52 protein-coding genes and 1 riboswitch (1 of these 53 running past the window's edge) are annotated in these 51,232 nt (G+C 39.9%); of the genes, 21 read left to right on the top strand and 31 right to left on the bottom strand.

Annotated elements, in window-relative coordinates:
• The 11 genes from A6M13_RS07925 to A6M13_RS07975 form a co-directional block, all read right to left on the bottom strand.
• Positions 1–696, bottom strand: partial view of a nucleobase:cation symporter-2 family protein gene (locus A6M13_RS07925; RefSeq protein ID WP_066544779.1) — the 5' portion only. Its footprint begins 642 nt before the window's first position; the window shows 696 of its 1,338 coding nt (coding positions 1–696); the start codon lies at positions 694–696; the stop codon falls past the left edge of the window.
• Between the two features lie 205 nt (positions 697–901).
• Complete coding sequence (locus A6M13_RS07930) at positions 902–1,765, bottom strand: MetQ/NlpA family ABC transporter substrate-binding protein (protein WP_066544780.1); 864 nt, start codon at positions 1,763–1,765, stop codon at positions 902–904.
• Positions 1,766–1,827: 62 nt separating this feature from the next.
• Positions 1,828–2,496 carry a methionine ABC transporter permease gene (locus A6M13_RS07935; RefSeq protein WP_066544782.1) on the bottom strand — a complete coding sequence of 223 codons (669 nt, stop codon included), beginning with the start codon at positions 2,494–2,496 and terminating at the stop codon, positions 1,828–1,830.
• Positions 2,489–3,514 carry a methionine ABC transporter ATP-binding protein gene (locus A6M13_RS07940; protein ID WP_066544784.1) on the bottom strand — a complete coding sequence of 342 codons (1,026 nt, stop codon included), beginning with the start codon at positions 3,512–3,514 and terminating at the stop codon, positions 2,489–2,491. Before A6M13_RS07940 ends, A6M13_RS07935 begins: the two co-directional genes overlap by 8 nt.
• A 92-nt stretch (positions 3,515–3,606) precedes the next feature.
• Positions 3,607–3,712, bottom strand: a riboswitch (SAM riboswitch).
• 69 nt (positions 3,713–3,781) lie between these two features.
• The gene (locus A6M13_RS07945) at positions 3,782–4,081 is read right to left on the bottom strand and encodes a thioredoxin family protein (protein WP_066544786.1); all 300 of its coding nucleotides are present in this window, start codon (positions 4,079–4,081) and stop codon (positions 3,782–3,784) included.
• Positions 4,082–4,086: 5 nt separating this feature from the next.
• Complete coding sequence (locus A6M13_RS07950; protein WP_066544787.1) at positions 4,087–4,410, bottom strand: hypothetical protein; 324 nt, start codon at positions 4,408–4,410, stop codon at positions 4,087–4,089.
• A gap of 83 nt (positions 4,411–4,493) precedes the next feature.
• A complete protein-coding gene (gcvH, locus tag A6M13_RS07955; protein WP_066544788.1) occupies positions 4,494–4,874 on the bottom strand; it encodes a glycine cleavage system protein GcvH in 381 nt (126 codons plus the stop codon).
• A gap of 98 nt (positions 4,875–4,972) precedes the next feature.
• Positions 4,973–5,329 (bottom strand): arsenate reductase family protein, encoded by a 357-nt coding sequence (locus A6M13_RS07960; RefSeq protein WP_066544791.1) that lies wholly within the window; start codon positions 5,327–5,329, stop codon positions 4,973–4,975.
• Positions 5,330–5,447: 118 nt separating this feature from the next.
• Entirely contained in the window at positions 5,448–7,232 is a 1,785-nt protein-coding gene (locus tag A6M13_RS07965; protein WP_066544794.1) for an acyl-CoA dehydrogenase family protein, read from the bottom strand.
• Positions 7,233–7,264: 32 nt separating this feature from the next.
• On the bottom strand, positions 7,265–8,437 hold the full coding sequence (locus tag A6M13_RS07970) for an acetyl-CoA C-acetyltransferase (protein ID WP_066544796.1): 1,173 nt from the start codon (positions 8,435–8,437) through the stop codon (positions 7,265–7,267).
• Between the two features lie 44 nt (positions 8,438–8,481).
• Entirely contained in the window at positions 8,482–10,866 is a 2,385-nt protein-coding gene (locus A6M13_RS07975) for a 3-hydroxyacyl-CoA dehydrogenase/enoyl-CoA hydratase family protein (protein ID WP_066544798.1), read from the bottom strand.
• A gap of 236 nt (positions 10,867–11,102) precedes the next feature.
• Here A6M13_RS07975 and A6M13_RS07980 point away from each other — a divergent pair, with 236 nt between their 5' ends.
• Positions 11,103–11,420, top strand: a complete 318-nt coding sequence (locus A6M13_RS07980) for a thioredoxin family protein (protein WP_066544800.1) — start codon at positions 11,103–11,105, stop codon at positions 11,418–11,420.
• Between the two features lie 79 nt (positions 11,421–11,499).
• Positions 11,500–12,045 carry a C39 family peptidase gene (locus A6M13_RS07985; RefSeq protein WP_066544802.1) on the top strand — a complete coding sequence of 182 codons (546 nt, stop codon included), beginning with the start codon at positions 11,500–11,502 and terminating at the stop codon, positions 12,043–12,045.
• Here the strand turns inward: A6M13_RS07985 and A6M13_RS07990 are convergent.
• Complete coding sequence (locus A6M13_RS07990) at positions 12,008–12,889, bottom strand: 5'-3' exonuclease (protein WP_066544804.1); 882 nt, start codon at positions 12,887–12,889, stop codon at positions 12,008–12,010. The two genes, A6M13_RS07985 and A6M13_RS07990, sit on opposite strands and share 38 nt — an antisense overlap.
• Before the next feature lie 16 nt (positions 12,890–12,905).
• Positions 12,906–13,355, bottom strand: coding sequence for an OsmC family protein (locus tag A6M13_RS07995; protein WP_066544806.1), 450 nt, complete (start codon positions 13,353–13,355; stop codon positions 12,906–12,908).
• Positions 13,356–13,411: 56 nt separating this feature from the next.
• Between A6M13_RS07995 and A6M13_RS08000 the strand changes: the two genes are divergently transcribed.
• Positions 13,412–14,395, top strand: coding sequence for an alpha/beta hydrolase (locus tag A6M13_RS08000; protein ID WP_066544808.1), 984 nt, complete (start codon positions 13,412–13,414; stop codon positions 14,393–14,395).
• A 34-nt stretch (positions 14,396–14,429) separates the two neighbouring features.
• The gene (locus tag A6M13_RS08005) at positions 14,430–14,687 is read left to right on the top strand and encodes a hypothetical protein (protein WP_066544810.1); all 258 of its coding nucleotides are present in this window, start codon (positions 14,430–14,432) and stop codon (positions 14,685–14,687) included.
• A gap of 49 nt (positions 14,688–14,736) precedes the next feature.
• Here the strand turns inward: A6M13_RS08005 and A6M13_RS08010 are convergent, their stop codons facing one another.
• The 7 genes from A6M13_RS08010 to A6M13_RS16255 form a co-directional block, all read right to left on the bottom strand.
• A complete protein-coding gene (locus A6M13_RS08010) occupies positions 14,737–15,678 on the bottom strand; it encodes a TRM11 family SAM-dependent methyltransferase (RefSeq protein WP_066544812.1) in 942 nt (313 codons plus the stop codon).
• Positions 15,675–16,115: a hypothetical protein gene (locus A6M13_RS08015; protein ID WP_083998275.1), complete on the bottom strand. Its 441-nt coding sequence runs from the start codon at positions 16,113–16,115 to the stop codon at positions 15,675–15,677. Before A6M13_RS08015 ends, A6M13_RS08010 begins: the two co-directional genes overlap by 4 nt.
• A gap of 76 nt (positions 16,116–16,191) precedes the next feature.
• Positions 16,192–16,773, bottom strand: coding sequence for a Fic/DOC family protein (locus A6M13_RS08020; RefSeq protein ID WP_066544814.1), 582 nt, complete (start codon positions 16,771–16,773; stop codon positions 16,192–16,194).
• A complete protein-coding gene (locus A6M13_RS16250) occupies positions 16,757–16,930 on the bottom strand; it encodes a hypothetical protein (RefSeq protein WP_169817423.1) in 174 nt (57 codons plus the stop codon). The genes A6M13_RS08020 and A6M13_RS16250 overlap by 17 nt, the downstream gene beginning before the upstream one ends.
• 126 nt (positions 16,931–17,056) lie before the next feature.
• The gene (locus A6M13_RS08025) at positions 17,057–17,446 is read right to left on the bottom strand and encodes an OsmC family protein (protein ID WP_066544816.1); all 390 of its coding nucleotides are present in this window, start codon (positions 17,444–17,446) and stop codon (positions 17,057–17,059) included.
• A 146-nt stretch (positions 17,447–17,592) separates the two neighbouring features.
• Positions 17,593–18,798, bottom strand: coding sequence for a serine/threonine transporter SstT (gene sstT / locus A6M13_RS08030; RefSeq protein ID WP_066544818.1), 1,206 nt, complete (start codon positions 18,796–18,798; stop codon positions 17,593–17,595).
• A 228-nt stretch (positions 18,799–19,026) separates the two neighbouring features.
• Positions 19,027–19,200, bottom strand: coding sequence for a hypothetical protein (locus A6M13_RS16255; protein WP_169817424.1), 174 nt, complete (start codon positions 19,198–19,200; stop codon positions 19,027–19,029).
• Positions 19,201–19,728: 528 nt separating this feature from the next.
• Between A6M13_RS16255 and A6M13_RS08035 the strand changes: the two genes are divergently transcribed.
• Positions 19,729–21,690, top strand: coding sequence for a methyl-accepting chemotaxis protein (locus tag A6M13_RS08035; RefSeq protein WP_066544820.1), 1,962 nt, complete (start codon positions 19,729–19,731; stop codon positions 21,688–21,690).
• 84 nt (positions 21,691–21,774) lie between these two features.
• Here A6M13_RS08035 and allB read toward each other — a convergent pair whose 3' ends face one another.
• The gene (gene allB / locus A6M13_RS08040) at positions 21,775–23,133 is read right to left on the bottom strand and encodes an allantoinase AllB (protein ID WP_083998276.1); all 1,359 of its coding nucleotides are present in this window, start codon (positions 23,131–23,133) and stop codon (positions 21,775–21,777) included.
• 190 nt (positions 23,134–23,323) lie between these two features.
• Between allB and A6M13_RS08045 the strand changes: the two genes are divergently transcribed.
• Entirely contained in the window at positions 23,324–23,632 is a 309-nt protein-coding gene (locus A6M13_RS08045; protein ID WP_066544824.1) for a DUF3243 domain-containing protein, read from the top strand.
• Between the two features lie 145 nt (positions 23,633–23,777).
• Positions 23,778–24,221 (top strand): HEAT repeat domain-containing protein, encoded by a 444-nt coding sequence (locus tag A6M13_RS08050; protein ID WP_066544826.1) that lies wholly within the window; start codon positions 23,778–23,780, stop codon positions 24,219–24,221.
• Between the two features lie 283 nt (positions 24,222–24,504).
• Here A6M13_RS08050 and A6M13_RS08055 read toward each other — a convergent pair whose 3' ends face one another.
• Positions 24,505–26,454: a helix-turn-helix domain-containing protein gene (locus A6M13_RS08055; protein ID WP_066544828.1), complete on the bottom strand. Its 1,950-nt coding sequence runs from the start codon at positions 26,452–26,454 to the stop codon at positions 24,505–24,507.
• Positions 26,455–26,864: 410 nt separating this feature from the next.
• Between A6M13_RS08055 and A6M13_RS08060 the strand changes: the two genes are divergently transcribed.
• The 8 genes from A6M13_RS08060 to A6M13_RS08095 all read left to right on the top strand — a co-directional run bounded on the left by A6M13_RS08060 (position 26,865) and on the right by A6M13_RS08095 (position 35,539).
• Positions 26,865–29,042 carry an acetate--CoA ligase family protein gene (locus tag A6M13_RS08060; protein WP_066544829.1) on the top strand — a complete coding sequence of 726 codons (2,178 nt, stop codon included), beginning with the start codon at positions 26,865–26,867 and terminating at the stop codon, positions 29,040–29,042.
• A gap of 5 nt (positions 29,043–29,047) precedes the next feature.
• Positions 29,048–29,494: a MaoC family dehydratase N-terminal domain-containing protein gene (locus A6M13_RS08065; protein ID WP_066544830.1), complete on the top strand. Its 447-nt coding sequence runs from the start codon at positions 29,048–29,050 to the stop codon at positions 29,492–29,494.
• A 22-nt stretch (positions 29,495–29,516) separates the two neighbouring features.
• Positions 29,517–29,933 (top strand): MaoC/PaaZ C-terminal domain-containing protein, encoded by a 417-nt coding sequence (locus A6M13_RS08070; protein ID WP_066544832.1) that lies wholly within the window; start codon positions 29,517–29,519, stop codon positions 29,931–29,933.
• A gap of 15 nt (positions 29,934–29,948) precedes the next feature.
• The gene (locus A6M13_RS08075) at positions 29,949–31,112 is read left to right on the top strand and encodes a thiolase C-terminal domain-containing protein (protein ID WP_066544834.1); all 1,164 of its coding nucleotides are present in this window, start codon (positions 29,949–29,951) and stop codon (positions 31,110–31,112) included.
• Positions 31,113–31,123: 11 nt separating this feature from the next.
• Positions 31,124–31,564, top strand: coding sequence for a Zn-ribbon domain-containing OB-fold protein (locus A6M13_RS08080; RefSeq protein WP_066544836.1), 441 nt, complete (start codon positions 31,124–31,126; stop codon positions 31,562–31,564).
• Between the two features lie 13 nt (positions 31,565–31,577).
• Positions 31,578–32,774: an acyl-CoA dehydrogenase family protein gene (locus tag A6M13_RS08085; RefSeq protein ID WP_066544837.1), complete on the top strand. Its 1,197-nt coding sequence runs from the start codon at positions 31,578–31,580 to the stop codon at positions 32,772–32,774.
• A gap of 21 nt (positions 32,775–32,795) precedes the next feature.
• Positions 32,796–33,956 carry an acyl-CoA dehydrogenase family protein gene (locus A6M13_RS08090; RefSeq protein ID WP_066544838.1) on the top strand — a complete coding sequence of 387 codons (1,161 nt, stop codon included), beginning with the start codon at positions 32,796–32,798 and terminating at the stop codon, positions 33,954–33,956.
• 134 nt (positions 33,957–34,090) lie between these two features.
• Positions 34,091–35,539 carry an MFS transporter gene (locus A6M13_RS08095; protein ID WP_066544842.1) on the top strand — a complete coding sequence of 483 codons (1,449 nt, stop codon included), beginning with the start codon at positions 34,091–34,093 and terminating at the stop codon, positions 35,537–35,539.
• A 21-nt stretch (positions 35,540–35,560) separates the two neighbouring features.
• Here the strand turns inward: A6M13_RS08095 and A6M13_RS08100 are convergent, their stop codons facing one another.
• The 4 genes from A6M13_RS08100 to A6M13_RS08115 all read right to left on the bottom strand — a co-directional run bounded on the left by A6M13_RS08100 (position 35,561) and on the right by A6M13_RS08115 (position 39,550).
• Positions 35,561–36,706, bottom strand: coding sequence for a hypothetical protein (locus A6M13_RS08100; RefSeq protein ID WP_066544844.1), 1,146 nt, complete (start codon positions 36,704–36,706; stop codon positions 35,561–35,563).
• Between the two features lie 25 nt (positions 36,707–36,731).
• Positions 36,732–37,448, bottom strand: a complete 717-nt coding sequence (locus A6M13_RS08105; protein ID WP_066544846.1) for an alpha/beta hydrolase — start codon at positions 37,446–37,448, stop codon at positions 36,732–36,734.
• 125 nt (positions 37,449–37,573) lie between these two features.
• The gene (locus tag A6M13_RS08110; protein WP_066544848.1) at positions 37,574–38,005 is read right to left on the bottom strand and encodes a hypothetical protein; all 432 of its coding nucleotides are present in this window, start codon (positions 38,003–38,005) and stop codon (positions 37,574–37,576) included.
• A gap of 414 nt (positions 38,006–38,419) precedes the next feature.
• The gene (locus A6M13_RS08115) at positions 38,420–39,550 is read right to left on the bottom strand and encodes an MFS transporter (protein WP_066544851.1); all 1,131 of its coding nucleotides are present in this window, start codon (positions 39,548–39,550) and stop codon (positions 38,420–38,422) included.
• Positions 39,551–39,605: 55 nt separating this feature from the next.
• Between A6M13_RS08115 and yyaC the strand changes: the two genes are divergently transcribed.
• Positions 39,606–40,187 (top strand): spore protease YyaC, encoded by a 582-nt coding sequence (gene yyaC / locus A6M13_RS08120; RefSeq protein ID WP_083998278.1) that lies wholly within the window; start codon positions 39,606–39,608, stop codon positions 40,185–40,187.
• Between the two features lie 17 nt (positions 40,188–40,204).
• Here yyaC and A6M13_RS08125 read toward each other — a convergent pair whose 3' ends face one another.
• On the bottom strand, positions 40,205–41,518 hold the full coding sequence (locus A6M13_RS08125) for a CitMHS family transporter (protein WP_066544853.1): 1,314 nt from the start codon (positions 41,516–41,518) through the stop codon (positions 40,205–40,207).
• 156 nt (positions 41,519–41,674) lie between these two features.
• The gene (locus A6M13_RS08130) at positions 41,675–42,544 is read right to left on the bottom strand and encodes a LysR family transcriptional regulator (protein ID WP_066544857.1); all 870 of its coding nucleotides are present in this window, start codon (positions 42,542–42,544) and stop codon (positions 41,675–41,677) included.
• Positions 42,545–42,655: 111 nt separating this feature from the next.
• Here A6M13_RS08130 and A6M13_RS08135 point away from each other — a divergent pair, with 111 nt between their 5' ends.
• Positions 42,656–43,789, top strand: a complete 1,134-nt coding sequence (locus A6M13_RS08135; protein WP_066544858.1) for a 2-methylaconitate cis-trans isomerase PrpF family protein — start codon at positions 42,656–42,658, stop codon at positions 43,787–43,789.
• Between the two features lie 141 nt (positions 43,790–43,930).
• Here the strand turns inward: A6M13_RS08135 and A6M13_RS08140 are convergent, their stop codons facing one another.
• Complete coding sequence (locus tag A6M13_RS08140; protein ID WP_066544859.1) at positions 43,931–44,770, bottom strand: methyl-accepting chemotaxis protein; 840 nt, start codon at positions 44,768–44,770, stop codon at positions 43,931–43,933.
• Between the two features lie 787 nt (positions 44,771–45,557).
• Here A6M13_RS08140 and A6M13_RS16110 point away from each other — a divergent pair.
• Together A6M13_RS16110 and A6M13_RS08150 are read left to right on the top strand one after the other, a co-directional pair.
• Positions 45,558–45,740: a hypothetical protein gene (locus A6M13_RS16110; RefSeq protein ID WP_066544860.1), complete on the top strand. Its 183-nt coding sequence runs from the start codon at positions 45,558–45,560 to the stop codon at positions 45,738–45,740.
• Positions 45,741–46,113: 373 nt separating this feature from the next.
• Positions 46,114–47,016 carry a LysR family transcriptional regulator gene (locus A6M13_RS08150; RefSeq protein ID WP_066544861.1) on the top strand — a complete coding sequence of 301 codons (903 nt, stop codon included), beginning with the start codon at positions 46,114–46,116 and terminating at the stop codon, positions 47,014–47,016.
• 37 nt (positions 47,017–47,053) lie between these two features.
• Here the strand turns inward: A6M13_RS08150 and scpC are convergent, their stop codons facing one another.
• Positions 47,054–48,544 (bottom strand): succinyl-CoA:acetate CoA-transferase ScpC, encoded by a 1,491-nt coding sequence (gene scpC, locus A6M13_RS08155; protein WP_425393915.1) that lies wholly within the window; start codon positions 48,542–48,544, stop codon positions 47,054–47,056.
• A gap of 5 nt (positions 48,545–48,549) precedes the next feature.
• Positions 48,550–49,185, bottom strand: a complete 636-nt coding sequence (locus A6M13_RS08160) for an HD domain-containing protein (RefSeq protein ID WP_141680921.1) — start codon at positions 49,183–49,185, stop codon at positions 48,550–48,552.
• Positions 49,186–49,591: 406 nt separating this feature from the next.
• On the opposite strand from A6M13_RS08160, the gene A6M13_RS08165 reads away from it, so the two are divergent.
• Positions 49,592–50,545: a zinc-binding dehydrogenase gene (locus tag A6M13_RS08165; RefSeq protein WP_066544864.1), complete on the top strand. Its 954-nt coding sequence runs from the start codon at positions 49,592–49,594 to the stop codon at positions 50,543–50,545.
• Between the two features lie 85 nt (positions 50,546–50,630).
• Complete coding sequence (locus A6M13_RS16515) at positions 50,631–51,065, top strand: site-specific integrase (RefSeq protein WP_066544865.1); 435 nt, start codon at positions 50,631–50,633, stop codon at positions 51,063–51,065.
• Positions 51,066–51,232: the final 167 nt, after the last annotated feature.

Genomic DNA, 51,232 nt, shown 5'->3' on the forward strand with positions numbered 1-51,232 from the left:
TTCAAATGTTGGTGTTCCGAAGAAGAAAGGTGCGGGCATATGAAACCAAGAAGCACTTGATACGGTTGCGAATGAAATTGGTTTGATGAAAACCGCATATAAAACTGTGCCGATAATGATACCAGCTAATACGGATACAGAGCGTAAAAACCCTGTGAAGAAGTTGTTAAGGAATAAAATAATCGCTAATACTGTAATCGAAATGAGGAGGTTTTCCAAAGCACCAAAGCTTTCACTATTTGCGCCGCCAGCCATGTTTTTCATGCCTGTTGGAATTAATGATAAACCGATAATTAATACGACTGTGCCCGTTACAACGGGTGGGAAGAAACGTAGAAGTTGACTAAAGAAACTTGCACCGATAAACATAACAATACCTGTTACAATAATGGCTCCATATATGGCCGTAATACCGTACGTATTACCAATCGCAATCATCGGTGTTACAGCAACGAATGATGTGCCGAGTACAACGGGTAAACCAATGCCGAAGTATTTATTTTTCCACATTTGAAGCAATGTGGCGATACCACATGTCACTAAGTCGATGGAAATTAAATAGGCAAGCTGTGTCGGTGTTAATCCGAGTGCGCCACCGACGATAATTGGTACGAGCATCGCTCCTGCATACATCGCTAAAACGTGCTGTAACCCTAATGAAAATGTTTTGCCTGGTGATAAAGCTGTATCTTTCATAAATGATTCCTCCGTTCCTGTCATTCAATTTGATAGCTTTATCATAAACACCACAACGCCCTACGTCATTGTGCATATTCACTAATCTACTTTATATATTTCGCACATTTTTCACAAAACACACATTTGAGATGTTATTTTTTCTAACATAAAAAAAATAAAAATGGATACGCGCACACAGGCACGTATCCATTTCGCTGATCATTTATTCCTTGCCAACCGGCACAACTGCGCCGTCCCACTCTTCTAAAATGAAGTCAGCAATTTCATCTGATTGTAACACTTCTACTAAACGTTTAAGTGCTTCATCGTTCTCTTTTTCTTTTGTCGTTGCAATCACGTTTACATATTCAGAAGCGCCGCCTTCAATTGCAATTGAATCGTTTACTGGGCTAATACCAGCGTCGATTGCGAAGTTTGAGTTAATCACAACTGCATCGCCTTCTTCATTGTTATAAAACGTTACAAGCATTTCTGGAGATGCTTCCGCTTCAATCACTAAATTTTTCGGATTTTCCACGATGTCATCTAATACCGCTTCTGATTTCGTTACAGCAGGGTCTAATGTGATTAAACCGCTTGCTTCAAGAAGTGATAACACACGTCCTTGCTCTGCAACAGAGTTCGACATAATAATTGTGCCGCCTTCTGGAATATCATCGATTGACTCGTATTTTTTCGAGTAAATCGCCATTGGTTCTACGTGTACACCACCGATGCTCACGAAGTCATAGCCGAACTCTTTAATTTGATTGTTTAAATACGGGATATGTTGGAAATAGTTCGCATCAAGATCACCATTTTCTAAATCTTGGTTCGGTAAAATATAATCTTGATATGGCTCCACTTCTAACGTAATGCCTTCTTCCGCTAAGATTGGTGCTGCTTCTTCTAAGATAATATCGTGTAAGCCGTATGAAGCACCAACAGTAATTGTCGTTTCTTCTACTTGCTCGTCGTCGCCATCATCTGTTGATGTTGTGTTGTCTTCTTCCTCTGCGCCACACGCTGCTAAACTCGTTGCTAATGCTGATACTGCTAAAAACGAATAAATCTTTTTCTTTTCCATGCTCAAAATCCCCTTTTCCATATCTAATTTCTATGTGTATGTTACGACTATGTCGCTATTACCTATCGTTTGTCGACGCGGTTCGTTAAGAAGTCGCCGATAAATTGAATAATAAATACAATGACTAAAATAATAATAGTTGCCATCAATGTTACATCCGGTCGGCTACGTTGGAAACCGTCAATAAATGCCGCATTTCCTAGGCCGCCCGCACCAATAATACCAGCCATTGCTGTGTATCCGACAAGCGCAATTGCCGTTACTGTAATCCCTGAAATAAGGGCTGGCATCGCTTCTGGAATTAACACTTTAAAAATAATTGTCGATGTTTTTGCACCCATTGAACGTGCTGCTTCAATAACACCTTTATCGACTTCGCGTAGCGCGATTAATACAAGTCGCGCATAGAACGGTGCTGCTCCGATAATAAGTGCAGGTAGTGCTGCGTTCACACCACGGATTGTACCAAGAATAAATGTTGTAAATGGAATTAATAAAATAATTAACACGATAAACGGAATCGAACGGAAAATGTTCACAAGTGACCCCGTTAAGAAATACACAATTTTATTTGCCCAAATTTGATGTGGGCTTGTTAAAAATAATAAAATACCGATGAATAAACCTAAAATAAATGTTGCAACCGTTGAAACAGCCGTCATATACAATGTTTCATAAGCGGCTTCCCACATTTTATCCCAATTTACATTCGGAAACAGTGACTCAATCATTACTTACGACCTCCGCTTGTAAATTACTATCTGCTAAAAACTGAATAGCTGCTTGTACATCATTCACATTACCTTCTAAATGCACAATTAATGTGCCGTATGGGCCGCTTTGTGTATGCTGAATCGAGCCATGTACAATATTCGCATCAATATGATGACGTTTAATCATTTGAGAAATAACGGGCTCACTCGTTTGTTCCCCAACAAATGTAATTTTAATAAGCTTTCCTGAGCGATAACTTTTATTCAGCTCACGAATGGCCTCTTTCGTTTGGTCCTCACCTGATACTTGAGAAACGAAACGCTTTGTGATTTTTTGTTGTGGTGCTTGGAACACTTGTAATACTTCGCCCATCTCGACCACTTTTCCTGCTTCCATAACAGCTACGCGGTCACAAATTTTTTGGATAACATGCATTTCATGTGTAATTAGCACAATTGTTAACCCAAGACGCTTATTAATATCTAATAATAAATCTAAAATAGCATCGGTCGTTTCAGGGTCAAGTGCTGATGTTGCTTCATCACATAATAATACTTCTGGATTATTTGCTAATGCTCGCGCAATACCGACACGCTGCTTCTGACCACCTGACAGCTGTGATGGATATGCATTACCGCGACCGTACAAACCAACAAGCTCAATTAATTCCTCGACACGCTTTTTACGTTCTTCTTTCGGTACACCGGCAATTTCTAATGGAAATTCGATATTTTCAGCAACGGTGCGTGACCATAATAAATTGAAATGTTGGAAAATCATACTGATTTTTTGGCGTGCTGCACGTAGTTCGGCTCCCTTAATCGCTGAAATCTTCTGACCATTTATTGTAACCGAGCCCGTCGTCGGTTTTTCTAAACCATTTAGCAGGCGAATCATCGTACTCTTACCAGCACCACTATAGCCGATAATACCGAAAATTTCACCTTGATGAATGTCTAAGTCGACATTGTTCACGGCTGTTAATTCGCCGTTTTTCGTCTTATATATTTTCTTGATATCCTTTAACGAAATCATACATCGTTCTCCTACTCTCTAAAATTAAATTGCATCAAAAGAGCCTCCCACAATAACTAGATGTAGAAGGCTCACGTAAACGTTAAAGCGTTCTCTCATCTTTCAAAGAATAAATCTTTGTGTGATTTGGCACCTTTTCATCATCATGATGGTTGCCGGGCTTCGCAGGGCACTTCCCTCCACCTCTCTTCATAAGAGCAACGATATTCAATTAAAGTTAATACTATTATGAAAGGTACTTTATCACACTAAAACATATGCCGTCAATCATTTTTTTAACAATTCGTACAAATGTGGCACAGACTGAAATGCATATACCTTTTGCGTCACTTCACCATGTTCTGTAATAACTAAGCATGGTACACTTTCAATACCATAATCATATGCAAGCTGTTCCATGTAATTTAAGTTTGCTTTCCCGAGTGGTATATTCGGTACAAGCTGCTCGACAACGTCCATCATTTTTGAGGCAACTGCACATGTACCACACATTGGCGTATATAAATAAAATGCACTAAGTGGCGCTTGTTTCTGTTGTTCCCACTGTGCTCTTGTCCATTCGTTCATCTATCTCAATCCTTTACATATATTGCAGCGTCTTTTAACAAAGCATATAGCTTCATACGAGGTGTCTCTTCGACGGCTTTGTCCTCATCATCAATATAAAGATGCGTACATTCTGGATATAAACGATCCATCAATTTACGTAGCACATCTCCGGTATAATCCGCATCAAATAATGTGTACAATGCCAAATATTCATACGGTTCGACAAGTTCCTCTAGCGCTACTTCACTTATCGTACCATTCGTTTTTAAAATGATCACATCCGCTGTTACAAGAGGCGCTATTTGTAGCATATCGGCACGTCCCTCAACGACTATACATTGTCTCATATTTTCACGCCCTTTCCAATCTACGTGCTCATAAAAAAAAGTAGCTAGAGCATCAACGCTCTAGCTACTTTCATAACAATAGATTACTCAGCGATTAATGCTTCGTATCCTGCTGCGTCTAATAACGCTTCAACTTCTTCAGGGTTTGAAAGTTCAACAGCAATCATCCATGCACCTTCGTATGGAGATTCGTTCACTAATTCTGGGCTATCTGATAATTCTTCGTTAATTTCTACAACTTTACCCGATACTGGTGCGTATAAATCTGATACTGTTTTTACAGATTCTACGTTCCCAAATACTTCACCAACTGCGATATCTGCATCTACTTCTGGTAACTCAACAAACACGATATCACCTAATTCGCTTTGTGCAAACTCTGTAATGCCGATATACGCTTTTGAACCATCAATTTTAACCCATTCGTGCTCTTTTGAATAACGTAATTGTGCTGGTACGCTCATGAAAAAACCCCTCCAAATATGTAATAGAATCACATTTAGTTTGCCATATTTCCAGTTGGAAAACAAGCATCATTCAGACTTGCGCAAAAAGTCTGACCTTATTTCCAAGCCGCTTCAAACTCAGCTTCTTTAAAGCCTAATGTAACTGTCTTTCCGTCAGTGACAAGCGGACGCTTAATTAGCATGCCATCTGAGGCTAATAATTCATACATGTCCTCCTCAGACATATTCCCAAGCTTATCTTTTAAGCCTAATTCACGATATTTTTGGCCTGATGTATTAAAAAACTTTTTTAACGGTAGACCGCTTGCTTCATGAAAAGTACGTAATTGTGCAGCAGTGGGTGTTTGCTCAACGATATGAATCTCTTCAAATTCGATATCTTGTGCTGTTAACCACGCTTTCGCTTTACGGCAAGTCGTACATTTTGGATACTGGATTAATTGGATTGTCAAAGTGATCGCTCCTTTATATGTTGTCATCCCCATTATACGCAACGTCTTAGGAGAAAACAAAAATAACGCGAACAGGCAGCTAGAAAAAGTATGCCCTTTTCTAGCCACCTTGCTCACGTTATACTGTATAGCGCTCTGCTTCGATTAATTTAACCGCCGCTTCACGACGTTTCGCAATTAAGTTATACGGATTGCTGCGTGTTAACTTACGGAATGCTGATAATGTCATACGTGCATTGTCGCCTTCCATTGCACCTAAAATCGTATCTTTTGCCTCTTTTTCAATACGTTCGAACGCTTCTTGTACGAAGATTTCTGTATATAAAATCTTTTGTTGTGACTTTTCGACACCATCACGCTCAATCGCTTTTGCTGTACGTAATACTGCTGATTCCATCGCAAAAATTTCATTCGCAATATTCGCGATGTTAATTAAGATTTCTTGCTCACGCTCTAATTTTGCACCGAAGCGTTGTGCTGCTGCGCCTGCTACTAAAACACCTAGTTTTTTCGCATTGCCCACAAGATATTTCTCTTGCGCTAACGGTTTTGAGCCAATCTCTTGTGGCATCATCGTTAATAGCTCACCTTGTAACTGTTGCGCCACTTGTAGTAACGGTAGTTCACCTTTTAACGCTTTTTTCATAAATGTGCCTGGCACGATTAAGCGGTTGATTTCGTTTGTTCCTTCAAAAATACGATTAATACGTGAGTCACGGTAAATACGCTCTACCTCATACTCTGCCATAAAGCCGTAGCCACCATGTAATTGTACTGCCTCATCTGCTACATAATCTAATGTTTCAGAACCGAACACTTTTGCAATTGAACATTCAATCGCATATTCCGCAATGGCCGCCGCAATTTGTGAACCGTCCTCTTGCTGTTCTTCCGTTAACTGATTTAAACGGTCTTCAAATAAACCTACTGTGCGATAGTTTAGTGACTCTGATGCATAAATGCGCGCTGCCATTGTCGCTAATTTTTCTTGTGTTAATGTAAATTTTGATAACGGCGTTGCGAATTGCTGACGCTGATTCGTGTATTTCACCGCTAGCTCAAATGCACGCTTTGAGCTACCTACTGTACCGATACCTAATTTATAACGACCAATATTTAAAATATTGAATGCAATCACATGACCGCGTCCTTCTTCACCAAGTAAGTTTTCAACTGGCACTTTTGCATCCTCTAAAATAAGCGTACGTGTTGATGATGATTTAATCCCCATCTTCTTCTCTTCAGCACCAACAGATACACCGTCATACGCACGTTCGACAATAAACGCCGTGAAACGCTCTCCGTCGATTTTCGCGTAGACAACGAATACATCAGCAAAGCCTGCATTGGTAATCCATTGCTTTTCACCGTTTAAAATATAATACTTACCATCTTCGCTTAACTTCGCTGTCGTTTTCGCACCAAGTGCATCTGAACCCGACCCTGGCTCTGTTAATGCATATGCAGCAATTAACTCACCTGATGCAAGCTTCGGTAAATATGTTGATTTCTGTGCATCGTTTCCGAATAATACAATCGGTAACGAGCCAATCCCAACATGCGCCCCGTGTGTAATCGAGAAGCCACCAACGACTGCCATTTTTTCGGTAATTAACGCTGATGACACTTTATCTAACCCTAAGCCTTCATACTTTTCTGGGACATCTGCAGCTAATAGCCCGAGCTCACCAGCTTTTTGTAATAGCTTTACTGAATGCTCAAATTCATGATGCTCTAAGTTCTCAATCAATGGCATTACTTCGTTCGTTACGTAATCCTCTGTCGTTTTGGCAATCATTTTTTGCTCATCTGTAAAATCCTCTGGCGTTAGTACACGTTGTAATTCCGCCTCGTCAATTAAAAATGCGCCACCTTTAATGATGTTGTTTGTTGTCTCTGCCATATGAAATTCCTCCCTCTATAAAATCCCCATTATTATAGTAGTTCAAATACGCCCGCTGCACCCATACCGCCGCCGATACACATCGTTACGACACCGTATTTTTTACGTTGGCGTTTTAATTCATGAATCAGTTTTACCGTTAAAATCGCACCCGTCGCACCAAGTGGATGGCCAAGTGCAATGGCGCCACCGTTGACGTTTACTTTCTCCAGGTCAATGCCTAGCTCTCGCACAACTTGAATCGATTGTGAAGCAAACGCTTCGTTAATTTCCCATAAATCAATATCATCAATTGTTAAGCCTGCAATTTTCAGCGCCTTTGGTACGGCTACAATTGGGCCAATTCCCATGACTTCTGGTGGTACACCGCCCACTGCAAACCCTAAAAACTTCGCTAATGGCTTCATGCCTTGCTTTTCTGCTTCTTCACGATCCATTACTAGCACCGCTGCAGCACCGTCTGATGTTTGTGATGCATTCCCTGCCGTTACCGAACCACGCACATTAAATACGGGACGTAACTTCGATAATGTTTCAACTGTTGTCCCGGGACGTACCCCTTCATCTGTATCAAATGTAAATGTACGGCTCGCCGCTTTATGATCCTTATCTACATAATGATGCGTCACATCAATTGGGACAATTTCATCGACAAATTTCCCAGCTTTAATGGCCGCTTCCGCTAATTTATGCGAACGCTCCGCAAATGCATCCTGATCTTCACGCGATACATTATACTTTTGGGCTACTTGTTCTGCTGTATGCCCCATGCCCATGTAATACGCTGGCATTTCTTCTGCAACCTTTGGATTTAAACGTGGATTATTGCCGACCATTGGAATTAATGTCATCGACTCTACACCGCCTGCAACAATCGCTGTTGAATGTCCGAGCATAATACGCTCCGCTGCATATGCGATGGATTGTAAACCTGAGGAACAGAAGCGGTTTACTGTAATCGCTGGTGTTGTATCCGGTAAACCAGCTAATGCACCAATAATACGTGTAACATTCATCCCTTGTTCCGCTTCAGGCATTGCACAACCAAAAATTAAATCATCAATCGGCCCTGTATAATTTGCTCGCTTTAATGTTTCCTTGACAACTGCTGCACCAAAATCATCTGGACGTACTGTAGCTAACGACCCCTTTTTCGACTTTGCTACAGCTGTTCGTGCACCTGCGACAATTACTGCTTCACGCATAAGTAAATATCCCCCTTTATTCAACCGTTCATATTCGTTTCCGATTAGTTACGTAATGGTTTTCCCTTCACAAGCATATGCTGCATACGTTGTTGTGACAGTGGATGCGCAATTAATTGTAAAAATGCCTCGCGCTCTAAGTTAAATAAATAATCTTCATCCACTTCTGTGCCGTATGGTAACATGCCTCCTGCTAGTACAAATGCTAATTTTTTCGCAATGAAGAAATCATGCTCTGAAATAAAGCCTGAGTCCAACAAACCTTGTGCGCCAATTAATAATGTCCCGTAGCCCGTAGCTCCTATGACTGGGATTTGCTTACGAATCGGTGCTGTATAGCCTGCTTCTGCAAGAGCGATAACTGCTTGCTTCGCATCATAAATTAAATGGTCTGGATTTACTGAAATGCCATCTGCAAAGTTTAATAAGTTTAACTCACGTGCTTCTGCAGCAGAAGTTGATGTTTTTGCCATCGCTACCGTTTCAAATACTTTGTTCGCAATTTCTTGAATATCAATGCGTACACCTTGTGGTACACCACGCAGCATTTTTTCATACAGTGCGATTGTGCCACCACCACCTGGAATCAAACCGACACCTACTTCTACTAAGCCCATATATGTTTCATGTGCTGCCTGAATATGTGCCGCTGGTAAGCATACTTCTGTACCGCCGCCTAATGTCATATTAAACGGAGCGGCAACAACTGGCTTTGTACTATATTTAATACGTCGCATCGCTTTTTGGAATGCACGAATGACATAATCAAGTTCAAAAATATTGTCATCCTGTGCTTCCATTAACATCATGCCCAGATTTGCACCGACACAGAAGTTTTTCCCTTGGTTGCCGATAACAAGCCCTTTATAATCATGTTGCTCAACAAAATCAATCGACTCATTAATCATCGCGATAATGTCTAAACCAATGGCGTTACTTTTCGTATGGAATTCTAATAATGCCACACCATCACCGATATCAAGTAAGCTTGCGCCACTATTGCCCTTTAGCACACCTTGTTGTTTTTTCAGTGTCTTTAAATGAATCGCTTTATCATTTGTTGGCACAGCAACGTACTGTTCACCATTGAAGTAAGAAAGCTTACCGTCTACTTCGCTATAAAATGATGTATAGCCTTTATCGAGTAGTTTTTGTGCAAATGCTGGAATCGCAACCCCTTCTGCTTGAAGTTTTGCGACAGACTTTTCAACCCCAATAGCATCCCATAATTCAAACGGCCCCTGACTCCAGCCGAAGCCCCATTTCATCGCATTATCAATCGCGACAATATCATCTGCTATTTCACCATGTAATTGAGCCGCATAGACAAATGTTTTTGATAAAACATCCCATAATAGCTTGCCAGAACGGTCATCTGCATACACAAGCGTTTGTAGTTTTTGTGCACCCTTTAACTGCTTTGCCATTTCAATAGAAGTTTCTTTTAACTTCTTCTTTGGCACATAGCTAAATGTTTCGACATCTAACTCTAAAATTTCCTTGCCTTCTTTTTTAAAGAAGCCTGCACCCGATTTCGCACCAAGCATATTGTTTTCCACCATTTTTAGTAATAGTGGTGAATCCGCAAACACCGCTTGTTCTTCGCCTGTTGTATTGTCATATACATTACGCGCAACATGAACGAATGTATCTAAACCAACTACATCTAATGTGCGGAATGTTGCGGAACTTGGACGACCGATTAATGGGCCTGTCACCGAATCGACTTCGCCAACAGAATAGCCGTTTTGCTCAATTTGTTGGAGCGTCACAAGTAAACCGTACGTGCCGATACGATTAGCAATAAAGTTTGGTGTGTCTTTTGCGACAACGACACCTTTACCTAATACATCTTCACCAAATGTTTGCATAAACGCTAAAACATCTGGTGCTGTTTTGTTAGTCGGAATCACTTCTAATAATTTTAAATAGCGTGGCGGGTTAAAGAAATGTGTCCCTAAGAAGTGTTTTTGGAAATCTTCAGAACGTCCCTCAATCATTGCATGAACGGAAATACCTGATGTATTTGATGTAATGATTGTCCCCGGCTTACGCACCGTTTCAATTTTTTCAAATAACGCTTGCTTTACTGATAAGTTTTCGACAACGACTTCGATAATCCAATCTACATCACTTAAAAGCTGTAGATCGTCTTCTAGATTACCGACACGAATGCGCGCTAAACTTTCTTTTGATGCAAGTGGTGCTGGCTTATGTTTTTTCAGTTTCTCAACAGCTGTTTGTGCAAAACGATTACGCACAGCCGGATGTTCTAACGTATACCCCTTTGCTTCTTCTTGCGGTAAAACATCTTTCGGTACGATATCTAATAAAACTGTCGGAATGCCGATGTTTGCTAAATGTGCGGCAATCCCTGAACCCATTACTCCTGAACCTAAAACAGCTGCTTTTTGAATACGGTACGTCACGTGTATTTCCCCCTTTTACACTTGTGAATGAATAGCCATTCATTTTTGTTGCAAAAAAATATTAAAAGCGTTTTTCTGTTTTTAGTGTAGAATATTTTCTCTAATAACGCAACATTTTTCTTTCCTCAAATAACTTTTTCTTGTAAACTATGCATTCTATTTTGTCGTGTGAGCATTTTACTATCGTCGTTCTTCAAAATTGTGTACACTAAATTTTGAAAAGGATGGTGTTTTAAATGGAACGCATTAGCACAGTAGAAAAATTCAACGAACTTACAAGCACAGAACAACCTGTTATTATTAAATTCACAGCTGGATGGTGCCCTGACTGCACACGCATGAACATGTTTATCGATCCAATTATTGAAGAATATAACGAGTACAACTGGTATGAAGTTGACCGTGATGAGTTAATGGACATTGCTGAAGAGCAAGAAGTTCGCGGCATTCCAAGCTTATTAATCTTCAAAAATGGCGAGAAGCTTGCACACTTACATAGTGCAAACGCGAAATCTCCTGAACAAGTAACAGATTTCTTAGACGCACAAAAATAAGCAATATTAAATATAGACATCGTCCACGACGATGTCTATATTTTTGTTATGACAGAAACGTAGAAAGGATGTATACAATATGCGCACATTATTATCGGTCGATGGCTACTCGCAATATGATCGGCATGTGAATCCAAAATTTCAGCCATCTGCGTGTGGCCCAACTACCGCTTACGTTATCACAAACTATTTATTTGGGAAGGATGCTGTTAATAAATCCGTGGATGATTTTTATCGCATGCTCGGTGGCACAAAAATCGGTTTATTTACATGGCGCTTCGTCCGTCATATGCGCCGTTATTTGGGGCCAGATTGGACAGTTTCTACTTGCTCGCTAGACGAAGCACTTGCAGAAATTGAAGCTGGACGACCAGTTGCGTTAAAATTCGATAAATATTTTTCATGCCAATTTAAAAAGAAGCCTTTATACGCATATCATTGGGTGCCACTTATTGGTTTTGACAAAACAAATGAATTAAAACTGTTTATACATGACAATGGCGGACGCAACCGTCAAAGTCGCGTCCGCTCATTTTATTATGCTGATAATGCAAGTGTTTTAACATTTGTCCGCATTACGCCAAATGCTACAGCACCCCTAATGAACGAGCATGCTTCGCAATAAGACGATATCCTTTTTGTTCGAGCATTTGTGCATGCTCTGTCGTATAAAGCTTACGACGTAAATCTTCTAGTTGGAGCGCAATGTCCATTTCACAGTGAATCGTCGCTAAACGATGTGACATATGAAGCATGTCAGTATCCGCTAAAATTTTCGTGCGCTGTGCTGGTTTTAAGGCATCAATATTAGCGAGTACACCTTCAATTGAGCCATATGTTTGAATAAGTTGCAGCGCCGTTTTCGGACCAATGCCTTTAATGCCTGGATACCCGTCACTCGCATCGCCCATAAACGCTTTCACCTCAGCAAATTGCGGTGGTGTAATGCCATACTCCTCAACAAAAAGCTGCTCCGTATACATATTGTATTCCGTGTAGCCTTTTTTTGTGAGTGCAATCGTCGTCATTGGATTAAGCAACTGTAATAAATCTCGGTCGCCACTAATGACTGTTATCTTCGCCTCATCTTTCCACTTCGCCACCATTGAGCCAATCGCATCATCTGCTTCCATTCCGACAACACCAAAGTTTGTCCAACCTAATAACGTTGAAACTTCCTTTGCCATATCAAATTGTGGCAGCATTTCTTCAGGTGGTGCTGGTCGGTTTGCCTTATAACCATCGAATAATTCATTGCGGAATGTGTGCGCCCCCATATCCCAGCAAATTGCTAAATGCGTCGGTTGAAATAAAGTTTCAGCTGTCATTACATGACGTGCAAACCCTTGTACGCCATTTGATGGTGTGCCGTCCTCTAAACGAATGAATTGATTCATCGCTGCTGATGCGAAAAATGAACGGAATAATAATGCCATACCGTCCACAATTAATAAATGTTTTTGTTCCATCTCTGTTCTCCTACTTTCATTCGTTCGCTGCAATAATTGTCGGCTGTACCGATAACGCCACATTGCCACGTAACGCTTTACTAATCATACACGTTTGTTCTGCTTTATGTGCTAAACGGTCAACCTTTTTAAATAAAGCTTCATCTAATGGTTGTGTCACCGTAATCGTCGGTTGATGGGCAATACTTTTATATGTAAAGACCCCATTTGTCACATCCACTTGTGCATCTGACGCAAGGCTAATAGTTGCGTCTACATTTGAACGCTCTAACATTGCGGCAAGCGTAATTAAATAACATGTCGCAGCTGCCCCTAACAACATTTCATCAGGGTTCGTCCCAATGCCTGGACCATCCATTTCTGGTGGAATCGATACTTGCGTCACTAAATTGCCTGCGCTTATTGTGCCGACGTCATTACGTCCACCTGTCCATACTGCTTGTAAATGAAAATCATGAATCGCCATTTTCTACCTCCACGTTTATACTTAATATTATCTTCTGTTTGAAAGGGTGTTATTGCATGAAAAAATGGTTACTTGCGAGCGGTGCTATCATTGCGGCAGCGAGCTATTGTTATTTTTCGCCAAAGCCTGCCGCTGCACTAATAAAAAAAGCATTTGAAAAAGGACTTGCTACGCCTCCACCCGCATTTTCGGATTGGCAACAACGTGTAACGGTGCAACGCGATTTATCCTATCCATCCCGTTATCTACAACATACATTTGATATATTTTCACCAAATTCGTCTGCTCGTACGCCCGTTATTTTATGGGTTCATGGCGGCGCTTACGTTGGTGGTGATAAACGAGATATCGACATATATGCGACGTCCCTTGCCGCACATGGTTATCACGTAGTATCGATGAACTATGCGTTAGCACCTACAGCACAATACCCTGCACCACTTCATCAAGTGGCAGAACTGTACACCTATTTGCAACAGCATTATGCGCACTTACTCGACAATATCATTATCGCAGGCGATTCTGCTGGAGCTCAAATTGCAGCGCAGTTTATCATTACACAACTTGATACATCCTATGCTGAAAGAATCGGCATTCCCCAAGTGATACAGCCTACACAATTACGAGGCGCTATACTGTGCTGCGGTCCTTATGATTTACAACAACTTGATACATTAAGTGACCATCCATTACTTGCTGAATTACTGCAACGAGCAGGTTGGGCATATATGGGCAAACGCCAATGGAAGCAACTACCTCGCACAAAATTGGCTTCTGTTATTGATTATATCCCATCTACGTTCCCAGCAACATTTTTAACTGATGGAAATGCGCATACATTTACAAGCCATGCCCTTGCGCTTGAAAAGAAGTTCCAAACATTGCAAATACCGCATACAACGGTACTTTATGACGAACAAGAGGCACAGCTATTCCATGAATATCAATTTATGATGGACACTCCTCATGCGATGCAAACATTTCAGGCACTTTTATCATTTTTAGCGACAATTGACAAGCCCTCTTCACATTCGTTATAGTAAGACGCATGAATGATTAAAGGAGCACGACACGATGACATTAACAAAACAACAAGTAATGCAAGCGTTAAATAAAGGAAAATATATTCGTTGGACAACAACAACAGGCAGCATCATCGTACGTAAAAAAAATAAAACAGATTATGATTTTTATGTATTCGAAGAGGGGCAGGAAGAAGCGGCTCACTATTTAGGCTTTATCCATAATGTAATGCTAACGATGAATGATAAAAACTCAAATAAAGACTTTGAAATCGTTGACCCATCTGATGTAGAAATTGAATTTAACTAACATAAATAATCCGCCCAAGAAACGATTCTGGGGCGGATTGTTTTCTATTTTATTCACATACATACAATAAACGTGAAAAGCTACTATTGCCCTTTGTCACACGCGCTTCATCCAGTACTGTAAAGCCCGCTGTATCAAACATGTCATGCATCGATTCAATCGCTACAAACGCGACACGGTCTGCAATACGACGCGCTTCGACAACAATAGCTAACTGTTCTTCATGTGATGCGCTTGTAAATAAATCATACGGCATATCGATAATTGCTACATCATAATGCTCTGTGACATCTTCAATTGGTCCTAGCTCTACCGTACCTTCATAGCCAAAATGCGCAATGTTTTTACGTGAGCCTTGTGCAACAAACCAGTTCATATCGCGTCCTAAAATCGGAATATCCATTGATAATGCCTCGACAAGAACCGTACCAATCCCACAACATGGGTCAATCACGCGTAATCCCTGTGGCTGGGGCGCTGCAATATTTACTAAAGCACGTGCCATACGTGTATTAAGCGCTGTTGAATACGAATGTGGTTTCACTTGATGCGCTAGCCAAATTGCATCTGCTTTTTCTACTCGCCCAAAACGCCATAAGCCCTCAACAAAAACAATGCCAAATGTACACTGTGGATGTTTTAAGTCAGGCTCGCCCGCGATAACGTTCCCTAAAGTACGCTCAGCTTCTTGACGCTGCGTAAAAGCATGCTTCGGTTCTTCCCCAAGCGCAACATTATTTAATGACAACACGCGGAATGTCGCTTCGTCATACACCATCTGCTCAGCAAATGTTACAATCTCTGCTAATGTTTCTGCCTCACACAGAATCGATAGTTTTATTTTCACAAACGGACTACGATTCACATCGACATTCGTTGTCGTTAACACATAATTTTGTCCGTTTGCATCATTTAATAAATGACGCTGTTCAAGATGAGCTAGCTCTATCTCATCTTTTGCCCAGCTATACATATAGAAAAAATTCATCATTTCGCTTCGATTGCCTGTACCATTTCCGCTACAAACGCCACTAACTTTTCAAGCGTTTGTTCAATCGTTTGCGCTTCGTCATAGTTTTTCATTGCATTTAAGCTAATATTAATTTCCCAAATTCCTTCATTCCCTGAGAACATTGCACCTGACACTAAGCCTTTTTCTAAGTTATCCTTTAAAAATTGCTTTAAGTTGGCACTTACTTTCTTTTGGTAACGTAAGCCAAATAACGCCATTGGTACTTCAAATGCCTCGTCAAATTCTAAAACGACCGCATCCATTTTTAACGCTTCAAATTGTGGCGACTCCACATAAATATATTCTTGCTGATGTTCTGCAACATAGCTTAACTTTTCTTGTAAAAAGCTTGGCTCTGCTACTGCGATTAATTCTTCTGTTTCTTTATTTAAACGTTCTACTACCGTAAATTGCATCGTAACTATCTCCTTTTTTCTCAATCATTTGTTAGTATACCATAATAAGACGGCTAGATTAAAAGTACGCTCGCACTCAATCTAACCGCTGTAATGTATCATATAAAATTTGCTGTAACGCTGTTGTATTCGCAATCGATTGAATCATCGACTGCATATACGTATTTTGTACAAGCCGCATATAATGCCATTCATAACCTTTCGTCCGAGCATACGCATGTAAAAGAATACGAATCGTCCGCCCATTGCCCTCACGAAACGGATGTAACATATTAAGCTCAGCTTTAAAATATGCCAGACGTTCTGCTGCAACCTCTTTTGTTGGCCACGCTGTCTCTTGCTGAAGCTCGGCAAATAACTGCTCGGCCATATTATCTAAAAACTGATATTGGCAAAAACGCGTATGTCCTTTCGATAATTGGACATCTCGATACTGCCCTGCAAACGTGAAAATATCTTGAAATAAATGATAATGCAACGCTTGAAACGCTTCCTTTGAAAAGGAATCAATTATATAGTCACCTGTTTCAATTTGTAAAGCACGTACCATAAATGCATATTGTTCAGCTCGCTCAAGCTGCTCTAAAGAGTCAATTCCAAGTTTATTGTGTGTTAATAAATAATCGTCATCTTGCCCAAAATTATACTTTTCGCCCACTAACAGCCTCACGAATCATCGTTGGTGTTAATTGCTTCTTGGAATTAATGACGTCTAAAGCTTGCAGTGCGAGCGATTTTTCCACTTGAAAATTTTCAAGTGATAAATTTTTAGAAACTCTTTGAAAAGCTGGTGAATCTAATGTTAATTTCGTCACAAACGTCCCTCCCCATCTTCCTTTATTATACCGCAAATTCAGAGCTGAACCTAGTGACGATGCTTCCGTTCATATAGAAAAAGGATAGATCACCGAATTGCTTCTTGGACCTATCCTTTGCGTTTATTATGCTTGTTTTGCCTCAATTGTTTCTGTCACAATAATCGAATCTTTTACAGACTCTACCATTGAACAGTTTTTAATCGCTGTTTCTAACGACTTTTCTAACACTGCTTGCTTTAAATTATCACCCGTCACGACAAAGTGAATATCAATCTTTGTAATTTTATCTACTTGCTCCGCATCACGCTCAACATTTGCTGTAAATGTAATGTCCGTAAATGGAATGCGTTTTTTCTCTAAAATTTTCTTTAATACGCCACCACTACATACTGCAACTGATGATACAAGGAGTTGATATGGGCGAAAGCCAATCTCTGCGTTACCTGATACGGTTAATTCACCAAACTCAAAATTTGTTGAAAATGCACCTGTATTTGTTAATGTAAATTCCATAGCATATGCCTCACTTTATGTATTTTTTTAATCCTACCATATATGTAGGAAAAGTTCGACCACATTGCTTCCAAACAGCAGAACACAAGAAAAGAGGTAGGAGAAATTTCGTCATTTCTCCTACCTCTTTTTAATGTGCGTCGTGTTTATTTTTTACGCTCCGTCGCGTATTCCGCTGCCGCTGTAAATACAACGTCAGAAGATGAGTTTAAAGCTGTCTCACAAGAGTCCTGTACAACGCCAATAATAAAGCCAATCGCAACAATTTGCATTGCAATATCTGCTGGAACACCAAATAAGCTTGTTGCTAATGGAATTAATAAAAGTGAGCCGCCTGCAACGCCTGAAGCTCCTGCTGCTGACACTGCTGCTAATACAACTAAAATTAACGCAGTCCAAATATCTACTTCAATATTTAATGTGTTAGCTCCGGCTAACGATAATACCGCAATAGTTACTGCCGCGCCTGCCATGTTAATTGTCGCACCTAACGGAATTGATACGGCATATGTATCTTTATTTAAATTTAACTTTTCACATAATTTCATATTCACTGGGATATTCGCTGCTGAGCTTCGTGTAAAGAATGCTGTTACAGCACTTTCACGTAATGTTAGCAATACAAGTGGATATGGATTACGACGTGTCACAATAAATACGATGAGTGGATTAATGACTAATGCAATAAAGAACATTGACCCGACTAATACAACAAGTAGACGACCATATTCCCCTAATGCTGATAAACCATTTACCGCAACCGCTTCGTACACTAAACCTAAAATACCAATTGGTGCAAATTGAATGACTGCTTGTACAACTTTAGAAATTGCATCTGACAGATTGCTAATAACCTCTTTTGTCGTCGCACTAGCTGCCTTTAATGCAACTCCAAGTACAACTGCCCACGCTAAAATACCAATATAATTTGCTTCTGCAATTGCTGTTATAGGATTCGATACAATATTAAAGAGTAATGTCTGTAACACTTCGCCTATGCCACTCGGTGCACTTACTTCCTCTGCACCTTGCGTTAATGTCAACGTAGTTGGGAATAAAAAGCTTGCCACAACCGCTACAAAACCAGCCGATAACGTACCGATTGCATACAACCCTAAAATCATTTTCATATTTGTTTTTTTACCTGCTTCGTGACTTGCAATCGCGTGAATAACTAATACAAATACTAAAATTGGCGCGACTGCTTTTAATGCACCTACGAATAAGGAACCTAGCAGTGCAATTACTGCTGCATCTGGTAACAATAATGCGAATGCAATACCGATAACGATACCGGCAATAATACGTGTTACAAGATTGATGTTCGTCCATGCTTGCCATACGTTCTTCATGTCATTTCCCCCGAATATACTCGCCCATTCCACCGTACATTTTGTTCTTTTACCGTGTCATTATGAGTGTAAGATATAGACATTCTAACATGTCTAAAATGATTGTAAAGTAGTTTTTGCTATATCAAAATACAAAAATATGTACATTTGTACGTCTCAAACGCACAGAAAAAGCGGAATAACGGCGTTTCTCACGTTATTCCGCTGTGTTAAATTATTTTTATAGTTTTACGAAAGGAGCTTCATTAGCATGTCGTAAAACATCACACCGAATGATCCAATCGCATATAATGTAGCCATCCCGAATACCGACCCTAAAACAATAATTGCACTTGGTGTTTTCATCTCTTGGACTAACGGCAGCTCTTTGTTGTGATTTGTTGTGTTGTTTACATTTGCCATATGAAACGCCTCCTAAGTATATGAAGTAAAGCTCGTCCCAAATCCTAGTGTCATTATGTTTTGTAGAAAAAATCATTTTTCTGTCGTTTAAGATGTTTTCTTCTACCTTGTACTTATCATATACCACGTTCACATTTTTTTCAAACTTTTTATTACTCCACATTCCTTTACAAATGATAATCGTCTTAAAATCCTTTATTTAAAAGACTTTTAAATAAAAAATAATTTTTGTAATCGTTTTCATTTAATGTTTTATTTTTTAAATTTTAGCGTATTTACCCTAAAAGAAAGCGCTTTACTTTTTACCGAACAGCGATATTTTTTCGTTTTTTATAAAAAACAATTGACAAAATACATATTATCTCCTAATTAGCAAAAAAATGAAAATTCATACTGTTTTTATATTTTTTTCGCGTTATAATACGTAGAGTTCCTAAATAGGTTTAAAGGTGCACCTTATGTGAATAAATGTTCAAAAAAGCACACATATTCTAGAAAAATAAGACAACAAAGAGGTGCATACGGTTTATGAAACAAAAATTACTCTTCCCTTCTATCGGAAGAAAGTTGCTATTAACACTTTTACTCTTTTTAATGCTGCCAGCAATGACAGTGGGTATAATTGCTCATGATAGTGTTGTTAACAGTATTAAACACGAACAAGTACACGCTGCACAAACAAGTTTACAATTACTCGATGATAAGTTAACAGACATTCTTGAGCGGGAGTTACATGATGCGACATATTTTGCTGACACGATTACAGCAGACTTAGCACAGCCCGTGAATGAAGACACCTTACGTAAAAACTTAGATGTTTATTTAGCGCAACACCCGGAAGCACTTATAGCCTATGTCGGTACTTCTGAAGGTCAAATGATTCGTATGCCGACGTTTGAATATTCCAAAGCATACGACCCACGTACCCGCCCTTGGTATAGCGGTGCGTTGGAAACAAATGGTGTATACATAACAGAACCTTATTTATCTTCAAGTACAAATGAACTTGTGATTACTGTATCGAAACAACTTACGAATGGAAAAGGTGTATTCGGTATTGACTTGAGTATTGCAACATTATCGAATGCTGCACAATCGATTCATATTGGCGAGCTTGGTTACGTCACTATTCTTGACCAAGAAGGACGTTATATTGCTTCGCCAAACGGCACCGGTGGACAGGCAGCGAGCGAATCCTATGTAGAAAAGCTATATACCGATGAGGCGATGCAATTTGATGTAGACGATACAACCGTTATTAGTACATCAAATGCCATTACTGGCTGGAAACTTGCAGCAACAACATTCCATGAAGAAGCTATCGTAGCTGCAAAAACTACACGTGACACCATTGCTATCGTTGTGAGTATCTCATTAGTTATCGGTATTATTGTCATGATTTTCTTCATCCGCTCTATTACACGTCCAATCCATCTATTACGACGAGGAATGGAAACATTAAGCGCCGGCGATTTAACGACCGAGCTAACGATTCGCTCAAAGGATGAGTTCGGACTGCTCGCAAAATCGTTTACACAGATGAAAGAAAATATGAGCGATTTATTAAAAGATACAAAAGAAAGTGCAGATGCTGTGAGGCAGGCGTCTCATGTGCTAGCACAAAATACAGATGAAACAATGGCAAGCTCGCAACAAATTACAGATGCGATGCTCCAAATTACGAGAAATACCGAAACACAATCTATCGGTATTGAACAAGCGACTGATTCTATCTCGGAAATTGCTCAAGGTATTACGTATACAGCGGAACATACCGCAGAAGTGCTCGAACTTTCACAACACGCAACGGAACTGGCTCAGTCAGGAACATTAGCGATTCAAAATACCGTGACACAAATGAGTTCGATTCAATCATCGGTTGCATTAACTGATGAAAAAGTACGTACCCTTTATGACCGTACGAAAGAAATTGGTAGCATTTTAGACGTGATTCACAACATTTCCGATCAAACAAACTTACTGGCATTAAATGCGTCAATTGAAGCGGCACGTGCAGGTGAACATGGAAAAGGCTTTGCTGTTGTGGCAGAGGAAGTGCGAAAATTAGCAGAAGACTCTCGTACGTCTACAATTAAAATTGCCCAACTCATTAAAGAGGTGCAGCAATATACAGCAGACTCTGTTCAGTTTATGCAACAGGCAACAGACGAAGTGCAAGCAGGGATTACGGTAAGTAAAGATACGGCTCAAAGATTCACAGAAATCGTAGACAATACGCATCACATTACCCCAAAAATCGAAAATGTTTCAGCCATTGCTGAACAAATGTCAGCTGCACTTCAACAAGTGAATGCGACGACACAAGAGCTAACGATTCATGCCCGTGACAATGCGGCTGTATCCGAAGAAGTTTCAGCGTTCAGTGAAGAAGCATTGGCATCTACTGCTCAAATGCAACAAGCAACACAGCAACTTGTTACACTAGCAAGTCATTTGGACGATTCGATTAAACGTTTTAAAACATCATAACAAAGCATTTACATGCAAAAAGAAGCATAGACGAAGCTGCGCTCGTCTATGCTTCTTTTGATGTTGTCATTCGCGTCAGCACATTTAAAATTCAAATTGCGGGACACGTGGACGTTGCCAATTTGACTGTACGTGGTGTACTTGTCCATTCGTATAGACGACTGCCCCACGCACAATTGTTGTTGAGATGGTACATGGAAAGCGATGCCCCATATACAAACTCTCCTTATGTTTCGCGAAAAAATTATGTTGTGTTGCCGTAAATGACGACATCTCGACCATTACAATATCTGCGTCATAACTAATTGCTATTTTACCTTTTTGTAGTAGTCCGAAGCGTTCGGCAGGAGCTTGTGCTGTCCAGCGTGCAACCTCGGTCATAGGTAATTGCAAAGTCAGCGCTAGTTCAATTGCCGCTTGTAATGTATATTGCCCTCCACTAATCCCTCCCCACATCTCAAAAAAGTTATCGCCTTGCTTCAGTGTCGATGGTGCAGGTGAATGGTCTGACGCTAAAAAATCAATGGAACCATCTGCTAAACATTGACGCAATGCGGCTACTTGCTGTGGTGTGCGCAGTGGTGGTGCACATTTTGCAACAGCTCCTTTTTCAACTAATGCCTCGTGCGAATACAGTAAATAATGCGGACATGTTTCAAGTGTTACATCTTGCCCTTTTTCCTTTGCTCGTTGAATTGCTGAAATTGCCTCAGCACTACTAATATGTACAAAATGTAGCGGACAGCCTGTAATCGCCGCATACTGTAACACACGCTCGACCGCTTCTACTTCCGCTTCGACCGGTCTTGTCGCTGCATAATCATCTGCAGTTGTTTGCTGACGCGCTTGCTTCTCTTTCGTTAGCCACGTCGTGATTTCAGCACTTTCTGCATGCAAAGCTAACACTTTTCCTAAACAAGCAATTTCTTGCATACCACTTAGTAAAGTTTCGGCATCTACATGTTCAAACTCCTCATTTCCACTTGGTGAAATAAATGCTTTAAAGCCAATCACTCCTGCCTTTGCCATTCCTTCTAATTCACCAATATTGCCAGGAACAAGCCCTCCCCAAAGCGCAAAATCTACATAGCTTGATGTGAGACCCCGTTGTGCTTTATCGTGTACATACTGTGCTGTAACCGTTGAAGGAATACCGTTTAATGGCATATCAATAAATGTTGTCACGCCACCTGCTGCCATCATTTGAGAGCCGGTAACAAACCCTTCCCACTCTGCACGACCAGGGTCACTAAAATGAACATGGCTGTCGACAACACCTGGAAAGACATATTTCCCTGTTGCGTCAATTTCTTGTTTAGCTGATGCTTCGATGTTTGGCGCAATCATCGTAATAACACCATCTTGTATACCGATATCCATTTGCTTGAGTTCATGTTCAAGTACTACAAGCCCTTGTCGAATAATTGTTGCGAACATATTCATCCCCACCAGTTCTTTTCGTTTTATTATAGAGAGATTTTTAGCACGAGACATTGCCGTGAACGCTGAAAAACACATATTTTTTTAGTTATTTTCACTAAGTACATCACTATTTGTTACTACATATTGTTTATTATTTGGTTGTAGTGCTATAAGTACAAGTGAACATAACGTTCAGAAGGGGGCTTTATCCATGTCTGAAGAAATGAACCAAGTCAATCAGAAGATACAAGATTTAACTCCAGAAGAAAAAGATGCGATTTTAGAAAACTTTAACGAATTTAAAAGTTATTTAAATGACCAGCTTGAAAAAGGAAAGAAGCTCGGATTAAGTGATGAGTTTTTAGCAAAAGGCGCAAAGTTTGTTGCAGACCATCTCGCTAAAAATGAAGAACCACGAAATCGTGAGCAAAAACTGTTGCAAGAAATGTGGAAAGTCGCTGATGAAGATGCTAAAAAACACATTGCATACGTCCTTGTGAAAATGGTCCAAAGTGAATAAATGATGATACGGAGCTGTCTTCCTTTGAAGGCAGCTCTTTTTATGTAGGAAAAGTAAGTGAATGTTCGTAGGTTATTTGCACGCTTCATGATATACTATTGTTTATGCATATTGCTCAAGAAGCAATACAAAAGGAGAATTATACGTGAGTAAAGAACAACAAAACACGCTACCTGAAAACTTCAGTGAGCTAAAAAAATCAGTGAACCGTCAAGCCAATTGGGAAGAACGTCGTCATGCCGTGAATGAATTAGCACAATACAACACGGATGAAACAACGAAAATTTTAACATATGTTGCAAAAGCAGATTTAGTAACAGCTGTTCGTGAAGCTGCTGCACAAGCATTAAAAAACATGGGTAAACCTGTACCAGCTTACGAAGCGCCAAAAGGTGAACTTATGAAAGATATGCCAAAAGTATTTTTACGTTTAAAAAAGAGCTTACCCGCTGACCATACAGTAGAAGACTTTAAAGAAAAATTAGCGAAAACACGTAGCGATATGTATAACACATATGAAGGTGAAAAAGGCGCACAGTTTGATGCGTGGATTCACGACATGTGGGAAAAAACAATTACACGTAAATAAGCCATATCCCCGTCCTCTTACGAATTTTTTGTAAGGGGATTTTCTTTTGTACTTCCCTATGCCAACAGTCGTTTGTCCTTTGAGGTTTTCGATAATAATCGAATAGATATTGTTAAAATATAGGAAAGATATTTATTTTGGTGAAAAAAGGTTGGGACAAAAAAATCCCCTTCAGCAACGACAACTGCTGAAGGGGATTTTTCTGCTTTGGTGCTACGCCACATAGCGAACACATTGCGCAGACATAGCGTTATTCCCTTACGCTCTCCTCTATTCATTCACTTCACTGCTGTTCCATCCATGCTATTATTTTTTTTCGTAACGCTGGTGATGGACGCGCTTTATTTTTTTCGATATTGCTAATATGTGGTGCGGTTACACCTAATTGTTCCGCAAGCTGTAAAATAGTAAGCTTCTTTGATTTGCGCAACGCTGTGAGTTGCGCTCCCACTACATCATCCTTTTGTGTCGGTGGTGGTGCTTGTCGGTAGCGATTATTTTGCTCAATCGATGCGTAATGCTCCTTCACTTGGTCGGCTGGCTCAATAATGAGTGCTGTGTTTAACCAATACTTTGCCCATCCTCTTGTTGTGGCAATTTGTTCATCCCATTTCACATAATGCCAATCTGCAATAACCCCATCTTGCATAAGTGTATCCAATGTTTTCTCAAGACGCTCTCTCGTACGCATCGGTGCACGCTCGTTTAATGTTTCCCCCATCGCATGTAAAATGGTCCGTACTTTATTTGGCTGTAAATAGTTCCCTTTAAACGCTTGCGTACGCCAACGCCAACTTAAATAACGACTTAATTGCTTTTCGGCACTCATACGATAAGCATGATAGGTGAGAGCTACAATCGGCAATAACGCCAATTGCTTTTTCGGCGCTAATAAATATTTCGCAAACAATGTATCGACCGTATACGTTATTTTAGTTCTACATGTTGTTGCACGAATTTTATCGGGTTCTCCAGTCGCTGTTTGAAACAAAAAAATTCGTCCTTGCGCCCGTACTTGTGTCGGCTTATTTTGTTTATACAATGTCGTTTGATCGACTGTTACCAATAAGCTTTGAATGTGTTGAAGTGCTCCAATAATTTGTTCCTTTTGCTTTTTTTCAAAGCCACCGCGTCGTCCTTGCCCGCCTAGCTTCTCCCGCAAGCCTCTCATTTTCAAAATATCGGCTAGCTCAACTTCAATCGTATCTGTCGGATGCTTCGCACGGTATATAAATAACACACATAAAATATCTAACACATCTACCGCAATTGTCGATAGTTGCACACGATGTTCATGTGCTCGTTCCAGTCGCTGTACTTCATCGTCGATACAGCACGGATGAATCATAATCGAGCCATTTGTACGTCCTTTTGAAAAAGTCGCAGTCGGATATGTATCGGGCGCTGTTGTAAAATTCTTTTGGTACATGACTTCTCGAATCGCTTGATACACAACAAAGTTTGGCACTGACACATAATTCGGCACAGCGGTTAACTGTGAAAAATCAGTCGTTGCATCGCGTTGCTGCGACTTATCATACTGCGCTAGTATTTCATTCACTTCCTGCACCATCAACGTCACGAAGCTCTGATAATAGTGTTTCGATTCCTCATTCATTTGCTGCAAAAAGCGCTCATTTTGCATAAACTGGATGTTTAACGTTTCTAAAAACAGAGCATTAAATTGCTGTCTTGTTGCTTGTTCAAGCTGCTGCACACCGTAATGCAAAATTAAATGCTCTAACGTTTTTTCAGTAATGCGCTGCTTCCACCATGCATTATAATCCTTCCATGTTGCGATTTCTCGCCCTTTCACTTTTTCTACTAATGCCGCTTCCACATGCTTAAATAATGACATTAGCTGCGCGCTACTTGTTACGGTCGACAACGTAACATGTGGGCGCTGCTTTAACGCATATAACACCGCAAATTGAATAAAATTTGAAATCACTTTCTCACGTGCCTGCTGACGAATCGTCACATATAGTTGTTCATTCATATAGTAGCTGTCCGCTGTTAACACATAAATTTTAAAGTCTTTTAAAAACATTGTGCTATCTGTTACATCAATATTTTCCGCTAAAAACTGCTCCATCTGTAATGCGCTCATCTCATTCATCTCATAAATGAACAGCGTAAAAAACGCATCAATTTTTTCGGTAAATCGCTCGGTCATTTGCGCTAATACATTGTCATGCCACGGTGTTACGATTGGTTGCACATGCTCATTCATCCCCATTACCCCCAGGATTCAAATTTTACACAAAGCAGAATTTTTCAGTCATTTAACACAATATTAACACATTTTACAGAAAATCCATACAACATCCCCTATTTCAATCCGTGTCGTATCAACGTTTGTAAGCAATAGAGAACGTGCATACTAGACGCAAATGTGAATGCGCTTACAAAGTCACATTGTTGTGGTCACATATAGCGAAAGTCGGGTCTACAAAGCCGCTAAAGTTTTTTCGTATTTTTTAAATACCTTACGAATCAAGTAATTGAGCATATTATGGCATCATATTAACTCATTAAATAGTGTATTAAATTAGCGAGCTACGTTTTCAAACTATTCAAAAACGAATTGTTAACATAATGTGACAGGTGATACATCTGAAAGACAAACTGGGGGTATGGACAATGTTAAACCAAAATGTTGAATCGTTACGACCTTTGTTTAAACCACAAACTGTTGCGGTATTAGGAGCATCGACAAGCCCATATAAAATTGGCTACTTACAAATTAAAGCGTTATTAGATGGCAAATTTGATGGTGAAATCTTCCCGATTCATCCAACAGCAGATGAAATTGCTGGCTTACCTTGTTATCCATCGCTTTCGGCTACACCGAAGCAAGTAGACTTAGTTATCTTTTGCGTCGGCTATGACCAAATTAAAGATAGCTTAGCAGACTGTGCAAAGCATGGCGTAAAGTCAGCCATTATTTTTGCCTCAGGATTTTCAGAAGCTGGTGAAGAAGGTCAACAACTTCAGCAAGAATTGGCACAGCTTGCGAAACAATATGGCATTCGTGTTGTTGGACCAAACTGCGTTGGTTTAGTCAACACGAGCAATGGCTTAATCGGTACATTCACACCGTCTATTTTAACCGTGCCACAAAACGGTAAAAAAGGTGTTGGCTATATTTCTCAAAGTGGTGCATTTGGAATTTTAACTTATATGGCTGCCGCCAAGCATGGTGTTTTATTCAACTACTTCGTGAGCACGGGGAACGAAATGGAATCGAGCTTTGAGGACTTCGTTGAATATATGATTCACGATGATGAAACAAATGTAATTAGCGGTTACTTAGAAGGCGCGAAATACCCCGACCAATTAAAAGTGCTAGCGAAGCAAGCACTGAAAAAGAAAAAGCCGATTATTTTAATGAAAACGGGACGTAGTGACGCAGGTAGTCGTGCTGCTGCTTCTCATACAGGTTCATTAGCTGGCTCGGATAAAGTGTATGATGGCTTCTTCCGTCAGCACGGTATTATTCGTGCAGAAGATTTCGATGACATTGTCGCTTTCTCTAAAATCTTCAATCCAGAAAAACTGCCAACAGGTAAAAATACGGTCATTATTACAAGCTCAGGTGGACGCGGTATTAATGAAGCAGACCGTTGTGAAGGCTATGGCTTAAACATTATGGAATTAAGTGAGCAAACGAAAACGGCTATTCGTGAATACTTACCGAGTTATGCAAGTGTAACAAATCCAATTGACTTAACCGCTGCCGCTTCTGTCGCAAACCCAGAATATTATTTGTATCCAATGCGTGCACTCGTAAATGACCCAGACGTGGACAATATTATTTTCACAGAATTCCCGTATATGTGGCATGCAGACACACCAGAGTTACAAGAATTTTTAACACTTTGTCGCAACAGCAATAAAACGGTGCTTGTCTGTCCATTCCCATTAGATGAGCAAATGACGTATCCAGCCGCGACATCGTTATTAATTGAAAACGGCATTTCTGTGATTCCATGTGACTTAAATCCGATTCGCGCACTCTCTAAGCTTGTTGACTACAGTGAGCGTGTACGTCTTGAAAATGCGATTGCCGACGAGCAAGAAGCAGTGACGACACCTATTGATTTAAGCGATATTGTAACGCCTGGTCAATTATTAAGTGAAGCACAAGCAAGTGAAGTGTTACAGCGTTACGGTATCCCGACACCACAGCGATTTATCGCAACGTCCGTAGAGCAAGCGATTGACCAAGCACGCGTTATTGGCTTCCCAGTCGTCATGAAAATTGATTCACCAGACATTCCACATAAAACAGAAGCAGATGCCATTCGCCTAAATCTTCAAAATGAAGCAGATGTGGCGATTGCGTACGACACGATTGTCACGAACGCGAAAAACTACAAGCCAGACGCAACGATTAACGGCGTCGCTGTCATTGAAATGCTACAGCCAGGTGTCGAGCTAATTATCGGTGCGCATAATGATCCAACATTCGGTCCGGTTATCATGGCGGGCTTAGGTGGCATTTTCGTAGAAGTATTTAAAGATGTTGCCTTTAAAGTCGCACCGTTAACACGCCATGATGCGATTGATTTATTCGAACAGCTAAAAGGCAATGCCATTTTAAACGGAGCGCGCGGAAAAGCTGCTGTTGATAAAGAAGCATTAATTGATGTGCTACTCAAAGTATCTACATTAATGACCGAGCAAAAAGACTTGATTCAAGAGCTGGATATTAACCCGATTATCGCGTACGAAAAAGGCGTTAAAACAGCTGATAGCATGATTGCAACAAAACAAGCTGCACCTACAACATCTACTACACAACTGATTGGAGGCTAAACGATATGTCATTACAAGCATTGAAAGGTAAAACGGGAAAGCCATTTTCATTTCAAGTAGACCACCGTCATATTCGTCAATTTGCGCGTGCAATTGGTGACTTGAACCCTCTTTACTTTGATGAGGACTATGCGAAAGCAACCATTCATGGTGGCATTATCGCCCCCCCTACTTTTCCGGTTGTCATTACCGATGAAGACGGCGACACATTAGACCTAGGATTGGACTATAATCGCATGCTTCACGGAGAACAGCAATTTATTTACTCACGACCAATTCGTCCAAATGACCAATTAACAGGTCAAATGAAAGTAACGGATGTGTACGAGCGTGAAGGAAAAAAAGGAACGATGGAATTTCTCGTCCTCGATACAGAGATTACCGATGAACACGGCAATCATGTCGTAACGAGCCGTACTAATATTATTTATCGCCCCGTAACGGTGAAATAAACAATTCGGAAGGAGCACTTTTATGAAGACGATTACGCAATTTGTGGCTGGTCAACAGCTTCCCCCTTATACGAAAGACAAAGTAACAAAAGTACAGCTTGTCCAGTACGCAGGTGCATCTGGTGACTTTAACCCCCTTCACACAGATGATACCTTTGCTCAAAAAATCGGCATGCCAGGTGTTATCGCGCACGGCATGCTCGTAATGGGCTTCCTTGGCGAATATGTCAATAAAATCGCTGGTGATGCAGCACTTGTGAAAAACTTCAATATGCGTTTTGGTGCGATGACCTTTCCAAAAGATGTTATTACGTGTAACGGTATCGTCAAAGATGTGTATGAAGAAAACGGGAAACAAATGGTCGTTGTTACCGTAACAGCTGAAAAAGGACCTGAACAAATCGTCGGAACAGGCGAAGCAACACTGGAATTTCAATAAAAAGGAGCGGTGAATATGTCAACTATTCGTAATAAATATGCCATCGTCGGTGTCGGCGAAAGTAAACGTTCAAAAAACTCAGGTGTTACCCCACTACATTTAGCATTAGATGCAGCACGCGCAGCAATTGCCGATGCTGGTTTAGAAGCAAAAGATATTGATGGCTTCATGAGCTACTCAGAAAATGATTCATGTGGGCCGCATCAAGTTGCAACGTACTTAGGTTCTCGCCCAGGTGTCGTGAAAGAAATGCTCGGTGGTGGCAGCAGCACCGAAATGTTAATCGCCGATGCAGTCGGTTTGATCGAAACAGGTCAAGCAAAAACAGTGCTCATTTACCGCTCGATGAATGGTCGTTCTGGTATGCGTATGGGTGGCGGTGGCTGGAGTACGGACTTACTCCAAAATGCGTTCGATGGCGGCAGCTTCTTAATTCCGTACGGCGCTGGTAGTCCAGGACAATGGTTTGGCTTATTTGCAACGCGTCATATGCATTTAAACGGCTTAACACAGGAACACTTAGGGCATGTTTGTACAACATTTTATGAGCATGCACAGCGCAACCCAAACGCATTTTTCTACGGCAAGCCACTAACAATGGAAGAATATTTAGCAACAGCTCATTTAAGCTCACCGTTTACAAAGCATGATTTCTGCTTAGAATCAGACGAAGCAAATGCCATTATCGTAACATCAGCAGACCGTGCAAAAGACTGTAAATCAAACCCTGTTTACATTACAGGAATGGCGGCTCGTCAATCTGTATCTCATGCACACTACTGGAAAAACGTTGATGAGGTAGCATCAGATTATGTTGCTCCTGAACTTTATAAAGCAGCTGGCATTTCGCCAAGCGATATTGATGTCGCTTCAATTTATGATTGCTTTAGCTGGGTTGTACTCCGTCAATTAGAAGCATACGGCTTAGCACCAAAAGGCGAAATTGGCGACTTTGTAGCAGCTGGCAATTTGAAAATTGGCGGCAAACTCCCTACAAATACAGCAGGCGGCATGTTATCAGAAGGCTATACACATGGGATGAATAATGTACTTGAAATCGTCCGTCAATTACGTCACGAATATACAGGTACAGACCGTCAAGTAGAAAACTGTGAAATCGGCATTTGTACTGGCTGGGCAGGTCCAGACATCGCAGGTGCAATGATTTTAAGCAAATAGGAGGGATTTTCATGAGCGAAGAGACAAAAGTAAAATACGAAAAACCAATTCCACTAAAAACATTAGACAATGCACCGTACTGGGATGCCGCTGACCGACATGAGCTTGTGTTGCAAAAATGTACATGCTGTCACACATACAATCACCCGCCTGGCCCTGCTTGCGCGAACTGTGGTGATGTAGCACTTGAATGGGAAAACCAAGGTAGCACGATTTCAGGACATGTGTACTCTTATGTCGTTTCGTACCGCCCATTTTTACCAGGCTTCCAAAATGATTTACCCCTTGTCATTGCCGTTATTGCACTCGATCATTTACCCGATGTCAAAATTATGGGCAATGTGTTAGGTGGAAATGCAGACAATGTCACAATTGGCACAGCCGTTTCAATGGTTTGGGATGACGTTACAGAAGACCGTGCAATACCACAATGGGTACTAAAAGAAGCGTAAGGGGGAAACGACGATGGATTTCGCATATACACAGCAGGAAGAACAGTTCCGTTTAGAGCTACGTACATGGCTAGAAGAAAACTTACCAGAAGGCTGGTTAGATGGCACATTTAACATGCCAGAAGAACAAGCTGCATACGGTCAATTTTTACGTGATTGGCAGCGCAAACTGTCAGAAGGTAATTGGGCTGCCATCGCTTGGCCGAAAAAGCACGGTGGTCGTGACGCTACACTGATGGAAGAAATTATTTACCATCAAGAAATGGTGCGTGTGCAAGCGCCACCTGCCATTAACTATGTAGGTCTACATATGGTGGGCCCTACATTAATGCAAATTGGCTCACCAGAACAGCAGGAAAAATACATCGCAAAAATTTTGTCAGGCGAGGAAGTTTGGTGCCAAGGTTACTCTGAACCAAATGCAGGTTCCGACTTAGCGGCTGTACAAACTACGGCTGTAAAAGATGGCGACAAATGGATTATTAACGGACAAAAGATTTGGACAAGCTTTGCCCATTTTGCAGACCGTTGCTTCCTTGTCGCACGCACAAGTAAAGGCGAGAAAAAACACCACGGTATTACGTGCTTCTTACTCGATATGAACCAACCAGGCGTGGAAGTACGCCCGATTATTCAAATGGACGGCGAGCATGATTTTAATGAAGTGTACTTAAACGACGCGGTCGCTTACGAAGCAGATGTTATCGGTAATGTTGATGATGGCTGGCGTGTAACGATTGCGCTCCTGATGCATGAACGTACAGGTATCGGTGCGCAAGTATTCTCATTAGAACAGCAATTTGATGCACTTGTCGAATTAGCACGTAGCGTTACAACGGATGATGAAGCGTTAATTGAACAGCGTGAAGTTCGTAAGCGCCTGCTTGATTTATATATTAAATCGCGTGGCTCATTACTCAACTATTACCGTAACTTAACAAAGCAGCTAAAAGTTGGTCATCCTGGTGTGGAAGGCTCTATGGACAAATTATTTGTAAGTGAAGTGACGAAAGAATTGTTCTCAGAGGCAATTTCATTACAAGGTCACCAAGCGATTACGTGGAAGCAAGATGCGATTTACGGCGATTCATACTGGCAAAAAAATTATTTATATTCGTTCGGCCAAACAATCGGTGGCGGTACGAGCGAAATTCAAAAAAATACAATTGCAGAGCGTATTTTAGGGCTTCCTAAAGATATCGGCAAATAAACTAAACGAGGTGAAGACGCTATGGATTTCTCATTAAGTCAAGAACAAGAAATGTTCCGCCAATACGTCAGAAAATATTTACAAGATGTTGAAACAACTAAAATTGCACGTGATTACATTCACGGTGATATCAACACTGTTCAACAAAGCTTGGCTGGCTTAAACGAGCTTGGTTGTACACAGCTGAACATTCCCGAACAATATGATGGTATGGGGCTTGGCAAACTTGATTTAGTGCCTATTTTTGAAGAATTAGGCGCAGCACTTGTACCAGGGCTTCATTTAGAAACGCTAGCGCTTGCCGCACCAATGATTGAACAGTTCGGAAGCGACGAGCAAAAGCAAACCTATTTACCGAGCATCGCGAGCGCTGAAGCAACGTTTACCATCGCTTGGCTAGAACCTGGGCGCAGCTATAAAAAGCAAGGGATTCAATTGCAAGCACAGCATGATGCTGGCTCTCTCCTACTACAAGGTGTGAAAACATTAGTGCCGGATGTCGAACTTGCAACACATATCATTGTGCCAGTTCGCGTCAATGAACAAATCGCACTTGTTATTGTTGAGTCCGATACAGCAGGTTTAACGGTTTCACCGCTTCAATCATTTGACGAGACACGCAAACTATCACAGCTACAATTTGACAATGTGCGCGTATCGACAAATCAAGTGATTGGTCAGCTGGATGAAGGGTGGGCGATTTTAAATCGTGGCTTACTGTCATTCAATGCCGGCTTATCATCATGGCTTGTCGGTGCAACAGAACGCATCGTACAAATGGCGAATGAATATGCGCAAATCCGCGAGCAGTTCGGCAATCCGATTGGACGTTTCCAGGCGATTAAGCACCGTATTGTTGATATGAAGCTTGATTTAGAAACTGCACGCTCACTTTCCTACTATGCCAACTGGACATTAGAAACAGATGCACCCGATAAAGTAGAAGCCATTGTAAGCGCACGTATTTTTGCCACACAAACATTTATACGCGCTGCAGCGGACAATATTCAAATTCATGGCGGTATCGGCTTCACCGAAGAAATCGATTGCCATTTATATGTAAAACGTTCCCGCTTCTTTGAAAACTATTTAGGTGATATTGATACGTACTACGACCTTGCCATTGATGCACTTGGATGGACAGACGTCGCAGCACCAACAGCTCTTCCAATAACTCCATAATACGTCAATTGTAACTGCTGGCATTCAACCGGAGATTCCTGTCATACATAAAGCTCAATTCATTTATGGCATAAGGAATCTCTTTTCTTTGTTCTTTTATACGTACAGTCCATCATAAAGGAGTCGATATATGAATGTTCAAAACTTCTCGCACAGTAGCTTCTATGACTTATAAGCAAAAAGTGTTATTAATGGTCGGCGTTTTCTTATGTATTGAGTTAGGCTTAATGGTATCTTCTGAGTTCTCAGTAGCGTTACCAAAAATTATTGAAGACATTGGCGGTGTAGAGTTTTATTCACTTGTCTTTACAGCGAACTTAGCGATGTCTGCCATCGTTACGCCAATTGTTGGTAAATTGAGTGATATGTACGGTCGTCGCCAAGTGATTTTATTCGGGATTATTGTTATTTTAATTTCTGAAATTATTACACCTATTTTAGTATCGAATATTTTTCACTTAATGTTCTTCCGTGCCATTCAAGGCTTTGGTGGTGCAACAGTAGCGGTTGTCGGTTTAATTGTCATTAGTGATATTTTTGACATTCAAAACCGCGCAAAGTTTTTAGGTTTCTACGGTTCATTAAATGCCTTAACTGCGATTATCGCCCCAACAATTGGCGGTCTTTTCGTACAGTACTTATCGTGGCATTGGGTGTTCTATTCAATCATTCCGGTTGGTGTCGCTGGTCTTTATTTCGTTGCGAAATATATGCCAGACGTTCCGCGTGCTGAACACGCGAAACTGGATTACCGCGGCATTTCTATTTTAAGTACCGTGATTTTAATTATTGTAGCGATTACAACATTTGGCGGCACACTTATTCCATGGTCATCCATTTTCATGATTGGTTTATTTATTGCCTTTGCAGCACTTGTGGCACTGTTTATTTTCAGCCAAAAGAAAGCAGCAGACCCAATCATTCCGCTTCACCTATTTAAATATCGCGTCTTTAACGTTTGTTTATTCGCTGTATTTTCAATGATGTTTGCAGCAACAGGGCTTATCTTCTTCTTACCAATGTTCCTACAAAACATTCATGGCTTCACGCCAACAGAAACAGGGCTATTTATGACATACCGTGGCATTACATCATTTATTTTCGCAGCGCTAAGTGGCTTTGTCGTAGCGAAATTACGTGATTTCCGTCTTGTTGCGATTTTTGCGATGGTACTATTTGGCTTAATTATTTTCGCTTTAACATTCTTCACAACGTCTGCGTCTGCATTGGCGATTACAGCGATTTCATTCGTCTGGGGTTGTGCAAGTGGTGTCTTAGTAGCGATTTTCCACACAGGTATTCAAATGAACTTACCGAATAAAGATATTAGTGTGGCGATGAGTGTAACGCAATTATTCGTAGCGCTTGGCTCATTACTTGCAACATCTGTACTTGGTATTTTCGTACGTAACCCAGATTTAAGTTTAGGCTTCTTACAATTACTGTACGCTTGCTTAGGTGTTGTCGTATTTGCATCTATCGTCTTTATCGCCGTTGTGCAACGACGTAACTTAAAAGTGGCAGATGAAGAAGTACAAGAAATAAACGTAACAGAACAAGATTTACATGAAGAATTAACGTAAAAAAGAACCAACAACATGCCGTTATCCCCAAACGACATGTTGTTGGTTTTGTTGTTGTAGTCGTGCAAGTACTTGTTCCCCGGTTGGTAGCTCAATCGCCTCACGCTTCATCGCAATATAAAATGCGAGTGGCTTCAGCCAATTGTACGCATAAAGAGGTGGCTGTGCTTCTGCATACATCGTCTGCAAGACACGTGGCCACTCCTTTTGCTTTTGTACTAATGCTATGAGCGCATCTAACTCCTCTTCATTTAGCACATAGGTTGTCGCGACTTCGACAACTGCATCTTCAAACATGGGCAACATCAATTCCGCATCGTCTGCTATATATTTATTCAACCATTTGTTCGCGAATTTTTTCGTATATTTACCACCCATATACATGCCCGTAAGCCCTGCTACAATCGAAATGATGATAGGCACATTTGGGATAAGCCATGTCGGTAGCTTTGAACATAACACGAACCCTATCATGCCACCGATAACACTTACTAATTTTTTTAGCATATTTTTTGTAAGTTGCTGCGCCGATATTTTTCGTTGGATGGCATGCTTTATATCAATCACAGATAATACCCCTGTGACAATGGCAGCTGATAGCGCATCCTTATGTAACACAGACAATGCCTTTTCCATCAAAACTGAAGTCGTCATTGCCTTTTCTGTTAGCACGGTAGATAGCTCCTTTATCGTCAACTTCATGCTATTAAACTGTAGCTCATCTTTTAACCCTGCCTTCATCGCATAATTCATCACCACTTGTTCTTCCATACCATCTAATAAGCTTTCCACAAATTCCTCACCATACATCCCCATTCCGACCGCTATTGCAATTTGAAGTGCCTCTTCGTTTGTTGCACCGTTCCAGACACTTTGTGCATAACTTACCGCTGTACTCATACTTTTAATCTCACATTCAAGTATGATACGCCCTTCATCGGTTACGACAATACGGTCTATTTTTTGTAACGAGGCGATTGCTTGTAATTGCGCATATGAAAACAAACCTCGGTGAATTGGCACTGTAAAATCACTTGGCAGTTGGGCAATCACTTGTTCATACTGATCCGCGCTCACTTCAATATGGCTGTCGTCTCCATATGTGTTAGCGACGATTGCGTCACATGTTTGTTGGGCTGTTTCATAAAATAGATTCCATAGTTGCATCCCGCCACCCCTTTTTTACGAAAGCTTACTTCTCTAACCACTCCAATGTATACTGAATCATCGCTTCTTGTTGTTCGACTGCTGAAATCGTTGCGACACCATCACCACTTTGCTCACCATACATCCCAAATTGCGCGTGATTGCCACCGATGATTTCAGTAAATACGGTATGTGGTGGTAATAGTGCCTTTGATGCTTCGATATCTGCAAGAGATGTTAAACCGTCATGCTCAGCGTAAAGAGAGAGCACTGGAAAACTTGCTTGCTTTAAGTCCGCTGATGCACTCGGATACGCCGCTAATAGTAATAGCCCTTCTACGTCATGCTTAGCTGCATACATGGCAGCAGCTACACCACCTAAGGAATGCCCACCAATTATCCATTCCTTTATTTCTGGAAATTGCTCGATATATGTCGTTGCTTTACTTGAACTCAGTAGCGCAAAATTAAATGTCATTTGTGGCACAATGACCGTATAGCCTGCATTCATTAACCCCTGCGCGTAATAGCTATAAGCCGTATTTTCTACTTTTGCACCAGGGTATACAATCATACCTATCCCGTTTCCGTCTTCTGGTGCCATTATTAGCGCATCATCGGTTATAAACTGTTCAATGTTAACGAGTGATTGCAATTGTTCACTTGGCGTATACGTTGCCGAAGCCCATAGAAAAAAACTAATACATCCAATGATAATTAGGCTTACGATACTGATGAAAAGCCATTTAATGCCCTTTTTCATACATAACCTCCTCACTAATTACATAAAAAATACTCGGCGACATGTCTAGCAGTCGACAAGTATTTTGTAGCTGTATCTATTTACTGCATTGCATTCGTGCGTTCACCAGCTTGCTCAATAAATTGTTATAATAGGGCATCCCACGTGACAATTTCCCGTTTTGCCTGAACATACGTTTTGCTCTCCTTTGAAACTTTTGTATGTAACGGCCAAAAATTCACATGACAGCTCGCCTCTGTCATCTCCCTTACCATCACTCTAAGTTCCAATGTGCTTATTTTTTCAGGTGGTATAAGTGAGCGTCCTGTCGTCATACGCTTTACTGGTCGATGTAATTCGCTCAGAGCATCTTCACGAAACCTTTTCCGAAGCGGTCGCTTATCTTCTAATACTTCTGCTCCATCCAACTGTTGAAACGAAAAGATTTTATGGTCGTAATTGTACGTCGTTAAAAAATTCCGTTGTTGTGGCTGACGAAACACAACGACAATTTTTTGATGTACTTCGTCAATCGCAATCATCGAATCTCTATCTGGTGAAATAAATTGCTTTGTCACTGAAAAATCTTCTAGACTTTCTAAAAAATTTTGCATCATCGTCACTAATGCAACGGATATTCTATATTTTCTGTTGAATTCAAGCGCAATCGAACCACTTGCAATAATTAAAGCAATGACAAAACAAAAGAAAAAAATTCCGGTGTTTTATTCCCTGCCGTTGCATACAATAAAACGACAAGTAGCAACCCAAAACTGCCAACACCTGTCCACAGCATAAAATCCCTCCCCCTACTTATAAGTATATCTATACCCATATCACGCACAAAATTTAGTGTAAAATGCATGAAAATATTCGGGGGGAACAAGACTTTCAGCCACCAATCTATGTTGATAGCATGCGATGTCACAACTGCTTCATTTACTGGCAAACTAAAAAAACTACCCGTAAAATACGGATAGTTCTACTTTCTATTAACGAGCTTTACGCTTATAAAAAGACTGAAGAGACGGCTTAAATACGAATGCACCCGCTACTAATAGTGCACTACTCATATAAAATACACTGAGGATACCAAATACTCCGCCTAGTAAACCGAAACCAAGTGGTGCTGTTACTTGTGCGAGACGATTTACAGTTAAGCGTAAGCCAAGCACCTCTGCTGTTCGGTCAGGTGGCGAGGCATTGTACGTAATCGTCATCGAAATCGGTTGACCACATCCAAGACCACAGCCCATTAAAAATATCCATATGGCCAACATATATATGTCATCAAATAATGGCATCGCGCCAAATGATAGCCCTGCAACAAAAATCGATAAAAATAAAATTTGTTTACGGCTAACAACATCCAACAAACGTGGCAATAAAAACCGGATAAACATAATCGCCATCCCTTGAATCGCTATCATCCACCCTATTTCCGTTTCAGTCATGCCAATATGCTGACCAAACAACGGAAAATACGCAATAAAGATATCTTTCGAATACAGTACGAGTGCACTTGCAAAAAGCGCTACCTTCAGTTGATGGTTTTGAAGTAAACGGAACGATGCTATTAATGGCTGACGTTCCTTTACTGTTGAATATTTATCAATGTTTAACGTAGCAACTACGGCTATCCCTAACACTGCACAACCAATACAAAATACATATACCATATTATATGAAAAATATTGCGTCAAATAACCACCGACAATTGGACCGATTACTGCACCTAATGCTACAACTAATGTAAACCAGCTAAAATAAGTATCTCTATTTTCACTTGTCGACTCGTGCCCTAATATATTTTGCATGGAAATTGGAATGAAGACATTGGCAATGCCCATCAAAATTTGCGAGGCAATAATGCCTACTATATTCGGGAGCACAATCGGAAACACTAAAGCAATCACAATTGACATATACGCGATGATTGATGGTAGCTTATCACCTAACTTATCAATTAATTGACCAAAATAAATAGCTAAAAACAAAGGAAAAAATGCGTATAAGGCTGTCACTATTCCAATTTCAACTAGCGAGGCTCCATACGAATCTGCAGATAAAGTAATGACAGGTCGCGTTGCATTTATGATAATATGAAAAAATAAAGTAATCATTAATACTTTTTTACATTCATGTTATTCCCACCTAACTTATAAAGGATGTGTTCACTTGCACTCTAACAATCAACTTTCCACTGAAAAAATCGCGACGATATCTACAACAGCTGAAATCGTACAAGACCAATTTGATCTCGTCGTGAACAATTGGATATCATCTATTCATCCGTCCTTTTTATCGTTTCCAGTTGTCGTTATGTGTATCGGTACAGATAAACATATTGTCGATTGCTACGGCCCTTTAGTTGGCACGCTTTTACAACAATCTAATCATAAATATATTATTTTCGGTACATTAACAAACCCTGTAACAGCCTTTAACATCGACGATTCCATCGCTTTAGCGAAGAAAATGTTTCCGCATAGTTTAATTATTTGTCTAGATGCAGCTATTAGTCGTACACCTAAAACAGGTGCGCTTGAAATTTTTAAAGGGCCTTTAAAACCTGGCGATGCATTGGGCAAAAAATTTACACCCATTGGCGACTTCCACTTAAAGGGTTTTGTGAACTATAGCGAGACTGACCAAGATATACACTTTATGAATGATACACGCTTAGCAGTTGTTTATCGTATGGCCCAAGTAACGGTGCACTTATTACAATTACTTCACGACAAAATCCCACAACATTAAATTGTGGGATTTTGTTGCTAAAATAAGCTAATGGCTCCTGTTACAAGTGCGCCGATAATTAACAGCACCGATACAAATAATGCTGGTAAAAACGCAAATTTTTGGAACTCCCCTAAATCTACTTTCACCATACCGACTAATAGTAATGTTGATGCTACTAGTGGGCTTAAAAAATGAATCGGCTGACCAAGTATAGAAGCACGTGCAATTTCTAATGGACTGATGCCATAAGCAGAAGCCGCTTCCGCTAAAATTGGTAGTACCCCATAATAATACGCATCATTTGAAAGTACAAATGTAAGTGGTAAACTCGTAATCGCGACAACTATTGGAAATGCACTTCCCACTGACTCTGGAATAACATTCACAATAGCATTTGCTATCGCATCAACCATCCCTGTTCCTGAAAAAATTCCAGTAAATGCACCTGCAGCAAATACTAACGCAACAACTGTAATAACATTTGGTGCGTGCACTTCAATACGCTCTTTTTGTAATTCAATATTTGGATAGTTAATCATTAATGCAATGACAAAACCAATCATAAATAATGTGGCCGCCGGTAAAATACCGAAAATCAATAAGCCCATTACCGTCAATGTTAAAATAAAGTTTGGCACTAGCATTTTCGGACGTTTTAAATACGTAGCATCCTCCATTGTTAATGCCATCTCTGGAATTTGCTCAAATACTACTTTCGGTTCTGCTGTAATAACACCTAAGCGTTTCTCTTCCATTTTCCCTAATGTAAATGCTACTAATGTAATCGCTATCATTCCGACGAATAATGTTGGAATCATCGGCAAGAAGAATTCGTTCGCATCCAGCCCTAACGCTGCAATCGCTCGCGTTGCAGGTCCTCCCCATGGTGTCATTGAACTCATAACAGATACCGATAATAATGAAATTGTCGCTAATATTAAACGATTCATCCCAAGACGCTTATATAATGGAAACATCGCTGCTATCGTAATCATATGTGTTGTTGTCCCATCCCCATCTAAAGCAACAAGCATTGAAATAATAGCTGTACCTAATGCGATACGTAGCGGACTGCCTTTTACAACTTTCACGATTTTATTAATGAGTGGGTCAAACAAACCTGCATCTAATAAAATGGCAAAGAATAAAATAGCAAAGAATAACAGTACTGCTGTTGGTGCTACAACCTTAATGCCCTCCATAATCATTGACCCTAATTCATTATAAAACCCAGCAAGAGAACCAAATATAATCGGTAAGACAATGAGCGCAATGAGTGGCGATAGCTTCTTCGTCATAATTAAATACGTAAACAAAATAACCATTGCAAAGCCTAAAAATGTAAGCATACAATACCCCCTATTATGTTGTGAACATCCCTAAAACTTGAGTACTCTTAAAATTCACTCTACTCAAAATATATAAATAAGTAAAATATATAAATTTTAAAGAAAAACTTTAAAAAAACTTATAATCCAGTAAACCTACATAATAGGGAGAGCATTTTATACAATCAGATTTTTATTCTTTTGGATGAAATCAATAAATTTTTTAACGATTTCTAATTCCTTACTTTGTTCTGAATACAGAAGCCACGTTTCTCGTTCAACTGGCACACCGCTTTTTAATATCAATTCGTATCGATGAAGCCCTTCCACATTTATCAAACTAATTTTAGGTAAAATCGTAATGCCTAAACCATGCTTCACCATTTCTTTACATGTTTCTTGGCGATTCGTTTCCATAATGACATTCGGTGGAATTTGATAACGGTCATACCACCATTTATCAATTAAGTTCCGCAGTGATGCATCTGTTTTATAACTAATATAAGGCATGTTTGGCACATCATTCATATCAATAGGCTCTTTTGAAATTAGATATAGCTTCTCTACATTCATCAAGATTTTTTCGCCGTACCAATCGTTATTTCCACGTAAAATCCCGACATGTACTTTCGATGTATTTAATAACTCCATTACATACGTACTCCATCCAGTATTAATGTTAAACAATACATTCGGATAACTTGTCGAAAATTCTTTTAAAATGCCCGGCAAAATATATTGTGCAAAATTATCCGATGAGCCAATTCGTAATAGTCCACGTACTTCTTCTGATAGATTGGAAATCCGGTCTTTCGTTTCTTGAAGTTCCTTTAACATTCGCTCAGCATATTTCACTAAAAATTGTCCTTCAATCGTAAAATCTACGCCCCCTTTAATTTTATACAGAATTTTAATGTTAAATTGTTCCTCTAAATTTTGAATGCGATAGGTTAACGCAGGCTGTGATACAAATAATCGTCTTGCCGCCCGACTAATATTGCCTTCCTCTCTAATCGCTATTAATGCTTCCCAATCTTTCTCTACCATAGGAGACACCCCTTTATAAGTTTTATTTATAAAAAAAGTAATAATTTGTGTATTTTACTTATAAATATAATCCATTATAGACTAGCTATACAACCACAAGGAGGGATTCACATGAAAGTGCCAATCGTTTTAATGCGTGGAGGAACAAGTAAAGCCGTTTTTTTAAAGAAGGAGCATCTACCTTCTGACCCAACACAATGGTCAGCATTTTTACTTGATTTAATGGGTAGCCCCGACCAACGACAAATTGACGGCTTAGGTGGTGGCAATTCGTTAACGAGTAAAGTCGCCATTATTCATTCATCTGAGCTGCCACATATAGATATTGAATATACATTTGCCCAAGTAAGTATCGTTGACCAAACTGTCGATTTTAAAGGGAATTGTGGCAATATTTCTTCTGCCGTTGCTTCATACGCAATTCATACAGGACTTATTCCACCGGTGGAACCTATTACACGCACAACTATTTTAAATACGAATACAAATAAATTAATTACTGCGGAAGTGGAAGTACACAACGGACAAGTCGTAACAGAAGGAACTATTGAAATTCCTGGTGTTCCCGGTACTGGCTCACCTATTTATTTAACATTCCAAGCTGGAGAAGGTGCTGTCACAAACAAACTTTACCCAACTGGCAAGCCCATTGATACTATTACTATTCGTCATCAACAGATTGATATTTCCATCATCGACTATGCCAATCCACTCGTCTATGTGAAAGCTGAAGACCTTGGTTTAAAAGGAACTGAACTACCACATGAAATTTCACCTGAAACCTTACAACTTTGCGAGGAAATTCGGGGGCTAGCGGCGGAGATGTGTGGCTTTTGTAAAGCACACGAAGCAAAATTTAAATCGCCAGCCGTACCAAAATTGACAATTATTAGCCCTGCTCAAGACTATGTTGATGCGACTGGTCGACACCATAAAGCAACGTCTATGGATTTACAAATTCGTATGCTTTCGATGCAACAACCACATAATGCATTAGCCATTACTGGTGCTATTTGTACATCTGCTGCTATCTTTTTAAACGAAACGATTTTACAGCCATTTGCTACGTGCAAAAACGATGTGATACGCCTTGCGCACCCTGGTGGTATTATGCAAACTAAACTCGTTGTTGCCAATCATAAAATTCAAGGCATTAAAGTAATTCGAACTGCTCGCGTTTTACTCTCTGGCGTTGCCTATACTAAAAATCAGTTCGATTACGCAACTTATCGTCAAACTGTGTAACACAAACTGCTCAATCAACCTTCTGTCGACATAATACGCTTTCTCAAATTAAAAAGACCAAAGCTTCTTCATAAACAAAAGCTTTGGTCTTCTTCTATTAATCATCTACGCTTTGTAAATTACTCTTGTAAGCCTCGCTACTTAAAGCTCCGCTGCGTATTTATTTAATTCCTTACTCATCGCTTCAATCTTCGTCATTAAAGCCGAAATTTCATCCGTAGACGCCGCTTGTTCATGCCCAATCGCAACAACCTCTTGAATCGTTGTTGTAATTTCATTAACGGAACTTTGGATATTCGTTAATGTTTGGCGAATTTTTTCAGTAGACGACACCGTTTCATGGGACAGCTTGCGAATTTCATCGGCCACGACAGCGAACCCTAAACCTTTGTCCCCCGCTCGTGCCGCTTCAATTGCAGCATTTAACCCTAAAAGATTCGTCTGGTCCGCAACGCGTTTAATGAAATTTAGCACATCATCCGTATTTTTCACTTCGTTCATCGCATGCGTAGACTGTGTTAGTAATTTATCACTAATATTCGACAATCCTTCTGAGCTATCTGTAATCACAGCTACACGCGCATTCGCCTTTTCAAGCGCCTGCAAAATTTCATCTGAAATCGCGCGAAGTCGCTTTTCATTTTGCTTTTGCAATTGAATCGCTAATGCGCCAATAACGCGTCCTTCGTGTACAATTGGTGCCGCAACTCCTGTAAACGGCAGTCCAAAAAACTCCGCTGGCACTTCATCACGTATAATCGTGTTTGTTCGAATACAGTCTGCTAAAGGCTCTTTCGGATTAATGTTCGTCCCCGCTCTTGCGCCAATATCAATCTTTGTCCCCGGAAAATATGTAATCCATTTTTCCGTATTCGTTAAGCCAATCGCCAAGTCTGGTAACATCGTGTGAAATAAAGGGATCATGTCTAAATATGTTTCTAAAACCGGATGGATATCTGTTCGTAAAATTGTTGTTCTCATCTCAAATTCTCCTTTAGGTCATTGCTAAATTTTTTGCTATACACCTTTGCATCTTACTTCGAGCACTACTTCGTTCAATAACATACCACGTTTTCAGTGCTTATAATAAATACGAGCTATGAGAAAATACCCAACAAATCAAATACTTCCTTTTCAATGACACATTTTATCCATTTATAGTGTTTTCACATTAGTATTTTACCTTTTTTTACAAAATAATAAAAACATTAGATATTGAAAGTGGTGGGGATTTTAGTTTTGGTGGTGGCCTGAGAGGATAGGTATTAACATCACACTTTTTAAAAATCAATCTCTGAAACATATAACGCCTGTGCAGAGAAAACTTTTACACACAAAAAGCCCAGCCATCTCGAACACACTACTCACAAATGTCGAGCGTTCTTCTCACCTAAAATACGGAAAATAAAAGTGAATGATACATCATTATTATCGAACAAATATACTTTCAGAAAAACAAAATCTACAGCTAATTTTCATTTATAATTGAGAGAGAATCATCCTCGATTTCCTCTCAAAAAATATAGATAATAATTCTAGAAAAGACCCCATCCTTTGGTTCTTATGTTTCGAGAACGCGGATACAAGTAGATGTTATCATTAGATCTTGAAACATAAGACCTCGGTGATATATCTACTTTCCAACTATGTTTTTGACTAAGTAAATGCTGTTGGGACATTAAAAGATTCAACTCTCTATTCAGCTAAATAAAAAGGTATTTGTTATAATTAACGAAAATAATGTTTTAAATGTGAGGAAGGTGCAAAGATGATTCAACATGAAAATGAGCAGTGTATATCAGATAATATAGAGAAAGAATCACAAGCTATCAATCATATTTACAAGGATCGCTTCCAGCGACATCGAACTCCTTTATCTGGACAAGAATTACGTGAAGCAGCTATTAATAAATACAAAAAAATTATTCAAAGCCAAAAAGGAACTCTCTAATATCTTGAGTGTTCCTTTTATCGATGTATTCATAATTTGAGCAGAAATATAAAGTAGAACAATATAATATGCACTTATTTTCCAATGAAATACTTCTAGCAATTTACTAGATTCTAAAGAGAGTGATAGGGCTAAGTCTTCTGGATTGTGGAATTGCTGCCAGTTCCGCTCATCGCGGAACTGTAAAATTTTTTCTCATAGTTAGTCTAAGTCATTCATCTTATTCACCTGATGTTTGATAGGGTAAGGGTATGATTATAAAATCGTCATGAATGTTCTGAATTACCTTTGTACCTGGTAATCGCAAATTATTGTATAATATAATCTAAATACTAAATACTATAGCTATAAACTATAGAAGGGATTGAAATTGATGGAACTTCGACAATTAGAATATTTCCTTGTACTCTGCGAGGTAATGCAATTTACCAAAGCTGCTGAAAGACTGTTAATTGCGCAACCTACGTTAAGTCAGCAAATCAAAATACTTGAACAAGAACTCGGCACCCCACTTTTCCATCGAATTGGCAAAAAAATATCACTGACTGATGCAGGGTATATTCTATTAGAACAAGCTCGAACAATGTTTCAAACGCTTGATGCCACAAAAGAGCAAATCCAACAGTTAGATAGCTTAGAAAAAGGAACATTACGCATTGGTGCGTTACCGGGGGAATTAACGAATTTAGTTTCATCAATTTCGTTACAGTTCATGAAACAATATCCGAACATTCAAGTTCACATCACGTCAAATGAAGATATTCATGAAATGCTTCGTAACAACATGATTGAAGTTGGCTTTACATTTTCGCTACATAGCGATCAATTTGATCAGCGATTTGAGGAAACAGCCTTATATAAAGAAGCCTTTTGCTATATCGAACGAAAAGATAATGATATGTGTAAAGATGTGCTTACGTTACCTGAAGCACTTTCAAAACCGCTCGTACTTTTCCCAAACGCACATTTATGTCGACGCATTTTAAACCATGCTGCGAAAACGGAAAAACTTCCGGTTACACCTCGCTTTGAAACGTCTAGTATTGACTCGATTTTTTCATTTGTCGAACAAGGACTTGGTGGAACGATTGTGGCGAAAACATTATTCGACTTATATGGCACAAGTGCGCTCCAAGCATACACAATTGACCACCCTCTTTTACAACGCGAAACGTTACTGATTACACAAAAAGAACGCCAATCATCGCCTACCCTTCAAGCGTTCAACGAATTATTAGCACAAGAATTAACGAAGTTTACACTACAATTGTCTTAAAAAAGAGGAAGTAAGCATCGGCTCACTTCCTTTTTTCTTACTTCATTGATTTTGTTTCCGTTAATTTCACATGCCATGACAATGCTTCTGCTAGTAAATGCGGTGTATGTGCATTGTTTGTCGCTTCAACTGCTCTGTTATAATAATCACGTAGCTGTTCTTTATAATCTGGATGTGCACAGTTTTCAATAATTAGCTCTACACGTTCCTTCGGTGCTAAACCTCGTAAATCAGCAATCCCTTGTTCTGTGACAATGACATCGACATCATGCTCTGTATGGTCGTGATGTGAAACCATTGGTACGATTGATGAAATGTCCCCACCTTTTGCATAGGACTTCGTCACAAAAATCCCAAGACGTGCATTGCGTGCAAAGTCACCTGAGCCACCAATTCCGTTCATCATTTTTGATCCCGTTACGTGCGTTGAATTAACGTTCCCATAAATATCCACTTCAAGTGCGGTATTGATTGAAATTAAGCCGAGGCGACGGATAATTTCAGGGTGATTCGAAATTTCTTGTGGGCGTAATACAAGCTGTGATTGGTATTTTTTCAAATTTCCATACACTTCTTTGCCGTACGCTTCGCTTAAAGTAATCGATGTACCTGAAGCTACTTTTACCTTTCCAGCATCAATTAATTCAAATACAGCGTCTTGCAGAACTTCTGAATACACTTCAAGATTTTCAAATTCTGAATCTAAAAAGCCATTGAGTACAGCATTCGCAACAGAGCCTACGCCTGATTGTAATGGTGCGAGTTCCTTTGTTAATCGACCTGCCTCAATTTCTTGGCGGAAGAATGTGAGTAAATGGTCTGCAATTTGTGCCGTTTCTTCATCTGGTGGCACAATTAGTGACGGCGCATCTTTCATTTCGGATAAAACAATACCTCGAATTTTTGATACATCTACTGGAATCCCAGATGTACCAATACGATCACCAGCGTTTGTCATTGGAATCGGTTCACGCTTCCCTTGGACACCTGGCATATAAATATCATGAATACCTTCTAATTCAGCTGGCTGAGCTGTATTTAATTCAATGATAATTTCTTTTGCATGTTGTGCAATGACTGGCGAGTTGCCAACAGATGTTGTTGGAATAATCATCCCATCTTCTGTAATGGCCACTGCTTCAATAATTGCGACATCGATTGGCCCAACAATGCCTGTACGAATCAATTCTGCATTATGTGAAACGTGTGCATCCGTATATAAAATTTCACCTTGATTAATTAAATTACGCATGACAGGGTCGCCTTGATATGGTGCACGTTTACGAATGATTCCTGCTTGTGCCATGTACTGGTCAACCTCTGGGCCTAATGAAGCCCCTGTATAAACATCTACTTTAAAGTTTTCTGTTTTCGCTTTTTCCACTAGCGCAAGCGGTACAATCTTTGCATCCCCTGCACGTGTAAAGCCGCTCATTCCTACTAACATACCATCTGTAATCCATGTAGCTGCTTCATCGGCTGTTACAATTTTATCTTGAAGTAATTTATGACGAATACGATTGTTCATACGACTTATTCCTTCCATGGTGAATGTAAAATACAATCACAAAAATTCTTATTTTTAAATTGCGGATTAAAATGTGCACAAATGTCTTGTTTCATATTCCCGAATGTCGTTTGTGGCTTATGTTTAATACCATCATAAAAAGCTTGAATAATATTTTGTTTGAAGTTAACACGTGGGAATACATCTAAAACCGCCTGACGTTCCGTTTCTGTTAATAATTCATAACCATCGCCCATAACGTCTGTTCCGACCCCTGCAAATAACAGCGCCACTTCATTTTCTTTATGCTCTGCAATGCCTGGTGTTGTATGCAAGGCAATTGCATCCCATACAACTTGTATCGCCTGCTTTTCAACGTTATATGTTTGCAAAAACTGACGTGCTGCATTCGCACCATCCACTTCAAAACGCAAATCATCACTGCTGTAAAGCTTCGTTAAACCTAAATCATGAAAGAGTGCACTTATATAAAGAAGCTCTTGATCATATTTCACTTGTTCTTTTTGTGCCTTTAACGCCCCAAATAGATACACACGATTGGAGTGATTGAATAATAAGTCCGAGCCATTTTCAAGCAAAACTTCTTTTGCATCTAATGCCATTTTCGTATCTGGAATTTTAATACCTGCGATCTCTACCATAACCATCCCTCTTTTCATTCAGAATTAACTTTATTGTAAGAAGAATCCAACCATTCGTAAATACAATAAAAACTATAATAATCATAGTTTAAAACTATATTAACTAATTCAAAAAGGACGAGGCACTTAGACTGTTTACACGAATTTCTTAACATACATCTTCTTCAACGTGCGATGAAGGCAATTTTTATGAATGTAAAATTGTCGCGTAATGAATTATATTTGTACCTGGTGCTCGCCGAATAACGAAAAAAAGACCACTCATAAGTGTTCGACACAATTCCAAAAAGGACATCATTTGACGTAAATATATAAAAAGCTTACATTTAACCTAGAATAAATTCACACTTTAAAGTTAATTTATTCGCTACGCAATAGAACACTATTTTATTTGGAGGCGTTGTAAATGAGAGGTTGGTTATTTTCAGGTACGAATAAGCCATTGGAGCTAATTGAAAAAGAGGATCCAAAGGCAATTCCAGGTCAAATTGTCATTGAAGTGAAAGCCGCTGGACTTTGTCACTCAGATGTCGCTGCTTTACAAGACCCAGGCTGGATGCCACTATTTCCAAATGGACCAGTCATTATGGGACATGAATTTGCAGGTGTTGTAATCGAAGTTGGCGAAGGTGTTGAAAACTTTAAAGTTGGTGATCGTGTTGGGGCAAACCCAATGAATCGTGAAACAAAAGTAACAGCGGGCTATACGTATGATGGTGGCTACGCAGAAAAAGTTCGCGTGCCTGCCGATCAATGTGTACGTATTCCAGACGGCGTTTCATTTGAAGAAGGTGCTGCGTCCACTGATGCAGGGATTACATCTTACCGTGCCGTATTCACGATTGGACAAGCAAAAGAAGGCACGAAATTAGGCATTATCGGTGTTGGTGGACTTGGTCAATTTGCCCTTCAAATGGCACTTATTAAAGGTTGTGAAGTTGTCGCAACAGATGTTTCTCCAGAGGCACGTAAATTAGCGGAGGAGCTAGGTGCTCATAAAGCATATGATTCAATTGCAGATATGCAAGAGGCACAATGTGATGTGATTGTTGATTTTGCAGGATTTGGCACTACAACAGCAGAAGCCGTTGAGGCAGTTAAACCTCAAGGGACAGTTGTTATAGTAGGTATGGGTATTTTACAGTCCAATATTAATACGTACTCAATGATTACGAAAGAAGTTAAACTGCTAGGTAGTAACGGTGGATCGGTAGAAGATTTACAGGGCGTCTATGATTTATTTGCTACCGGCAAAATGAACCCACAGCTTGTAACAATTCCATTTGAGGAAATCGATAAAGGCTTAGAAAAATTAAAAAATCATGAAGTAAAAGGCCGCTTAGTAGCTGTGTTTGAATAATGAAAGGAACTCCCCTCGATGTTGTAAACGAGGGGAGTTTTGTTCTTCATCTTAAAATTTTAAAAGCCACATTCATTAAATATACTTGTCGCAAATTAAAAATGACAAATTCGTCCCATCACTTGAAATTTTGCGCAAGTTAGCAATAGCACTTGATTACGATATTTACACACTTTCTTTAAATGCTGGAATTTATTCAGAAGAAAATTTAACGATACTAGCTAAACATGTTGACCCAACTGAAGATGAGGAAGAATTGAATTTCTATACAAAAGAGGAACTACTTCATTTCTTAAAATGCATGGAAGAAGAAAATAACTTCAAGGCGTACACCCTCTTCCGCATTCTCGCCTTCTCCGGCATGCGTAAAGGTGAAGCACTCGCACTAACGTGGGAAGATATTAATTTCAAAGACTGTGAAATTCGAATTAACAAGGCGTTATCCCGCGGGAAAGATAATCGATTATACGTCAAAACAACGAAAACAAAATCTTCCCGTCGTACATTGAAGATGGACTGATGCAACCTACGAAACTCGTAAATGGATGTTACACGTACAACAAAAATACGGGCTGAAGGAAATTACAACACATGGCTTACCCTACACGCACTATTCGTTGTTATTTGAAGTTGATGCAACGATTGAGTACTGCGGAGCGTTTGAGCCAGCAGTGCGGAACTTTAAGC

This window comes from Caryophanon tenue (genome assembly GCF_001700315.1).
GTDB lineage: Bacteria > Bacillota > Bacilli > Bacillales_A > Planococcaceae > Caryophanon > Caryophanon tenue.

Excerpts from the sequence above, each read along its gene's own strand:
- gcvH (WP_066544788.1), bottom strand. The coding sequence starts at position 4,874 with ATGAGCGTACCAGCACAATTACGTTATTCAAAAGAGCACGAATGGGTT.
- A6M13_RS07965 (WP_066544794.1), bottom strand. The coding sequence starts at position 7,232 with ATGGCAGAGACAACAAACAACATCATTAAAGGTGGCGCATTTTTAATT.
- A6M13_RS07995 (WP_066544806.1), bottom strand. The coding sequence starts at position 13,355 with ATGGCGATTCATGATTTTCATTTACAAGCAGTATGGACAGGTGGACGT.
- A6M13_RS07945 (WP_066544786.1), bottom strand. The coding sequence starts at position 4,081 with ATGAACGAATGGACAAGAGCACAGTGGGAACAACAGAAACAAGCGCCA.
- A6M13_RS07930 (WP_066544780.1), bottom strand. The coding sequence starts at position 1,765 with ATGGAAAAGAAAAAGATTTATTCGTTTTTAGCAGTATCAGCATTAGCA.
- A6M13_RS07970 (WP_066544796.1), bottom strand. The coding sequence starts at position 8,437 with ATGCGTGAAGCAGTAATTGTCGCAGGTGCACGAACAGCTGTAGCAAAG.
- A6M13_RS08045 (WP_066544824.1), top strand. The coding sequence starts at position 23,324 with ATGTCTGAAGAAATGAACCAAGTCAATCAGAAGATACAAGATTTAACT.
- A6M13_RS08100 (WP_066544844.1), bottom strand. The coding sequence starts at position 36,706 with ATGCAACTATGGAATCTATTTTATGAAACAGCCCAACAAACATGTGAC.
- A6M13_RS08130 (WP_066544857.1), bottom strand. The coding sequence starts at position 42,544 with ATGGTAGAGAAAGATTGGGAAGCATTAATAGCGATTAGAGAGGAAGGC.
- A6M13_RS08015 (WP_083998275.1), bottom strand. The coding sequence starts at position 16,115 with ATGCAATTTACGGTAGTAGAACGTTTAAATAAAGAAACAGAAGAATTA.
- A6M13_RS08165 (WP_066544864.1), top strand. The coding sequence starts at position 49,592 with ATGAGAGGTTGGTTATTTTCAGGTACGAATAAGCCATTGGAGCTAATT.
- A6M13_RS07935 (WP_066544782.1), bottom strand. The coding sequence starts at position 2,496 with ATGATTGAGTCACTGTTTCCGAATGTAAATTGGGATAAAATGTGGGAA.
- A6M13_RS08070 (WP_066544832.1), top strand. The coding sequence starts at position 29,517 with ATGAAGACGATTACGCAATTTGTGGCTGGTCAACAGCTTCCCCCTTAT.
- sstT (WP_066544818.1), bottom strand. The coding sequence starts at position 18,798 with ATGAAGAACGTATGGCAAGCATGGACGAACATCAATCTTGTAACACGT.
- allB (WP_083998276.1), bottom strand. The coding sequence starts at position 23,133 with ATGAATATGTTCGCAACAATTATTCGACAAGGGCTTGTAGTACTTGAA.
- A6M13_RS08115 (WP_066544851.1), bottom strand. The coding sequence starts at position 39,550 with ATGATTACTTTATTTTTTCATATTATCATAAATGCAACGCGACCTGTC.
- A6M13_RS08140 (WP_066544859.1), bottom strand. The coding sequence starts at position 44,770 with ATGAGAACAACAATTTTACGAACAGATATCCATCCGGTTTTAGAAACA.
- A6M13_RS08090 (WP_066544838.1), top strand. The coding sequence starts at position 32,796 with ATGGATTTCTCATTAAGTCAAGAACAAGAAATGTTCCGCCAATACGTC.
- A6M13_RS08075 (WP_066544834.1), top strand. The coding sequence starts at position 29,949 with ATGTCAACTATTCGTAATAAATATGCCATCGTCGGTGTCGGCGAAAGT.
- A6M13_RS08150 (WP_066544861.1), top strand. The coding sequence starts at position 46,114 with ATGGAACTTCGACAATTAGAATATTTCCTTGTACTCTGCGAGGTAATG.
- A6M13_RS08060 (WP_066544829.1), top strand. The coding sequence starts at position 26,865 with ATGTTAAACCAAAATGTTGAATCGTTACGACCTTTGTTTAAACCACAA.
- A6M13_RS08125 (WP_066544853.1), bottom strand. The coding sequence starts at position 41,518 with ATGCTTACATTTTTAGGCTTTGCAATGGTTATTTTGTTTACGTATTTA.
- A6M13_RS16255 (WP_169817424.1), bottom strand. The coding sequence starts at position 19,200 with ATGGCAAATGTAAACAACACAACAAATCACAACAAAGAGCTGCCGTTA.
- A6M13_RS08010 (WP_066544812.1), bottom strand. The coding sequence starts at position 15,678 with ATGATGAATTTTTTCTATATGTATAGCTGGGCAAAAGATGAGATAGAG.
- A6M13_RS08005 (WP_066544810.1), top strand. The coding sequence starts at position 14,430 with ATGACATTAACAAAACAACAAGTAATGCAAGCGTTAAATAAAGGAAAA.
- A6M13_RS08065 (WP_066544830.1), top strand. The coding sequence starts at position 29,048 with ATGTCATTACAAGCATTGAAAGGTAAAACGGGAAAGCCATTTTCATTT.
- A6M13_RS07985 (WP_066544802.1), top strand. The coding sequence starts at position 11,500 with ATGCGCACATTATTATCGGTCGATGGCTACTCGCAATATGATCGGCAT.
- A6M13_RS07950 (WP_066544787.1), bottom strand. The coding sequence starts at position 4,410 with ATGAGACAATGTATAGTCGTTGAGGGACGTGCCGATATGCTACAAATA.
- A6M13_RS08085 (WP_066544837.1), top strand. The coding sequence starts at position 31,578 with ATGGATTTCGCATATACACAGCAGGAAGAACAGTTCCGTTTAGAGCTA.
- A6M13_RS08135 (WP_066544858.1), top strand. The coding sequence starts at position 42,656 with ATGAAAGTGCCAATCGTTTTAATGCGTGGAGGAACAAGTAAAGCCGTT.
- A6M13_RS08055 (WP_066544828.1), bottom strand. The coding sequence starts at position 26,454 with ATGAATGAGCATGTGCAACCAATCGTAACACCGTGGCATGACAATGTA.
- A6M13_RS07990 (WP_066544804.1), bottom strand. The coding sequence starts at position 12,889 with ATGGAACAAAAACATTTATTAATTGTGGACGGTATGGCATTATTATTC.
- A6M13_RS16110 (WP_066544860.1), top strand. The coding sequence starts at position 45,558 with ATGATTCAACATGAAAATGAGCAGTGTATATCAGATAATATAGAGAAA.
- scpC (WP_425393915.1), bottom strand. The coding sequence starts at position 48,544 with ATGAACAATCGTATTCGTCATAAATTACTTCAAGATAAAATTGTAACA.
- A6M13_RS08000 (WP_066544808.1), top strand. The coding sequence starts at position 13,412 with ATGAAAAAATGGTTACTTGCGAGCGGTGCTATCATTGCGGCAGCGAGC.
- A6M13_RS08035 (WP_066544820.1), top strand. The coding sequence starts at position 19,729 with ATGAAACAAAAATTACTCTTCCCTTCTATCGGAAGAAAGTTGCTATTA.
- A6M13_RS08160 (WP_141680921.1), bottom strand. The coding sequence starts at position 49,185 with ATGGTAGAGATCGCAGGTATTAAAATTCCAGATACGAAAATGGCATTA.
- A6M13_RS08095 (WP_066544842.1), top strand. The coding sequence starts at position 34,091 with ATGTTCAAAACTTCTCGCACAGTAGCTTCTATGACTTATAAGCAAAAA.
- A6M13_RS07980 (WP_066544800.1), top strand. The coding sequence starts at position 11,103 with ATGGAACGCATTAGCACAGTAGAAAAATTCAACGAACTTACAAGCACA.
- A6M13_RS08105 (WP_066544846.1), bottom strand. The coding sequence starts at position 37,448 with ATGAAAAAGGGCATTAAATGGCTTTTCATCAGTATCGTAAGCCTAATT.
- A6M13_RS07940 (WP_066544784.1), bottom strand. The coding sequence starts at position 3,514 with ATGATTTCGTTAAAGGATATCAAGAAAATATATAAGACGAAAAACGGC.
- A6M13_RS08080 (WP_066544836.1), top strand. The coding sequence starts at position 31,124 with ATGAGCGAAGAGACAAAAGTAAAATACGAAAAACCAATTCCACTAAAA.
- A6M13_RS08025 (WP_066544816.1), bottom strand. The coding sequence starts at position 17,446 with ATGGAATTTACATTAACAAATACAGGTGCATTTTCAACAAATTTTGAG.